This window comes from Mucilaginibacter sp. P4_C11, from assembly GCF_056402115.1.
Window position 1 is genome coordinate 1 of the sequence record NZ_JBFUIA010000016.1, and the last position, 57,671, is coordinate 57,671.

The 57,671-nt window shown below is 43.8% G+C and carries 41 protein-coding genes (1 of these 41 running past the window's edge); 19 read left to right on the forward strand and 22 right to left on the reverse strand.

Annotated elements, in window-relative coordinates; all coding sequences use genetic code 11:
- Together AC1DU2_RS15820 and AC1DU2_RS15825 are read left to right on the forward strand one after the other, a co-directional pair.
- Positions 1-618 (forward strand): RHS repeat-associated core domain-containing protein (locus tag AC1DU2_RS15820; RefSeq protein WP_477385259.1); only part of this gene is annotated, 618 nt, incomplete at its 5' end.
- A 6-nt stretch (positions 619-624) separates the two neighbouring features.
- Positions 625-1,332: a DUF4262 domain-containing protein gene (locus tag AC1DU2_RS15825; protein WP_477367700.1), complete on the forward strand. Its 708-nt coding sequence runs from the start codon at positions 625-627 to the stop codon at positions 1,330-1,332.
- 148 nt (positions 1,333-1,480) lie between these two features.
- Here the strand turns inward: AC1DU2_RS15825 and AC1DU2_RS15830 are convergent, their stop codons facing one another.
- From AC1DU2_RS15830 to AC1DU2_RS15860, 7 genes are all read right to left on the reverse strand, one after another.
- Positions 1,481-1,675: a hypothetical protein gene (locus tag AC1DU2_RS15830; RefSeq protein ID WP_477385260.1), complete on the reverse strand. Its 195-nt coding sequence runs from the start codon at positions 1,673-1,675 to the stop codon at positions 1,481-1,483.
- A 193-nt stretch (positions 1,676-1,868) separates the two neighbouring features.
- A complete protein-coding gene (locus AC1DU2_RS15835; protein WP_477385261.1) occupies positions 1,869-1,994 on the reverse strand; it encodes a hypothetical protein in 126 nt (41 codons plus the stop codon).
- A gap of 27 nt (positions 1,995-2,021) precedes the next feature.
- Positions 2,022-3,065, reverse strand: coding sequence for an alpha/beta fold hydrolase (locus tag AC1DU2_RS15840; RefSeq protein ID WP_477385262.1), 1,044 nt, complete (start codon positions 3,063-3,065; stop codon positions 2,022-2,024).
- 69 nt (positions 3,066-3,134) lie between these two features.
- Positions 3,135-3,593, reverse strand: a complete 459-nt coding sequence (locus AC1DU2_RS15845) for an organic hydroperoxide resistance protein (RefSeq protein ID WP_477367713.1) — start codon at positions 3,591-3,593, stop codon at positions 3,135-3,137.
- A 128-nt stretch (positions 3,594-3,721) separates the two neighbouring features.
- Positions 3,722-4,132, reverse strand: a complete 411-nt coding sequence (locus AC1DU2_RS15850) for a DoxX family protein (protein ID WP_477385263.1) — start codon at positions 4,130-4,132, stop codon at positions 3,722-3,724.
- 58 nt (positions 4,133-4,190) lie between these two features.
- Positions 4,191-4,361: a hypothetical protein gene (locus AC1DU2_RS15855; RefSeq protein WP_477367720.1), complete on the reverse strand. Its 171-nt coding sequence runs from the start codon at positions 4,359-4,361 to the stop codon at positions 4,191-4,193.
- 5 nt (positions 4,362-4,366) lie between these two features.
- A complete protein-coding gene (locus AC1DU2_RS15860; RefSeq protein ID WP_477385264.1) occupies positions 4,367-5,149 on the reverse strand; it encodes a DUF1223 domain-containing protein in 783 nt (260 codons plus the stop codon).
- Positions 5,150-5,269: 120 nt separating this feature from the next.
- On the opposite strand from AC1DU2_RS15860, the gene AC1DU2_RS15865 reads away from it, so the two are divergent.
- The 3 genes from AC1DU2_RS15865 (at position 5,270) to AC1DU2_RS15875 (ending at position 7,318) form a co-directional block, all read left to right on the forward strand.
- Positions 5,270-5,467, forward strand: a complete 198-nt coding sequence (locus tag AC1DU2_RS15865) for a hypothetical protein (protein ID WP_477385265.1) — start codon at positions 5,270-5,272, stop codon at positions 5,465-5,467.
- A gap of 88 nt (positions 5,468-5,555) precedes the next feature.
- Positions 5,556-6,560, forward strand: a complete 1,005-nt coding sequence (locus AC1DU2_RS15870; RefSeq protein WP_477385266.1) for a sensor histidine kinase — start codon at positions 5,556-5,558, stop codon at positions 6,558-6,560.
- Positions 6,557-7,318 carry a LytR/AlgR family response regulator transcription factor gene (locus AC1DU2_RS15875; RefSeq protein ID WP_477385267.1) on the forward strand — a complete coding sequence of 254 codons (762 nt, stop codon included), beginning with the start codon at positions 6,557-6,559 and terminating at the stop codon, positions 7,316-7,318. Before AC1DU2_RS15870 ends, AC1DU2_RS15875 begins: the two co-directional genes overlap by 4 nt.
- Positions 7,319-7,637: 319 nt before the next feature.
- Here AC1DU2_RS15875 and AC1DU2_RS15880 read toward each other — a convergent pair whose 3' ends face one another.
- On the reverse strand, positions 7,638-8,804 hold the full coding sequence (locus tag AC1DU2_RS15880) for an alpha/beta hydrolase-fold protein (RefSeq protein WP_477367734.1): 1,167 nt from the start codon (positions 8,802-8,804) through the stop codon (positions 7,638-7,640).
- Positions 8,805-8,929: 125 nt separating this feature from the next.
- Positions 8,930-11,125 carry a glycoside hydrolase family 43 protein gene (locus AC1DU2_RS15885; protein ID WP_477367737.1) on the reverse strand — a complete coding sequence of 732 codons (2,196 nt, stop codon included), beginning with the start codon at positions 11,123-11,125 and terminating at the stop codon, positions 8,930-8,932.
- Between the two features lie 595 nt (positions 11,126-11,720).
- Between AC1DU2_RS15885 and AC1DU2_RS15890 the strand changes: the two genes are divergently transcribed.
- From AC1DU2_RS15890 to AC1DU2_RS15900, 3 genes are all read left to right on the forward strand, one after another.
- Positions 11,721-12,281: a helix-turn-helix domain-containing protein gene (locus AC1DU2_RS15890; protein ID WP_477367740.1), complete on the forward strand. Its 561-nt coding sequence runs from the start codon at positions 11,721-11,723 to the stop codon at positions 12,279-12,281.
- A 126-nt stretch (positions 12,282-12,407) separates the two neighbouring features.
- Positions 12,408-14,291, forward strand: a complete 1,884-nt coding sequence (locus AC1DU2_RS15895) for an ice-binding family protein (RefSeq protein ID WP_477367743.1) — start codon at positions 12,408-12,410, stop codon at positions 14,289-14,291.
- An 82-nt stretch (positions 14,292-14,373) separates the two neighbouring features.
- Positions 14,374-16,311 (forward strand): OmpA family protein, encoded by a 1,938-nt coding sequence (locus AC1DU2_RS15900; RefSeq protein ID WP_477385268.1) that lies wholly within the window; start codon positions 14,374-14,376, stop codon positions 16,309-16,311.
- 70 nt (positions 16,312-16,381) lie between these two features.
- Here AC1DU2_RS15900 and AC1DU2_RS15905 read toward each other — a convergent pair whose 3' ends face one another.
- The 5 genes from AC1DU2_RS15905 to AC1DU2_RS15925 all read right to left on the reverse strand — a co-directional run bounded on the left by AC1DU2_RS15905 (position 16,382) and on the right by AC1DU2_RS15925 (position 22,901).
- A complete protein-coding gene (locus AC1DU2_RS15905) occupies positions 16,382-18,859 on the reverse strand; it encodes an alpha-L-rhamnosidase-related protein (protein WP_477385269.1) in 2,478 nt (825 codons plus the stop codon).
- 313 nt (positions 18,860-19,172) lie between these two features.
- On the reverse strand, positions 19,173-19,670 hold the full coding sequence (locus AC1DU2_RS15910; protein ID WP_477385270.1) for an HNH endonuclease: 498 nt from the start codon (positions 19,668-19,670) through the stop codon (positions 19,173-19,175).
- Positions 19,671-20,067: 397 nt separating this feature from the next.
- A complete protein-coding gene (gene ahcY / locus AC1DU2_RS15915) occupies positions 20,068-21,384 on the reverse strand; it encodes an adenosylhomocysteinase (RefSeq protein WP_477385271.1) in 1,317 nt (438 codons plus the stop codon).
- A 183-nt stretch (positions 21,385-21,567) separates the two neighbouring features.
- The gene (locus AC1DU2_RS15920; protein WP_477358838.1) at positions 21,568-21,930 is read right to left on the reverse strand and encodes a bactofilin family protein; all 363 of its coding nucleotides are present in this window, start codon (positions 21,928-21,930) and stop codon (positions 21,568-21,570) included.
- A 98-nt stretch (positions 21,931-22,028) separates the two neighbouring features.
- The gene (locus AC1DU2_RS15925) at positions 22,029-22,901 is read right to left on the reverse strand and encodes a M23 family metallopeptidase (protein WP_477385272.1); all 873 of its coding nucleotides are present in this window, start codon (positions 22,899-22,901) and stop codon (positions 22,029-22,031) included.
- 199 nt (positions 22,902-23,100) lie between these two features.
- On the opposite strand from AC1DU2_RS15925, the gene AC1DU2_RS15930 reads away from it, so the two are divergent.
- On the forward strand, positions 23,101-23,511 hold the full coding sequence (locus AC1DU2_RS15930; RefSeq protein WP_477358832.1) for a BrxA/BrxB family bacilliredoxin: 411 nt from the start codon (positions 23,101-23,103) through the stop codon (positions 23,509-23,511).
- Positions 23,512-24,036: 525 nt separating this feature from the next.
- On the opposite strand, the gene AC1DU2_RS15935 is transcribed toward AC1DU2_RS15930, so the two are convergent.
- A complete protein-coding gene (locus AC1DU2_RS15935) occupies positions 24,037-26,535 on the reverse strand; it encodes a M1 family metallopeptidase (protein ID WP_477385273.1) in 2,499 nt (832 codons plus the stop codon).
- A gap of 137 nt (positions 26,536-26,672) precedes the next feature.
- A complete protein-coding gene (locus AC1DU2_RS15940) occupies positions 26,673-27,953 on the reverse strand; it encodes a metal-dependent hydrolase family protein (RefSeq protein ID WP_477385274.1) in 1,281 nt (426 codons plus the stop codon).
- 250 nt (positions 27,954-28,203) lie between these two features.
- Between AC1DU2_RS15940 and AC1DU2_RS15945 the strand changes: the two genes are divergently transcribed.
- The 7 genes from AC1DU2_RS15945 to AC1DU2_RS15975 all read left to right on the forward strand — a co-directional run bounded on the left by AC1DU2_RS15945 (position 28,204) and on the right by AC1DU2_RS15975 (position 46,060).
- The gene (locus AC1DU2_RS15945) at positions 28,204-30,966 is read left to right on the forward strand and encodes an ABC transporter permease (protein ID WP_477385275.1); all 2,763 of its coding nucleotides are present in this window, start codon (positions 28,204-28,206) and stop codon (positions 30,964-30,966) included.
- Positions 30,967-31,136: 170 nt separating this feature from the next.
- Complete coding sequence (locus tag AC1DU2_RS15950; protein WP_477385276.1) at positions 31,137-33,566, forward strand: ABC transporter permease; 2,430 nt, start codon at positions 31,137-31,139, stop codon at positions 33,564-33,566.
- A 144-nt stretch (positions 33,567-33,710) separates the two neighbouring features.
- On the forward strand, positions 33,711-36,098 hold the full coding sequence (locus tag AC1DU2_RS15955; protein WP_477385277.1) for an ABC transporter permease: 2,388 nt from the start codon (positions 33,711-33,713) through the stop codon (positions 36,096-36,098).
- Positions 36,099-36,240: 142 nt separating this feature from the next.
- Positions 36,241-38,613 carry an ABC transporter permease gene (locus AC1DU2_RS15960; protein WP_477385278.1) on the forward strand — a complete coding sequence of 791 codons (2,373 nt, stop codon included), beginning with the start codon at positions 36,241-36,243 and terminating at the stop codon, positions 38,611-38,613.
- Between the two features lie 110 nt (positions 38,614-38,723).
- Positions 38,724-41,084 carry an ABC transporter permease gene (locus AC1DU2_RS15965; protein ID WP_477385279.1) on the forward strand — a complete coding sequence of 787 codons (2,361 nt, stop codon included), beginning with the start codon at positions 38,724-38,726 and terminating at the stop codon, positions 41,082-41,084.
- 100 nt (positions 41,085-41,184) lie between these two features.
- Positions 41,185-43,578, forward strand: coding sequence for an ABC transporter permease (locus AC1DU2_RS15970; RefSeq protein WP_477385280.1), 2,394 nt, complete (start codon positions 41,185-41,187; stop codon positions 43,576-43,578).
- 94 nt (positions 43,579-43,672) lie between these two features.
- Positions 43,673-46,060 carry an ABC transporter permease gene (locus tag AC1DU2_RS15975; RefSeq protein WP_477385281.1) on the forward strand — a complete coding sequence of 796 codons (2,388 nt, stop codon included), beginning with the start codon at positions 43,673-43,675 and terminating at the stop codon, positions 46,058-46,060.
- Positions 46,061-46,203: 143 nt separating this feature from the next.
- On the opposite strand, the gene AC1DU2_RS15980 is transcribed toward AC1DU2_RS15975, so the two are convergent.
- From AC1DU2_RS15980 to AC1DU2_RS15995, 4 genes are all read right to left on the reverse strand, one after another.
- Entirely contained in the window at positions 46,204-46,842 is a 639-nt protein-coding gene (locus AC1DU2_RS15980) for a gluconate 2-dehydrogenase subunit 3 family protein (RefSeq protein ID WP_147055444.1), read from the reverse strand.
- A 22-nt stretch (positions 46,843-46,864) separates the two neighbouring features.
- The gene (locus AC1DU2_RS15985) at positions 46,865-48,601 is read right to left on the reverse strand and encodes a GMC oxidoreductase (RefSeq protein ID WP_477385282.1); all 1,737 of its coding nucleotides are present in this window, start codon (positions 48,599-48,601) and stop codon (positions 46,865-46,867) included.
- Positions 48,602-48,726: 125 nt separating this feature from the next.
- Entirely contained in the window at positions 48,727-49,389 is a 663-nt protein-coding gene (locus AC1DU2_RS15990) for a 3-keto-disaccharide hydrolase (protein WP_477385283.1), read from the reverse strand.
- 282 nt (positions 49,390-49,671) lie between these two features.
- Positions 49,672-50,724 carry a hypothetical protein gene (locus tag AC1DU2_RS15995; protein ID WP_477385284.1) on the reverse strand — a complete coding sequence of 351 codons (1,053 nt, stop codon included), beginning with the start codon at positions 50,722-50,724 and terminating at the stop codon, positions 49,672-49,674.
- 481 nt (positions 50,725-51,205) lie between these two features.
- Between AC1DU2_RS15995 and AC1DU2_RS16000 the strand changes: the two genes are divergently transcribed.
- Complete coding sequence (locus AC1DU2_RS16000) at positions 51,206-51,634, forward strand: CBS domain-containing protein (RefSeq protein ID WP_090640676.1); 429 nt, start codon at positions 51,206-51,208, stop codon at positions 51,632-51,634.
- A gap of 84 nt (positions 51,635-51,718) precedes the next feature.
- Here the strand turns inward: AC1DU2_RS16000 and AC1DU2_RS16005 are convergent, their stop codons facing one another.
- The gene (locus tag AC1DU2_RS16005; protein ID WP_477385285.1) at positions 51,719-52,786 is read right to left on the reverse strand and encodes a glycoside hydrolase family 130 protein; all 1,068 of its coding nucleotides are present in this window, start codon (positions 52,784-52,786) and stop codon (positions 51,719-51,721) included.
- A gap of 142 nt (positions 52,787-52,928) precedes the next feature.
- Here AC1DU2_RS16005 and AC1DU2_RS16010 point away from each other — a divergent pair, with 142 nt between their 5' ends.
- Complete coding sequence (locus AC1DU2_RS16010) at positions 52,929-55,139, forward strand: hypothetical protein (protein WP_477385286.1); 2,211 nt, start codon at positions 52,929-52,931, stop codon at positions 55,137-55,139.
- Between the two features lie 116 nt (positions 55,140-55,255).
- Positions 55,256-56,488 (forward strand): DEAD/DEAH box helicase, encoded by a 1,233-nt coding sequence (locus tag AC1DU2_RS16015; RefSeq protein ID WP_477358784.1) that lies wholly within the window; start codon positions 55,256-55,258, stop codon positions 56,486-56,488.
- Positions 56,489-56,558: 70 nt separating this feature from the next.
- On the opposite strand, the gene AC1DU2_RS16020 is transcribed toward AC1DU2_RS16015, so the two are convergent.
- Positions 56,559-57,671 carry the 3' portion of a YdcF family protein gene (locus tag AC1DU2_RS16020; RefSeq protein ID WP_477385287.1) on the reverse strand. Its footprint extends 129 nt past the window's final position, so only the last 1,113 of its 1,242 coding nucleotides appear in the window; the start codon falls outside the window, past its right edge; its stop codon occupies positions 56,559-56,561.

The following is a 57,671-nucleotide window of genomic DNA, read 5'->3' on the forward strand; positions in this document are numbered from 1 at the left end:
GCAAGGTTCTATGATCCGGTGATTGGGAGGTGGACGAGTGTGGATCCGTTGGCGGATCATCCCGATCAAATTAATAAGTCGCCTTTTGCCTATGCTTGGAATAATCCAATTAACGCGACTGATCCTGATGGGAAGTTTGTATTTTTGATACCGCTTGCTATATGGGCTGTAGAATCGGGCGTGGTTTATTTTGCTGCCGCTGCCGTGGTAACGACAGTTGTTGTTCATCATGCAACTTCAGCAAGATATTCTTCGCAGAGCGCCAGTAGCGAGCCATCTACTTCCTCGACTCCTAATAGCAGCCCAAAAACTGATTCTAATAAGTCTAAAACTAACCCAGAATCTAATACAACAGAAAGAGGTACAGCAGGAAAACTTGAAAAATCTCCAACTGGCAAAGGAACAGTCCCTCCTTCACAAAGAGCGAAACAAAGAGTTCCTTCAGGCAAAGAAAAAGCAAAAGAAAGAGAAGATAATGACAATAAGTGCGCTAATTGTGGTAATGAAACAAAAGCAGAAGATACAAGGTCACATCATTATCCAGATAGACATGCAGATGGCGGCACCAAAACAGTTCCTGTTTGCATAGGTTGTCATACATATTTACACAGTAATTAACGAATAATGACAAATACGGAATTTTTAGACCTCATAAGAAAAAATATTGAAAAAAATGGCTATCATGTTACGTTAGTCAATGGTGGGCAAAATCCAAATTTTTCTTATTCAATAGGATTATCCGAAAGGTTCGGTTTTGAATTGATTATTGCAGGAGGATTTAAATCTATAAAGGAGAATGAATTTATATTTGAACATATATATCAAAAACTACAATCTGGATCTACAGTTAATTCTCAGTTTTCATTATCTGACAACGACGTTTCTTATTTAGCTACTGTAGATTCATCTTGGTGTAAAAAATTGATGTTAGGGGTTTATGATTATTATAGTGTAGATGAAATTGTGGCTTATCAAATTATTCCTATAGAAAGAACATTGGACACACCACTAATGTCAGATGTATTGATTACAAATGACCCTGTTTGGAAATGGCTATATATGGATTGGAATATTGATGCGCCTAAAAATTCTTATGTAATAACTGATCTTAATGCTTTAAAAGGCAAAACAATAACCGAAGTGGCTAAATGGGAAGACCATGTATGGGAAATGTTTTCAGGGCCGGGGCCAGATGTAGAAAAAGAGGATATAAGGATAGTACCATTAGGAACAATCTTAGGAATTGACGGTACGTTAAAGCCAATTTTAAATTTGATAGTCGGTCAAGGTCTGTGGCGAGATAATAAAGATTCAAGCTGGCAAGATTGGTAATCCAGATTATCCTCTCAGTTGTCCGTAGTCTACCGCTGTTCGAATGTCTCTGACTTCGAACGGCTATGCTTGTAGTTTGTAACTACAGTTGGATTAGAAAAAGTAATGTTGTAAAATAAACAGAGCCTGGCCGTGATGCCGGGCTTTGTTATTTATAAGCCAATCTTGTTTTGGCATGTTGAATAAGGCCGTCAATAGAATACATGATGTGGCTTTTATCCTCATCAGGGAGTTTTTGGATAGAAACGACTTTGTCCAGGATGGATTGATCAAGTTCTACATCCGTTTTGCCTACCAGGTAATCAAGCGAAACACCTAAAACGTCAGCAATCTTTGCAGCCATTTCCCCCCAAGCTGGCGCACGCGTGTCGCGTGTGCCTCGCTGATAGGTATACGCTATGCAAAGCCAATTTCAAATCGCAAGCTGGCCTCCAGCTACCGCAAGCGTGGTTGCTGCCGCAAGGTCCAGACTTGTGGCTCGCTGATAGGTAAACGCCATGCAAAGTAATGCATGTGCAACACCCGGATGTTTAATTTCATCCGGTTTTTTTGCATACCCGCAGCTCGCGTAAAGGATAGAAACGGATACCGGCCTCGCGCCTAATGCCTGTGTAGTATGAACGGATAGCCTGGCGCCCCCATTTTATCGGGGCGTACGCCATGATATTAAGTTAAAAGTCAAGTCAGCCTCAATAACCATCAACCTCAACAATGGCATCTGCAAAAGCCTGCGGGGCCTCCTGGGGCAGATTATGGCCCGCGCCTTTGATAATGCGATGCGTATGTTTCCCCGAGAATTTTTTGGCATATGAGGCACCATCAGTGGCGGGGGCAACACCGTCAGAGTCGCCATCCAATGTAATGACGGGTACGGTAATAACCGGGCTTTGGGCAAGCAGCTTTTCAATATCATTATATCGCGCCTCGCCATCGGCAAGGCTTAAACGCCAGCGGTAGTTATGTATTACAATGTTCACATAGTCGGGGTTGCTGAAAGATACGGCTGTGCGCTCAAAAGTGGCATCATCAAAGTCCCACTTAGGCGAAACGTTTTTCCAGATGAGTTTGTTAAAATCGTGCCTGTTGGCCTGATAACCGGCGTGGCCGCGTTCGGTAGCAAAATAATACTGATACCACCATCCCCATTCGGCTTTTGGCGGCAATGGCAACTTGTTACGTTCAAGGTTATTAATGAGGTACCCATTTACCGAGACAATGTCCTTGCAGCGGTTGGGCCAAAGGGCAGCAATGATGCCTGCAGTGCGTGCTCCCCAATCGTACCCGCCAAATATCGCCTTACTAATATGCAGTGCATCCATTAAAGCAATAATATCCAAAGCCACGGCCGCCTGTTGCCCGTTACGGAATGTTGTAGCCAACAGGAAGCGCGTTGTACCATGGCCGCGCAGGTGCGGTACAATAACCCGGTAACCTTTTGCTGCCAGCAGCGGGGCAACATCTGCAAAACTATGGATATCATAAGGCCAGCCATGCAGCAAAATCACCACAGGGCCATTGGCCGGGCCAGCTTCGGCATATCCAACGTTTAATAGTCCTGCGTCAATTTGTTTTATTGTGCCAAATGAGGCACCGGCCTGTTTAGCTTTATTGGTCGCATGCGCAGGGCTGGCTTTTGCATTTGCAGAACCAAGCATAGCAAGCGGGCCGGCAGCAAGCGAAATAGCGGCAGCGCTTAAAAAGCGGCGGCGATCAAATTTGAGATTTTGCGACATATTGTTATTGTTATCCTTTCGCTGCCCGGGCCCGCGTTTAACGGCGACCCAGGCAGCGAAACGGTGTTATTAGATTAAGTTAATTTGCACGTTGATATTGCCCCTGGTAAGTTTAGAGTACGGGCATGTTTGGTGTGCGGCATCTACCAGTGCCCGGGCAACTTCTGTTGATAAACCTGGCAGGCTTACGTTAAGGCGGGCCTGTAAAAAGTACGCGCCATCGGTGTTACATAAGTCAACTTCGGCATCAACAGCTACATCGGCGGGGATTCTGACTTTCATTTGGCCGGCAGCAATTTTCATGGCGCCGATAAAACAAGCCGACCAGCCTGCAGCAAACAACTGCTCAGGATTGGTACCAATTGCTTCGCTGCCCGGGATAGACAGTTTAATATTGAGATTACCATCGGCGCTCCTTGACGAGCCTCCATCGCGGCCACCTGTGGTATGGGTTTTACCGGTGTATAATACGTTTTGAGATACTGCTGCGGTGGTTGTTGCTGAACCGCTTGCTTGATTATTTTCCATTGCTTTATTTTTAAAATTGTTTTTTTTGTTGAGTCAAAAGTACCCCCACTTTGATTTTTTAACGACCATTAAACAGGGAGCTGGACAGATTTGGCTTTGAGTTAGTCATTTTAAAAGCCGGGATGGTCTCAGTTTCCGGCTACGATTAGCTGCGTTTTATGTGAATTAAGCTTGCGGAACTGTATGTAAGTAATAATGATAACCACAAAGGCTGTCGCTGATTTAATGAGGTCGGCGTTGTTGCTGATAGCGTACCCCGATGCAAACGCAAAGATGACATCGAAAACAAGGCCTGCGAAAACCCAGTCTTTAAGCCACCGTAACTTATGGGGTACAAGGAGCACGGTTATGCCAAGAATTTTCGAGATCCCTAACAGGGTAATAAAATATGGGGGATAACCCATTTTTAATGTTTTGGTATAAGTGAGCGGATTTTTGGTAATCTCGAAATAGCCGCTTGCTAAAAAAAGCAGTGACAACAGTACAACCCCTACCCAATAAATAATTTTTGATGTTTTTGATGTGCTTAAATTGTTCATGATATTGTTGTTTGATTTGATGAAATTGTTCGCTTATGAATTTATGGCCTGATGCCCTTTAAGCCGGCTGCGGCTGGCTGGTATCCTTTTTCTTTTTTATAGTGATGCTCACCATTTGACAATCCTGCGGATTCCGTTCAAAAGGAGCACCTGCCAATAATGATAAAGACAGCAGCGACACCAGCCCCGCAATCAGCCTGTTTTGTTTGTATTTGCCCGGTTTGTTCATGATGCTTATTTGAGGCCGGCTTTTGAGGCCGCTAAAATTTCGCCACTGTTTTGATTTTGCACCAGGCATAGCACTTCCCAGCTTTGCGCGCTAAAATTTTCAGGCAAGTCAATAGTGGTGCTGCCTGCGCCGTTGTTGCTTAGCTGCTCTGTTTGTATTTTGCGTACTATTTGAATGTGCGATAGTACGCGGCCTGCATTTTCGCCACGTTCTACCTTATTTTGGGCGTTCTTTTGTACAAGGGCAACCAATATATTGCTGCCATCAGGCGCCCCTGTAGTTTGGTATTGCAGTTTCAGTTTACTGCCGTCCTGTTGCGCCCGGAGTATAACTGTGGCCGCCGGGTTGGTTGCCAGTCCATCGGCAATGGCACTATTAAGTGCAGCCTCATCCGACCCTACATGTTCGGCTTTGCCGTTTACGATAACCTGTGGCGTATAAATTTGTGTACCGCCAAGCCATTGCCCATATTGCCGTTGCCTGGCCGAAAAACCAGCGTTGCTGAAAATATCTTTCCAGCCCAACCCGTTCCAGTAATCAACGTGATAAGCCAGCAGATAAACCGCTTTACCCTGTGTTTCCTGTTGTATTTTCACCAGTAACTCATCGGCCGGCGGGCAGCTTGAGCAACCTTCGGAGGTAAACAACTCCAATACAACAAAACCTTTTCCGCCTGCTTTTGCTATATCTTTTTTTGCGGGTGTTTTGTCCCCGCCCATCAGGGCGTAAACCGACAGGGCACTGATGATAAAGCCCATAATCAGTGCTAAAATTTTTAATGATTTCATGATACTTGTTATTTTTTATGCAAACCTATTAGCAAACCCGGCGGCCCTTTAGTTAAAACCAGCCGGATTAGGCATAATTTGGGGCGAGTTGGTTAAATAGAACGCCGAACCAGCCAGCCGATGGATTTACGGGCCAAGCCATCAAAACCTTTGTTAGCAGCAAGGCTTTACAAAGCGCTGAAAAGGACGACAGCAGGTGCAATAAAGGCATTGCTTTTGCATGCCTGCGCGGGGTGGCAAAATGCCTATGCCGCGTACAATATTGGCTATTTGGGCTATTTTGCATGCGGCATCAATGTGCATTATATTTTACCTTAGCGGGATGATGCGCTTGCTTACAGGGAGTATAGCATATCGCTTCATAAAAGAGCTGTATATGTTAAAGTGCTACATTTAGTTTGCCAACATGAATAAAACAACATTTAAAATATCCAACAAAATAATCTGGTTAAGTTCGTTTTTCCTGGGCGTGCTTACTTCGGTTCCTAAAATTGCCGAGCATCATTTTAATCCGTACGAAGCACTTGTAGACTCAACAGTAACTTTCCTGTTCGCAGTTTTTATATGGTATTATAATATTATTACGTTACCTGCTTATACCTCGCGCGATGTTACCAACGGATTTTCGGTAATACGTTTGGTCAAAGGCTTGTTTTTCGGGATAGCGGTAATGTTTATTTTAGCTTGTATACAACAGTTTTTACTCTCGCGACTCAATTTTGGCCCGGTAATGCTCATGTTCGAGGTAAGGGGTATCCTGGTAAACATTATGTTTTATATGTTTTTAAACATGGCCTACCAAAGCTATCAAAACCAGCAGGTGGGTATCGAACTGGAGCGTACCAAATCAGACAACCTGGGTGCACAATATGAATTACTTAAGCAGCAGGTAAACCCTCACTTTTTATTTAATAGTTTGAATACGTTAAAATATATGGTGGAGAGCAACGATGAGCATTCGGTAGATTTTATTTTAAAGCTTTCGAATTTTTACCGCTTTACCCTCGAAAGCCGCAAGCTCGACCTGATAAAACTTGCAGATGAACTGGAGATACTTGATGCTTATGTATTTTTATTAAAAGCGCGGTTTGAAGAAGGCATCCATCTTTCGGTTAATATCAATCCCGATTACTATCAATCACTTATCCCTCCTTTTACCTTGCAGCTCCTGGTAGAAAACTGTATAAAGCACAATGTAGTATCGGTAACACGCCCCCTGCAAATCCGCCTGTATTCGGCCGATGGCTATATTGCTGTTGAAAACGAGGTTCAGCTTAAAAGAACACCCGAAGCCTCGACGGGCATGGGGCTCGAAAACATCAACCAGCGTTATATTCACCTGCTTAATAAAACCATTAGTATTGAAGCCAGCGAAACTTTATTCACTATCAAACTTCCGGTCATCTCATGAATATTATCATCATTGAAGACGAGCTTAAAGCGGCAAAATCACTTGCCGATCTTATTTTAAAACTAAGGCCTGCGGCCAATATCGTGGCAAAATTGCAAAGTATTGAAAGCGCAATAGATTATCTTACCCAAACAGCACAGCCCGATCTTATCTTTATGGATATCCAATTATCTGATGGCCTGTGCTTTGAGATATTTAAATCGGTTAAAATAAACTGCCCTGTTGTTTTTTGCACCGCCTACGGCGAATATGCCATGGATGCCATAAAGGCAAATGGTATTGATTATTTATTAAAACCCTTTTCAAAAGACGAACTGCAGGAAGCGTTTGAAAAGGTTGATAATTTAAAAAACTTTTTTCAGCAGCATGCCCAGCCCAACCTGGATATACTATTAAAAAGGATTGGTATTGATGAGGGGAAAAAGAGTTTCCTGGTTTTTAAAAACAATAAATACAGCACCATACAAACCGAACAGATAGCCTTTATTTATATCCGTAATGATACGCCAACCATCATGACGTTTCAGCAGCAGGAGTACGCCATCACCCAATCGTTAGACCAGGTGCAGGAGTTACTTTCGGCAAAACAATTTTTCAGGCTCAACAGACAATACCTCATCAACTTTAGCGCAGTTAAAGAGGTAGAGCACTATTTTTCGAGGAAACTTTTTGTGAAACTTGTGATACCCAGCCCGGATAAGCTGCTGATAGGTAAAGAAAAAACAAGCGGCTTTTTAAGCTGGCTTGAAAACAGGTAGCCGCCAGATTTGAGGCAATAAGCTTTGTAGCAAAAGGTTCCGCTTATGATTGGCCACTAATTATGGGAAGGCGTAGATGACTCAAACCTTCCCACTTCTAATTAATCTTACGTAGCTAAATATGCTGAAATTTAGCTACGTAAAATTAATATTCCATTTGCTGGTTGTACCAAAAGCGCGCAATACTGTGTAAAATACATGTGCATGCATAAGAGATAACTACACATGTGGAATTGCCCTTAAAGCACAGCGTACACCCATAACTCGGGCCAGAATGCCCCCTATATTCAAATGGTTTAAAAGCGGCGTTATAGTTCCGCTACAGGCTTTTCAGTTTGTCTTCGATATTCGTAGCGGCTGGGTTTAGCTCAATTGCTTTTTTATAACAGGCAGTCGCTTTTTGTTTCTGTCCTTTTTTTGCATAAGCATCTCCCAGACTGCCAAATGCCTTATAGGAAGAAGGAAAATTGACGGTGTTCATTTCAAACAGGCTTATAGCGTTATCTAATGTTTCGCCATTCTTCATTAAATAAGAGGCCCAATCATTAATATTTACCTCATTTGGTAAAATAGTGTAGCCATATCGTAATGACAGCTCATGGTAATGTTTCATAATGACGGCGGAATTAACCATTTTAGGATCAAGCGGGGGCAGATTCCATTCCAGGTATATAAAACGCAACGCATCATAATAAGCCTTTACTGGTTCTGTCATATGTATATCGTCTGGATAATAGACATATTTATGGCTTAAACCTTTAATTTGATTTCTTACGATAAGCGAATCAAATTTTAGCAGGTTGATATGAAATGTGCTTTTATCCGCAACACCCTCACTGGCATCACTGTAAAAAAGAATTTTATTATAAGTTGATCCCTTTTTCAGCTTTTCATCTGCCAGTTTTAATAAATACTCCCGGTCCCACCAAAAAGAAGGGCTTACAGCAACAAAGGCATTAAACATATCCGGCTTGTTCAGTAAACAATTGATAGCCGCGATTCCTCCAAAGGAGTGCCCCGCCAATATTTTAAAAGGCTGGGTTTTGTAATGTAAATCGACATAAGGCATCAATTCATCCCCGATAAATTGCAGAAACTTGTTGTTACCTCCGCTTGGTTTCAGCCACGATGTAAAACTGGTATCAGGTTTTCCATAATAATCGATAATACTATGTGTTGGTGTAAGGTCCCTTGTTCGGTTGGTATTGGGTATGCCCACAACAATCATTTCGGGAATCACATTTACGTCCCAGCGGCTAAGGTACCTGCAAAGTTCGGCTATCATACTAAAATGGCTCTCGCCATCCATTAAATACAATACCGGGTAACGTTTTGCAGGATTTGTAGAATCCGCAGGCGGAACATAGATATAAACCTTACGATCTTCGTTAAGAATTTTAGAAGTGATTTTTACATTATCAGCAGTTAAAGGTTTAATATCACCATTGTTTTGAGCGTGCAGAAACAATGGTGATATTAAAAACAATAGTGTAATGGTTTCCGCTCGGAATCGATGCTTTAAAGCCTTGTAAATCATAATTAAATGTATTTATTTCTGCCCAGGAAAAAAAGTCACAGATCTGCAATAACCTCACACCAACAGAAGCGCATCTACTTGTCCATTACAACAGGCTTTATACCTTTATGAGTAGGGATTACCTCCTTTATACTGCCATCATTATTGAACTCCAGCTTGTCTATACAAACTTCGCGGTTGTAACCGGCGGCATCGCCCATGGTAATACCTTTGGGATAATTAAAACGGTGGTATACAATATACCATTCATCGCGGCCGGGGATCTGTATAACCGAATTATGCCCGGTTCCGTAAATGCCTTCTTTAGCATTTTTGGCAATTACCACATTGTTTGCCGGCACCGTTATTGGCCCAAGGGGCGAATTGGATGTTCCATAATGCACGGTGTAATCGGGGCTACGCGTATCATTTTGCGACCACATAAAATAATAGATGCCTTTCCGGTAAGCTACATAAGTACCTTCGTTATAATGCTTGTCGGGTGTTAATATTTTTGTGGTACCGGTTTTTAATGAGATCATATCGTCATTCAACTCGGCGCAGGCCATGTAACCGTTGCCCCAGTACAAATAACTTTTGCCTGTTTGCGGGTCGGTAAAAACATCGGCATCTATTTGCTGGCCGCCTTTTACACCTGCGGGCAAACTATCAAGGAGTGGTTTACCCGAATCAACAAACGGACCAGCCGGGTCATTTGCCACAGCTACGCCAATTTTTTGCGCGGCAGCAAAATAGTAGAAATATTTATAGCCGCCGTTTATCTTTTTTTCGATAATGCAGGGCGCCCAGGCATTCCGTTTTGCCCAGCTTACATCTTTGGGTAAATCAAGTATCACACCCTCATCTTTCCAGTTAACCAGGTTAGCCGATGAAAAGGCTTTAAAATAGTTGCCGCTCCAGCCGTCAAAACCATCGCTGGTTGGGTACAAATAAAACTTGCCCGTTTTTTCGGCATACAATATCTCCGGGTCGGCATAGTAACCTTCAATTACGGGGTTGTGGTTTTCCTGTACTTGTACGCTATACGTTTCAGGTTTTTTTCCATTGATGGTCACTCTATATTTTACCGGGCCTTTGGTAAAGTTTTGCGCCGCAGTGGGTATTACTGCAATGCCGGGCAATGCGTTGAACGCCGGATTAAATGCCTTTAAACCGGTGCCGGGCAATACCGGCAGCGTAAGGGTGTGAGTGGCAGAATCTAGCACAATGTTAATCTTTTTCACCTGGCCCGAACGGGGCGACAGCATCACATCATCTGTGCTTGCCCATTTGGCGGTTAAGCGGGCAGCTTCCCGCGCTGTTATGGGCATAACCGTACCGTGTCGTGGGTGAAAATTCATGGTTACCTCGTTATCAATAGCAGTAAAATGTTCCAGGTCGGTAGTGCGGGTAAACTGGTATTTACCTTCGGTATACCTGTCATACATCAGTATATAGGTATTGCTATTATTCAGCTTAAAAGTACCGGCGCCTTCTACCGGCGATTTGGTTTGCTGTATATATTTATCTATCAACACATAACCTTCGGTCAGTTTATCCGATACGGCAATTTTAATTCCTGCCCCCGAACCTTCTGTTTTAAAAAACAGGTGATATTTACCGTCTTTATAAACAATATCCCCATCGATACAGGCTCCGTTGTCGGGTTTGAAAAATAGTTGTTTGGGCAAGGTTTCCAATCCCGAAAAATCTTTGTTGGCATAGGCGTAATAAATTTTGTCGGGCCCGTTGCCAAAGCGCATCGACCAATATATCATGTACTTGTTCAGCTTAGGGTCGTAAATAGTTTGGGGGGCCCACACCCGGTTCACACCTTCAAACTCCTTAAATACCTGCGGCACAACAACCGTGTGCGATGTCCAGTTAATTAAATCGGTCGATTGCATCAGTACCATAGCCGTATCCGGGCCCCATCCGTACTGTTCGGTATTCATATCCGTAGCCACCATATAAAATGTTTTCCCGTCGGCCCCTCTCAGGATATGCGGATCGCGCACTCCCCCGGTTGTACTTATTACCGCCGAACTTAAAACAGGCAGGTTGTTGTTAAGGGCCCGGTAATGATAACCATCGGTACTTAAGGCAAAGCGGATAGCTTCGCCTTTTTTGCCGCCCGTAAAGTAGGTAAACAAATACGCCGAATACGCATCGGCTTTAGCGGCCTTTTTAGCCGGCTGGTTGCCGGCTGACTGAGCAACAACACCCGACACATGTCCAAGTATTGTTAAAAATACAATTAAAAAAAGCCGCGTGCATTTCAGGGTGTTCATACGTAATAAGTCTTTTCTTTAAAAATATACAGGTTATAATGGTGTTTGGTATCAGACAGGGACAATTTGCACGCCCTGTGAATCCGATGTCAATATTAATTTAAAAGTGTCAAAAACACAATTATTTTGTTGATTTTATTTTCGGGAGCGCCACGATTATTTGACGGTAATCAATCTGTAATTCAAACTGCCATGTGGCAAACCAATACCCCAGTAAAATTGCCGTTATAAACATTTAAAGATATCGCGATGAGTTTTGATTAAAACCTGATGCCGATTGATACTATATGGTTTTAGTGGACGTACAAATACAGTTTTTCTGTGCACCACCTGCAAGTGTAAAAAAGCCCAATTTTTCGTTAAACAACTAAAAAAATCCTGTATTGTACTCATTATTGCCATAAAATTACAACCTCCGGTTTTACCAATCGCGCCCACTATCAAATTTAATCACCATTGTTCGACGCTGGTATTAGTGCCTTTTTCGTATCCGGCGGGCACTATCTATTTAAAATATTTAGCGATGGTTTTATTAAAACAGCGTTTAAACGGTAAAAAACTTATGGGGGCACTTGTTTTGTAATACAGAGGCACAATGAATCTCTTTATAAAAAACATGGTGAGCAGCCGCTGCAAAATTATCGTCGAATTCGAATTGCGAAGGGCAGGGCTAAAATGTACTTCTGTTGACCAGGGACGAGTAATTGTTACAGGGGATGTGGTAACGGCTCAAATTCAACAAGCGGGCATCGCTTTATTAAAATACGGCCTGGTATTAATGGATAACAAAAAAAACATCCTGGTTGAAAAAATAAAGCAGGTAGTTACCGATTTGATTTTTCATTCAGAAATTCCGTTAAAAACCAATTTCTCCGATTACCTGAGTACCAAGCTTAACCGTGATTACACTTACCTGGCCAATACATTCTCGGAAGTACAGGGCATCACTATCGAACAGTTTATCATCATGAATAAAATTCAACTGGTAAAACAGTTGATATGGCAGGACGAGTTAAGCCTTACCGAAATTTCGTGGAAACTCCATTATAGCAGTGTAGCGCACCTATCTGCCCAGTTTAAAAAAGTTACCGGCCTAACGCCATCGCAGTTTAAACATTTTGATTTTCAAAACCAAAGCAGCTTTGCTAATGTGTGAATTATATAACTTATTCAAAAAGTTATATAACATGCCTGCTGCAAAGTTGCCATAAGTTTGTACCATCCTGCAATCTGACCCAATAGGACCCCGGGACTTTACAATTTATCTTTCAATAATATATTCATGAAAAAACTATTTACTATGCCAGTGGAAGTCATCTGCATGCCTCAGCGCAGCGGTTATTCCAAAACTTTCGGCGCAATCTTGTCGCTGCTTTTACTCCTTACTATTTTAACCCCAGGGTGTAAAAAAGATAATTATAAGGGCGAAATCAAGGGCGACTGCCCGGTTGTGGTTTCAACCGACCCAACTGATAAAGCTGTTGACATTGTTTTAAGCAAAGCAATATCGGTAACTTTTAACACCAGCATGGCACCCTCAACAATTACCAACAAAACATTTATAATACAACAGGGCGCTACTGTTATTGCAGGTACTATAACAAACGCCACCAATGGCACCGTATTTACTTTTACGCCAACCCAGCCCCTGCTGCCTTTTGCTATTTATACGGGCACTATAAAGGCAGCAGTAACCGACACTTTGCGTACCGCAATGGTGAGCGATTACACCTGGACGTTTACCACCATTCCGCAGGTTACGCTAACAGCAACCCCTACCCTTGGCGGTGTTACCGATGGTGAAGGCACCTTTGCACAGGCATCTGCCGTAACCGTTAGTGCAACACCCAATACAGGTTACATATTTACCAACTGGACGGATAATGGTGTTATTGTTTCAACCAGTTCCAGCTACCAGTTTACCATGGCGGGGAACAAGGCTTTGGTGGCCAACTTTAAATTGATACCGGCATCGCAATTTGCGGTAGTGCTTACCTCTAGCCCGGCTATTGGCGGTACAACCAGCGGATCTGGTGCATACAACGCCGGCACCACGGTAACCGTAACTGCCGATCCTAATAACGGCTTTACCTTTGTAAACTGGACTGATAATGGCAACGTAGCCTCTACAAGTTCAAGTTACCAGTTTGTGCTTGCAGCCAACCGGAAATTAGTAGCCAACTTTAAAGCCATACCTGCATCGCAATTTGCACTGGTATTGACATCAAGCCCGGCAGCAGGCGGCTCAACAACCGGGTCAGGCGCATACACAGCAGGTTCATCTGCAAATGCAACGGCAACGGCAAACCCCGGCTATACCTTTACCTCGTGGAGCGGCGATGCAACAGGCACCAATAACCCGCTAACCGTTGTTATGAGTGCTAACAAACACGTAACGGCCAACTTTACGCTCAACGTAATCATTATACCTCCACTTTTGGGCGACGCTGCAAAATTTGGCGCTTTCGGCGGCAATGCAGGCGTAACCAACCAGGGCTTAAACACGGTAATCAATAACGGAGCCATAGGCACAACCGCCGCATCAACCCTGGTTACCGGTTTCCATGATGGCCTGACAGCCGATATTTATACCGAAACACCGTTAAATAAGGGTAACGTAAAAGGCGGCATATTTACAGCGCCACCAGCACCAGGAACAGCCACATCATTTGCAGTTGCCACACAGGGATTGCTTGACGCCACCATTGCCTACAATAGTATATCCCCGGCCTCGAAACCAGGTGGTATAGACCCCGGCGCAGGCGAATTAGGTGGTTTAACTTTAGCGCCCGGCGTATATAAAGCCGCAAGCGGTACCTTCAAAGTAACCAATGGCGACCTAACACTGGATGCCAAAGGCGATCCGAACGCAGTATGGATATTCCAGACAGCTGCGGGCCTTACCGTAGGTACAGCAGGTCCGGCTGGTGCCAGGAGTGTTATCATGAAAAATGGCGGCCTCGCTAAAAACGTTTACTGGTATGTAGGCAGCTCGGCTGTAATTAACGGCGCGGGTGGCGGTATCATGACGGGTACTATCATATCCAGTGCAGGCATCACCTTCTCAACAGCCGGCAACGCGGTACAAACGGTATTAAATGGCAGGGCTATATCCCTGGTAGCTTCGGTTACTATGGTAAATACCACTGTTAACGTACCACAATAAGCTAACATCAGTATCAACAGTATTCAATCCCTTTTTAGGGATTGAATACTATCTATCAACAAAATATTTAAAGAAACATCTCATGTTACCAATCAATAAAACAATTAAAACAACCATCATCTGCTGTTTGGTTGTTATGGCCGGCATAACGGTTAAAGCACAAACCACTACTGTACCAACCTGGTGGTTTGGTGTATCCGGCGCTGCCAATTTTAACTTTTACGATGGCACCACCCAGCGGCTAAACAATTCATTAATAGCGCCTACTGCTTTTCATAAGGGCCATGATGTACGCCCTTATGGGTCTATTTTGATGGAATACCGCCCGGCAAGTGTGTTGGGTGTTATGCTTAACGTAGCTTATGATGGCCGCGGCGGTAAATTTAAAGATGTAGTGGCCCCCTGTAATTGCCCGGCTACTTTAGAAACCAACACCAGCTATATTGCTGTTGAACCAAGCCTGCGTTTAACGGTGCCTTCAACCGGCTTGTACTTTTTTGCCGGCCCAAGGGTTGCCTTTAATATCAGTAAAGATTTTGAGTATACCCAGCTTAGGCAACCTAATACAAATGGCCAGTTAAGCGCAATGCACAAAACCCTCATCTCGGGCCAGGTTGGTGCCGGTTACGATATTATGGTTTCGCCCGCAAGCAGCACTACCAAGGTAAGCATCTCGCCATTCGTTTCTTTTCATCCTTATTTTGGGCAGGAGCCGCGCAGTATCGAAAGCTGGTCGGTTACCACGTTACGCGCCGGTATAGCGCTTAAATTTGGTAAAGCTTCAAAAATTGCCCCTAAAGCAACAACAAGCGTACCCGCACCTATGCATGAATTTGTTTTTACAGTAACTGCACCAACAGCAGTACCTTTAAAACGCCAGGTGAGCGAAACACTGCCTTTGCGTAATTCGGTATTTTTTGATGAAGGATCAGCCCAGATACCGGCCAGGTATATTACACTTTCAACAGACCAGGCAATTACTTTCAAGGAACAGCAACTGCAAAACGAGCAGGCCGATAACATGGCCGGCCGATCGGCAAGGCAGCTGAATGTTTACCACAACATCCTGAATATTTTGGGCGATCGACTAAGATCAAACCCAGGCGCTGTAATTGTGCTAACCGGTGCATCGGCCCAAGGCCCTGCAGATGGTAAAGAACTGGCTCAAGCTGTTAAACAATACCTGGTTACCCAATATGCTGTTGATGCATCAAGAATAACCATTGCCGGCCGTAACAGGCCGCTTATTCCGTCAGAACAACCAGGCGGCACTAAAGAATTGGTATTGCTGCGTGCAGGCGATCGCCGGGTAGATATAACCAGCACTTCGCCCGAATTATTGACCGAGGTAGGCGGCGATATGATGAAGCCTGTTCAGATAAACGCCACACAAGCCAACCCGCTTGATAGCCAGGTAATTTTAAATATCGATAGTGCCAAACAGTTGCTTAAATCATGGTCGGTAGATGTTACTGATGATAAAGGTACCATTCAGCACTTCGGACCATTTATTGATGACCAGGCCAGCATTCCGGGTACAACTATATTAGGCAGCAACCCTTCAGGCGATTACAAAATTGTAATGACAGGCGAAACCCGCGCCGGTATGCCTGTAAGGAAAGAAAGCACTGTGCATTTGATACGCCAGGACGAAACACCAACCAAAGGCTTACGCTATAGCATCCTGTATGATTTTGACAGATCGAACGCTATTGTATCATATGATAAGTTTTTAACCGATGTTGTATCGGCTTCAATTGCTGATGGATCAACAGTTATTATCCATGGCCATACCGATAACATAGGCGAAGAAGACCATAACATGAAATTATCCAAAGCCCGCGCACTGGATGTGCAACACACATTGGAGCAGGCCTTAACTAAAGCCGGCAAAACCAATGTAAAATTCGAAACCATAGGATTTGGCGAAGATGCGGGCAACGCACCTTTTGAAAATAATTTAGTTGAAGAGCGGTTTTACAACCGAACCGTTATTATAGATATTATCCCTGTTAAATAACAATAAGCGATATAAATGAAAAAAGCAGCGGGGGGAATTCCGCTGCTTTTTTTGCGTTAAAGATGTCTTATTAATTCACCTTACTAAGCATCATATCTTCATTAGCCGCGGCGGATTTATAGGCTATCTTTAATTCACCGTTTACATCACTTTTTAAAACTTCGGCCTGTTTCCCGTTAACTTCAAGTTTATAACCGGTATTCGGGTTTAATTGATGTAAAACATAGGTAACTGGTTTAGCTGCCTGCTGATGCCATTCCATTTTACCGCCATCCCAGTTTTTTATATCGATGCTTAAATTACCTGCCGAAGCGGCATTCAAAGCAACAGCCGGGCTGGCGCCATTAAAGTACGACAACTGACCCTTGGTACTATTAAAACCGAAGCTTCGCCTGGCGGTTACCTTAAATTTCCCGTCGGCAACGGCATAGTTATCATTGTCGAGGTTAATGATTAGCTTTTTATCCCTGAACTTGTAATTCAAAATGGTGCCCGCAAGTTCGGGGGTTATATGCGGGTTGAGGTAAAAACGATTATACAAAGGATTGATACCATAAATGGCCTGGTACAAGCCTACTATGGCCAGGCTGTTGCCCGATAGGATATCGTCGCCAAGGCCATCTTGCTTTATCCTGCCATAACGCTGAAAAGCCAAACCATCTTTACCATATTGCTCCAGCACGTTGCGCACATATTTAAGGGCAAGGGCTGGTTTATATTCGGCATAAGCTTTTACCGCTATGGATCCCCATGATAAAAACAGGTCGCCATTTTCATAACTTGGGAAAGGATACTGTGAATCCTTGGCCTCGCCCGGCAGGTATGTTGTCATACATAACGGCCAAAAGAAAAGCTTTTCCTGCTGCATTTGTGTTTCAATATTATCCAGGATGGTTTGCTTGCGGGCATCGTTATCGCAAATATCATAAGCAATGGCCATAAAATTTACCGGTGTTACCATGTTGCGGCCATGCACACTTTTATCCTTATCAATCCAATAAGCGTAACAGCCTTTTTCCTGGTCCCAAAAACCACCTTCGGTAGTAGGCTTATTAAAGCTTTCTTTTAGTTTAGCTGCAAAGTTTTTATAGTAAGTTGCTTTGGCTTGGTTATGTAGTTGTTGCTCAATATCGGCCCATTTTACCAGCGCGTGGTAAAGCTTGGCGTTTACAAAAGCGTTTTCGTACGATGCCCAAACAATATCAATCCAATCGCTGCTACGTTTTTGAGCACGGTTGTCGTTCATCATTTCAACCAGCCCGTTGTTGTTATCGTCGCGTTTCAGTATCCAGTCTAAAACCTTTTCGCAGGATAGCTGGTGCCCCTTAACCCAGGTTTTATCGCCCGTCATATCATACAGCTCGGCAATGTTGGTCACCAGGTCCGGGTTCGAGTCCATGAGGGTGCCCCATTGGGCCTCGTAAAAGCCGTCGCTGTTAAACTGGTTGGGGCCGGCATCCTCATTGGTATAAGCCCAGCGCGAAAACACCCTGCCATCGGGTTTTATGGCATGATCTCGGTAATAGTCAAGGCAGGTTTCATCGCCCTTTAAATACTTCTCATCGCTTATAGCCAGGCCAAGCTGCGCTATATATTGCTCGTGCAGGCAAATGGGGCCATACGGCGTAGCCCAGCTGTTGCCGCCAAAATGCAGCGAATCAATTACCCCTATGCGGGCAATGGTATTCAGTACCGCCCCAACTTTGGCGCCATCAACACCATTAAATTTACCCCGGCCATACTTTTCATCAAAATTAAAATAGCTAAGGGTAATGCTTTGGCTGCTTGCCCCAGCGGCAAGGCTAAATGGCGCCCAAACATCGGTGCGCCCTCTTAAAAACCTGCGCCTTTGAGTATCGCTATCCTGCTTAAGCTCCATTTGCTTATTGCTTACACTTATGGTGTAAGCCAGTTTATCATCGGCAGTACGGCTATATTTCATGGCCACGTTTTTGCCCGGAGCAGCCACGGTAATATTTAAACCGTTGCCGGTTTTACTGTTCCAAAAATCAGATGAACGGGTGTGTACGCCGTAGGTACACAGTTTTTCGTTAAAAAGGTAAAACCAGGCCAGCCCGCCGTAGCCCTGGTAGGCGCCTTCCCATATATTTATATTATCAAAATTAAATACAGGCGCGGCAGATTCATTTACCTGCAATGGTTTGTTTGAACTTCGTTCAATTGTCCACCTGATGGCTTTATCGTTAATGGTAAAAGTCCAGTTTTCGGTTATGGTAAAGCTTTTATCGCCATAACTGATGTTGGTCAGCTTGTAAACATTGCCGGTTTTTACCAATACCGGCGTTTTTTTTAAATGCAGGGATGAATACGTTATGCCATTTATATTCACCGATGTAAATACACCATCGGCACTGCTTATTACTTTTTGCCCATTAACCACCAGCGAGGTGATACTTGCCTTGCCGCTATAATTGAGCACCATGGTCATTTTGGCATTGCCGATTTTTATTTCGGTTGCTAATGCGGCCGTTGACCAAAAAGCAACGGCGAGAAAAATTAAATTGATTTGGATTTTTTTGAATTGCATGATATCAGATGATGAGTGTTGGCGTTATGTCATCAAAATTAGCATATAAGTTTTAGGATGGAAATTTAATATACAGGTGGCGTGACGAAGGCAAAATAAGATCGTCAGCGGATGCCGCGCTCAAACAAAAAAGGCACAGTCCTAAAACCATGCCTTTTATATCAATGCAAACATCTTACGCCTTTAAATTTAAAATCGAGGCCCTTTTTTTATGTACATTTTACTTTAAACTTAAATCGGCAAGAAATTAAACATATGATGCTTCAGCCGTTACGTATTCTAAGCCATCGACAGGAAAGTAACCATTGACTTTCTACTTCTTGCTCGATTGCAATGATTGTTTTAACTCCTCTAGCGTATAGGGGGGATTTACCTTATGTAACATAGCGTGGCAATTGGGGCAAACCGGGCGTAAGTCCTTAATTGGATCTATTATACTTTCCTTAACAATAGACAACTGTTTCAAATGGTGTACATGGATATATCCTTCGCCAATTTCGCCATATATATCTTTGAAATTAAATCCACAAATGACACAGGAGTATCCATAGTAGTTTAAACATACTTTTCTCGCATAGGAACTTCTTTCATAAAAGGTTTGAGTAATTTGATATGCAGCCCCCTCAATGAATGTTTGTTTATCGTTAATGAAAGAAAACAAATTATTATTATTTAAGAAGTTATACCACTCCTTTTCCAACTTATCATTTTCCTTTATTAGAATGCCAGACCTGCGAGGTGTCCACTGTTGATCTTTTGATAGATATCTAAGATCTTTAATATCTAATATTTTTACTTTTTCAGAATTCAATAATACATCAAATTCAATAGTTACGCCAGGAACTTGTTTTCGCTTGCTCCAATGTAATATAGGGTGAGTATTGGAAACAATCTTACCCGAAGCAAAAATCCCTTTTACTTTTCCGCCACCAAGTTTAACGATAAACGCTCTGTCTCCAATATTCGTTTTAGAACTTTGGACACTCCATTCTATAGTTGCTCTTCCGGTAAACCTTAATTCATTAATCTTTGGAAGGAGTTCATCATTAAATGAAAAATTTTTAGGATTCTAACCAAATAAGAAAGCATTATTTTCAGTCATACAATAGGGTAACTACTTTCCTAAACTAATTAAACATAAAACAAAAAAGGCATAGTCCTAAAACCATGCCTTTTTCAATTTTGACTTTTTAATTTTTAATTTTGACTTAGTAACGGTAGTATTCCGGTTTAAACGGACCATCAACTGTTACGCCAATGTAATCGGCCTGGTCCTGGTCTAAAACTTCCAGCTCAACACCAATTTTGGCAAGGTGTAAGCGGGCAACTTTTTCGTCAAGGTGTTTGGGTAAAGTGTAAACTTCGTTTTTGTAAGCAGCACCGTTGGTCCAAAGCTCTAATTGAGCCAAAGTTTGGTTGGTGAACGAGTTACTCATTACAAAGCTTGGGTGGCCTGTTGCGCAACCTAAGTTTACCAAACGACCTTCTGCTAAAACGATAACATCGCTGCCATCAATGGTATATTTATCAACCTGTGGTTTAATCTCGATTTTGGTGTTGCCATAAGCGCCGTTTAACCAGGCCATGTCAATCTCGTTATCAAAGTGACCAATGTTACAAACAATAGCTTTATCTTTCAACGCGCGGAAGTGCTCTTCGCGAACGATGTTTTTGTTACCTGTGGCGGTAACAACAATATCAGCCTCTTTAATAGCAGTACCCAATTTTTTAACCTCAAAACCTTCCATGGCTGCCTGTAATGCGCAGATAGGGTCAATTTCGGTAACAATAACACGTACACCCGAGTTACGCAATGAATCTGCCGAACCTTTACCTACGTCGCCATAACCGCAAACAACAGCTACTTTACCGGCCATCATTACATCAGTTGCACGGCGGATGGCATCAACTAATGATTCGCGGCAGCCATATTTGTTATCAAATTTCGATTTGGTAACCGAGTCATTAACGTTAATTGCAGGCATTGGTAATGTACCGGCTTTCATACGCTCGTATAAACGGTGAACACCTGTAGTGGTTTCTTCAGATAAACCTTTGATATCAGCAATCAGTTCAGGGAAACGATCTAAAACCATGTTTGTTAAATCGCCGCCATCGTCCAATATCATGTTTAATGGTTTGCGGTCTTCGCCAAACCACAGGGTTTGCTCAATACACCAGTCAAACTCTTCGGCGTTCATACCTTTCCAGGCGTAAACAGAAGTACCAGCAGCAGCAATAGCAGCGGCGGCATGATCCTGGGTTGAAAATATATTACATGACGACCAGGTAACTTCGGCGCCAAGCTCAATTAAAGTTTCAATTAAAACGGCGGTTTGGATGGTCATGTGCAGGCAGCCGGCAATACGGGCACCTTTTAAAGGCTGGCTGGGGCCATACTCCTGGCGCAAAGCCATCAGGCCCGGCATTTCGGCCTCGGCCAGTTCAATCTCCTTGCGGCCCCATTCGGCCAGTGAAAGGTCTTTTACCTTGTATTTAACAAAAGCAGTTTCTACTGATGACATATCGTTTTCAATTTTGTGCAGCAAATTTAAATCATATCCCCGTTAAAATGAAATAGGCAGCAACGTAAGGGGTTATTTGTTGCCATAGGGCAAGTTGGCAGTGAGGGAACTGGCTCTAAAATTTAGCCGATTGATCCCCCTCAGGCTTATTTTGTCTTGATTCCTGATTCTTAACTCTTGATTCTATTTTACCACCCCCATGCTCAGCAATCCATTATAAACGCCGCCGGTTTCAACCAACAGGGTTTGGGTGGTTATGGTGCCGGTGATTTTGCCGGTGGCCCGTATTTCAAGGGATGAGGTTTGGATATCACCAGTTACTGTACCGTAAACTACAATCTCTTTGGTAATAATATTACCGGTGATAACGCCTTTTTCGCCAAGGATAAGGCCTTCATCAACTGTAACATCACCGGTTACCTGTCCGTCAATGCGGGCAAATGCCGGGGCCTTAAAATTGCCGCCAATTTCGCAGCCTTCACTTATCAGGGTTGATATGGATTGCAAATCGAGCGATACTTTATCTTTTTTACCGAAAATAGCCATAGTTACGTTATAGGTTGTACGTGATAAGTTTTACGTTTTGCATAAACAGGAAGCAAAAAAATATTGGAACGTATTACGTAAAACGTCCAACGTAAAACTTACTTGTTCAGTGTTAAAAAATTAACCGGGTTTACGGCTTTGCCGTGCCTGCGTACTTCGTAGTGCAGGTGCGCGCCGGTTGAGTGGCCGGTTGAACCAACAAGGCCAATCTCATCGCCAAGGTTTACTTCCTGCCCTACTTTTACTTTTATTTTAGATAGGTGCCCATAAACAGTCTGGATATCGTTAATATGCTGAATGCGGATGCAGTTGCCATAACCACCGGCCCAGCCTGCAAAAACAACCTTACCGCTTGCGGTACATTTCACCTCGTCGCCACGTTTGCCTTTAAAATCAATACCGGGATGAAATTCTGCGCTTGCACTGTCGAAAGGGTCGCTGCGGTACCCAAAAAACGAGGTAAATGAACTGATGCGGGGGTAGCCCATGGGGGTAAATGCAATGGTACCCATCAGGTGGTTAAGGTAATCGTTATACAGCGAGTATACTTCGCCATCATTTAACTTTTTACCTTCGGTGTTGTTATCGCCGCCAATTCCTTTGGTACTAAAGCCTTTTAAGCCCCTGCGGCGCAGGTAATCATTAATTGTTTTCAGTTTAACTTCAATCGATTGGATGTAACTTTGCGCGCTGCCTTGTTTAGCCTCGGCCGGCGCTGTCACCTGAGCAGGTACTGTGCCTTTTAATTTTACTATCTGGGCCATCAGCGCCTGTTTTTCAACTTCCTGCTGCTGGTTTTGCCATCTTAAATAAATAATGCCTCCTACCAAAACCAGTACAACCGACAGGATGCCAAGCGCGTAATGTTTAAGATTGTTAAGGTGTTTTGTTTTAATTTGTAAAGACCGTGTAGGCTGCTGGTTTTTATTAATAACAACAACGGTACTGATATCAGATGTCTTTTGTTTCATCAAAATCATAAATTAGGGTTGGCAATATAACGATAACATTGAATAAATCAATAGCCATTATAAACAAACGCCTTACGGACTGATGGTTATAATAAAGCTACATCGTCAGCATATTGTTATTATTGCGTTTTTTAAACGTATAGTGTTAATCATTTCTTATTTTTGCGGTTGATAAAAATTCAAAAAAAATAAACATACCATGTATCCAGAATATTTAGTTGCCCCCATGCGGGAAGATTTAACCAGGGTTGGTTTTGAGGAGTTGAAAGATGCCGAGGCAGTAAAAAACGCTATTGAAAGCGAAGGTACTGTATTTGTTATGGTAAATTCAGTATGTGGTTGCGCTGCCGCAAATGCACGCCCTGCCGCCAGGATTGCCGCCGCAAATGGAAAACATCCCGATAAATTAGTTACCGTTTTTGCAGGTATGGAAAAAGACGCCGTAGATGCTGCACGTAACTATATGTTGCCTTATCCTCCATCGTCACCGGCTATGGCTTTGTTTAAAGATGGCAAACTGGTACACATTATTGAGCGCTACCAAATTGAAGGCCGCCCTGCCCAAATGATTGCCGATAACCTGATTGGCGCTTTTGAGCAATACTGCTAATTTTAGGTGAAAGCCGAAAGGTTAAAGGCGAAAGGTAAAAGCTGAAAGGTTAAGGATGGTAAAGTCCACAATATTTTAAGCCTGCAAATAAAACGTTAAATAAAAGGCCCGGGAGATTTCAAATCCTCCGGGCTTTTTATTTTAATTATCTGCACATCTGTAATTTGAAATCTGCCCATTTTAAATCTGTCTTTTTTCATTCTCAAATCTTCAAATTACCAAATTTTCAAATTCCTTTCATCTGCACATTTGAAATCTGTAATCTGCACATTTAAAATCTGTCCTTTTTCATTTTCAAATTTTCAAATTACCAAATTTTCAAATTCCTTTCATCTGCACATTTGAAATCTGAAATCTGCATATCTGAAATCTGTCTTTTTTCATTTTCAAATCTTCAAATTACCAAATTTTCAAATTCCTTTCATCTGCACATCTAAAATCTGTCCTTTTTCATTTTCAAATCTTCAAATTACCAAATTTTCAAATTCCTTTCATCTGCACATTTGAAATCTGAAATCTGCACATCTATTTGGCATCGTTGATCTGTTTAATTGCATCTTCCGCCACTTTCACTGTTGCATCGTCATGCAGCTGCGCACGCTTTTCTTTAATGCTGGTTATAAATTTAATCGCGGGATCGCCAATACCCTGTGGTTTATATTTTATGCCAAAATCTTTAATCTGGCTGATGCCTTGCTGGGCGTACTCTGGTTTTTGAACACGACCTGCCATAGCGCTAAATTTATCGAGGGCGTTATATTTAGCTTGTGGCGCGGCTTCGTCAAATTGCTTGTACACAAATGCCCATTGGGCATCAGTTCCGCTGGTGGCGTAAACATCCATCATGGCTACAGTAAGGCCGCCTTTGTTATCAGCTTCATAATTTTTTGCCAGGTTCATGGCCAATGCCGGGTCGAGCAAATTAATGGCATTTAACGCAGCACCCTGTACAGCATATGACTGGCTGCTTAGTGCCTGTTTAAACAAATTCATATTACCTGATGCTTTAAGGCTACCCAACGCAGCGATAGCCTGGGCCTGCACCAATGTATTATCATCTGTTTGCGCCAGCTTGGCCAAAATAGGCTGCGCCGCGTTACGGATGGCATCATTATCCAGCTTAATTGTACGGATGGCTTTATCGCGCAAACCGTAATACTTATCATTCAAAGCCGCAATCAGAACTTTTTGCGCGTCTTTTTCGCCTTGCTTATCGGCAACTGCATTAATGGCTTCCAACCTATCCAGGTAAAGCGGCGCATTAAAATACTGGAAAGCAAATTCCTGCAAGGTTTTATGGTCAGTCTTTTTAACCAGCAGTATTTTATCACCATCAACATTCACCAGGTCGGGCTTTGATGCCAGTTTGAAGGTAAGCGTATCATTTTGATTGTTCATCCAAACTTTATGACGTATTTTTTTGCCACTTGCGTAAATATCAATAGCCATTGGCAGTTTAAATATCTGCCCGTCCTGGCTCTGCTGCAGGTAAACGGTTTGGGTTTTGGTAGCATCGTCCCATTTATAGCTAATGTCCAGTATCGGATGGCCGGCACCATAATACCATTGATTAAAGAACCAATTCAAATCCAGCCCGCTGGCTTGTTCAAGGGCTAAGCGCAATTGCTGAGCTTCGCCATTTTTAAAGGCATTGGTGGTCAGGTAAATATTCAGGCCTTTATAAAAAGCCTCGTTGCCTAAATAGTTGCGCAGCATATTTAATATGCGACCGCCTTTTTGATAGGTAACCACATCAAAAACATCCTCCTTATCGGCGTAATGAAAGCGCACCAGGTTTTTGGTACGTGCATCTGGCGAGCGCAGGTAGTTTTGCATATCAATATAGTTATGCTCGTCGGCTACATCGTGGCCATATTTATGCTCGGCCCAAAGTGTTTCGCTAAAATTGGCAAATGATTCGTTTACTGTTAGGTTGCTCCAGCTTTCGGCGGTTACATAATCGCCAAACCATTGATGAAAAAGTTCATGCACAATTGTGCTGCGGCCATCGTCATAGTAGGCATCTAACAGTTCGCGGTGGGTACCTTGCACATAAACGCCATGCAGGGTAGCAGATGTATTTTCCATTGCTCCGCTCACATAATCGCGAACCACAATTTGCGAGTATTTATACCAGGGATAATCAACCCCTAGTGTTTTGGAGTAAAACTCGATAGCCTCGGGTGTCATCCCAAAAATTTCTTTGGCGTACGGTGCATACTTAGGCTCCAGGTAATAGGTTACCTCTTTGTTGCGCCATTTATCTTTATAGATCTTAAAATCGCCAACGGCCATCATAAACAGGTACGGTGAGTGTGGCAAATCCTGTTTCCAGGTATCAGTTCGGGTACCATCGGCATTGTTTTTTTGCGATACCAGTTTGCCGTTTGATAGGGTTACGTATTTTGATAGCACCGTCATGCTAATCTCTTCGGTAGTTTTTTGGCTTGGCTTATCAATAGTAGGAAACCATGCCGATGAGCTTTCGGTTTCGCCCTGCGTCCATATCTGGGTTGGCTTATCCTTTTCTGTACCATCCGGGTTAATAAAATATAAACCTTTGGCATCGTTAATAGCTGCGCTGCCTTTTACTTTAAGCTCATTCGGTTTGGCCGTGTAATCAATGTAAATGGTGTAGCTTTCGTTATTACGGTAAACTTTATCCAGTTTAATAGCCACGCTCAAACTATCCTGATAAGTAAACTTTAGCGGTACGTTTTTACCGTTTTTTACAACAGCAATGGTTTTTAAGTCCATGCCTTTGGCATCTAAACGGAGTGTATCGGTAGGATAAAAATGTGGTTTTAACGTAACCCATTCCTTGCCGTACATATAACGTTTTTTGTAATCGAACCGAACATCCAATTTGGTGTGCACCAAATCGTTAACCTTACGGGGTGTTTCGCGGTAAATTTTAAGTGCGGGGTCTTCGGGCTGGGGCGTTTGCTGGGCCTGTGATGATGTAAACGTGGCAGACAAAGCCGCGGAAAGCAGTAGTGTAGATAATAGTTTCAAATCAGTCATATATGGTAAATAGTAAACAAACAGCAGCGAATGTATTATAAACTAATACACCCGCCGGGGGCAAAAGGTTTTGACCCTTAACGCACGTAAGACGCCCGGTACATATTAATGTTACCGTTACAAGAATTTATTTACCGTTATAAGCTGTATATTTTTCCCTCTTTCATGATAAAACTTACGTTTTTCATCGCTTTTATATCAAGTAAGGGGTCGCCGTCAACCGCAACAATATCGGCCGATTTCCCGTTGGCTATACTGCCAATTTTTGAGCTCATGCCCAGCAGATCTGCGGCGCTGCTTGTTGCCGATTTTATAGCTTCCATCGGCGTCATGCCACCTTCAACCATGTACTGAAATTCAATGTAGTTTTTACCGTGTGCGTATACTCCCGCATCGGTACCAAAGGCAATTTTTACCCCGGCTTTATACGCTTTGGTAAATGTTTGTTGTATCTGGGGGCCTATTTCAAGGGCTTTACGGGCAATTACCGGCGGAAAGAAACCAGGGATGCGGGCAGAATCGGCAACCGATTTTCCGGCGATGATGGTGGGTACATACCAGGTGCCGTATTGTTTGGCCAATTTAATATCTTCATCATCCATAAAGGTGCCGTGTTCTATCGAAGTTACGCCACCCAGTATGGCCCTTCGTATGCCTTCGGCGCCGTGGGCATGGCAGGCCACTTTAAGTCCATAATCTTTGGCTGTTTCCACAACTGCCTTTATTTCGTCAATGCTGAATTGCGCACCGGATCCATCCTCGCTTAAATCCAATACCCCGCCTGTAGATGCTATTTTGATTACGTCAGATCCGCGTTTAAATTGAAGCCTTACAGCTTTTATCAATTCGTCCCTACCATCGGCTACACCTTCATCTGGCCCTGGGCGGTGGTTAAAAGCATCGTCCCTGAACCCATCCGACGGATCCATATGGCCGCCACTGGCTGATATTGCCCTGCCGGCAGTTATTACCCTGGGTCCGTCAACCAAACCCTGCCTTATTGCCTTGCGCAGGCTTATGTTTACCCCTGAGCCACCAAGGTCGCGTACCGTAGTAAAGCCCGCCATGAGTGTGCGTTTGGCAAATACCGATGCCTGGTAAGCAATATCGGCATCGGTTAATGTAAAACCCTGGATAGCCGAATTTTTATTAAACTGAGATTCCAAATGTACATGGCAATCAATTAGCCCCGGCATTACCGTTTTATTTTGCAGGTTAACAATCTTGTCTGTTCCGGTTCCTGATATATACCCTTTTTGAATATCGACAATGGTTTTGCCTTCAACAACTATGGTTATTTGTGTTTGTGCGGCCGGCGAGGTTCCGTCGATCAATTTTCCGCATTGAATGTAAGTTTTCTGGGCCGATGCGGTTTCTGCAACAAAAAGAAGAAAAACGAAGAGGATGATTTTTTGCATATAAAGATGGGTTACCGTTACTTAAGCTAAAATATGATTATTTTTCACAAATCTGTATAGCTATTTCCCGACGGGTCAATCTGTACGCCTTCCGCATAAAACCGAACACCAGATGTACGTATTCGAACACCCGGCGCACCTCCACCAACGTAAATAATTGATTTACTGACATTTAAATAAATGGCACATATTTTATTCTATGTAATTAGTAGGGTATGCCCTGGTATCATAATTTATCTACCTGTAAGCTATGGATATAGAGGAACACGTTTGGCAACTGGCGACAAAAAAACTGGCTAACGAGGCATCGGCAGATGAACTGCTGGAGTTGGATAAGCTGTTAATGAAAAACCCCGAACTGAAAACCTCATTGATGTTAATTTTTGACTGGTGGCAGGATGAAAAAGAGGATACAAAAACCAACAGCTCCTTGTTATTTGAAAGGATACTGCAAAATATAAAGCCTGCAGATACGATGGCCAAAGATAATACAAGGGTTGTGCCGCCTTATTTGCCTGCCTATAAAGAACACTATAAATCGGATAAAAGAAGTTCAATTTTAATTAACACCGGTATGATTAAAAATTATTTAAAAGTTGCTTTAAGGCAATTGCAAAAACAAAAAATGTACGCCGCCATAAAAATTGGCGGCTTCGCGTTTAGTATCGCCGCTTGTTTATTAATCGCGTTGTATATCCGCGACGAAGTTAGTTTTGATAAAAACTACCCTGATGCCGATAGGATTTACCGGGTTGTGGGTGCCTATAATATAGATGCCATACACGAAAAAGGTACTTCCTGGCCTGCAGTTATGGCCAAAACATTAAAAAACGACTATCCGGAGGTGGAAAAATCGGGCCGATTGATGCCAAACTCTCTTTTTTGGGGTGCCGGCAGCAACGAGCTGAAACGTGCTGATGGCGTGGAAAATACCCACGAGGATGGTTTTGCTTACGCCGATCAGTCGTTATTGGAGATGTTAAAAGTGTCCATGGTGTATGGCGATCTGGCGCACGCGCTTACCGAGCCGCAAACCATGGTGATATCAAAAAGCAAAGCCGATAAATATTTTCCTGGCCAAAACCCGGTTGGCAAGGTAATGTTCCTTAATAACAACAAAAGCAGGCCTTATAAAATTGGTGCGGTAATGCAGGATTTCCCTCCAACAACACACCTGCATTATAATTTTTTGCTTACCCTTACCGGCATTAAGTTTTGGGATGGCGAGCAGGAAACCTGGGGAGCCAGCAATTACGATGTTTACGTGCTACTTAAGCCGGGCGCAGATATTAAAGCCTTAAATAAAAAGATAACCGATGGGATAATAAAAGGCTATTACATACCCGATATGAGAAGGGGCGGCGATAAAAACGCCGATAGGATTGCCGCCGCTTTAACCATGTTTTTGCAAAACATTAAAGATATCAACCTATACTCTTATGATATCCGCGACGGCCTTTCGCACGGCGATATCCGTTTTGTGTGGCTGTTTGGCGCGGTGGCAGGCTTTATATTGGTGATAGCCTGTATTAATTTTATTAACCTGGCCACAGCAAAATCTGCCAACAGGGCAAAGGAGGTGGGCTTGCGCAAAGTGGTTGGTTCGCAACGCAGCGGGCTGATCAGCCAGTTTTTAACCGAATCATTAATTTATAGCTTCATCTCCTTTATTATAGCCATTATTTTGGCGGCGTTATTAATGCCTTATTTTAATACGCTTGCAGCAAAAACACTAACCATACCATGGCAGCATTGGTGGTTTATGCCCACCATATTGGCTGCCGCAGTAGTAGTTGGCATACTGGCCGGTGTTTACCCCGCATTCTACCTCTCTGGCTTTAAACCTGTTGAAGTGCTGAAGGGCAAGCTGGCTACGGGCAGCAAAAGCTCATTTTTACGCAACGGGCTGGTGGTTTTTCAGTTTAYAACATCCATTATATTAATTATCAGCACGGTGGTTATTTATAACCAGATGCATTATATACTGAATAAAAAGGTAGGTTTTGAAAAAGACCAGGTGCTGATGATACAGGGCACACACACGTTGGAAGGCGAAGTGCAAAACTTCAAAAACGAGCTACTGAAACTATCGGCAGTAAAAAGCGCCACCGTGAGCGATTTTTTACCGGTATCGGGTACCAAGCGTAACGGCAATGAGTTTCATAACGAGGGTAAACAGAAATTGGAAGCCGGTACCGGTGGCCAGTTTTGGGATGTTGATGCCGATTATATAAAAACCCTGGGCATGACTATAGTAGCCGGCCGGGATTTTAACCCTAAACTAAAAACCGATTCGCAGGCCGTGATCATTAACCAAACCATGGCCCAAAAATTAGGCCTTAAAAACCCCATCGGTAAAAGAATAAGCAATTATGGTGCGCCTGTGCCCATTATTGGCGTGGTAAAGGATTTTAATTTTGAAACGCTAAAGGGTAGCCTCGAACCGTTGGTAATGCACCTGGGCAATAGTCCTACAATTGTATCGGTAAAAATAAAATCTACCGATATAAAGGCCACCCTGGCGCAGATCACCACCGTTTGGAAAAACTTTTCGCCAAACCAACCCATCCGCTATACTTTTATGGACGAGCAATTTGCCAACATGTATGCCGATGTTCAGCGCATGGGCAGCATATTTACCAGTTTTGCTGTACTGGCTATTATTATAGCCTGCCTTGGCCTGTTTGCCCTGGCCGCCTTTATGGCCGAGCAACGCAGCCGCGAAATAGGCATCCGCAAGGTACTCGGCGCAAGCATCGCCAACATTACCCGGCTACTCTCGCTGGATTTTGTTAAGCTGGTATTTATAGCCATACTAATAGCGTCCCCCATATCCTGGTGGGCTATGAATAAATGGCTGCAGGATTTTAACCCCAGCAACCGCATCAGCATCAGCTGGTGGATGTTTGCCCTGGCGGGGATAATGGCCATTGTAATTGCCATTTGTACCGTGAGTTACCAAAGCATCAAAGCCGCGTTAATGAACCCGGTGAAGAGTTTGAAAGCAGAATAGTATCAAGTAGTAAGTATCAAGTATCAAGACAGAAAATAAAAGAGAGTTAAGAGTCAAGAATAAAGAGAGGGAAAAGTCATTAGGTCATTATGCTTCACGTCATTGAGTCATTGCAAACTTTTCAATGACTTAATAACCCAATGACTTAATGACAATAATACCAATGAACAATGATTAAGAGTTATTTAAAAACAGCGTGGAGGTTTTTGTTAAAAAACAAAACCTTTAGTTTCATCAACATTATAGGCCTGGCTACGGGTACTTTGTGTTGCCTGTATATTTTATTGTATGTGCAGGACCAGTATAGTTACGACAAACAGCATAACGGTGTCGAAAATATTTACCGGGTAACTACCGACCTGGAGCTGACCGGCGATAAGCACCATAGCGGGGCAAGTTCGCCGCCGATAACCCCGGCTATGCGGAATGATTTTGCCGAGGTAAAGCAATTTACTCGCGTGGTAACTACCGAAAAGTTTGGCGCCAAACAACACCTGCTGCGCTACAAAGAAAAGTCGTTTTATGAGAAGGACGCGCTGTTTGTGGATTCTACATTTTTCGACGTATTCAGCTACCATTTTGTGAGTGGCAGCGCTAACAGCGCTTTAGCAGAGCCATATTCTATAGTGCTGTTTAAGCCCGTGGCCGATAAACTTTTTGGTAGCGAGAATGCCGTTGGCAAAATGATATCTATTGATAACTCCTTCGGCAAACACGATTATAAGGTTATGGGCGTGATTGACGAAAGCCTGGGCAAATCGCACATTCATGGCAATATGTACATAGCGATGAACAGCGGTGGATTTGGCGAATCGGTACGGAGGAATGATGCCTGGGCCGGCAATAACTTCCTGTATGCCTACATCAAATTAAGGCCCGATGCCAGTGCTGCAGCACTGGAAAAAAAGCTGCCTGATTTTTTGAATAAATATGCGGCCCAACAACTAAAAGCTATCGGCATGAAAAAGGTATTACACCTGCAGCCGGTAAATAGCATTCACACCACCCCAGGTTTTGAAAACGAACTGAGTAAATCCCTCGACCCTTCGTTTTTATTCCTGCTGATATTAATTGCCGTGATGATCCAGGTAATTGCCTGTATCAACTTTATGAACCTATCCACCGCCCGCGCCTCAAAACGCGCCAAGGAAGTTGGTGTACGCAAAGTAATAGGCGCAGGAAAAGGCGATTTAATCAAACAGTTTTTAGGCGAATCGTTCCTGCTGGCATTTATTGGTGTTGCCATTGCATTGCCACTGCTAATCTTACTGATGCCTTATCTTAACCAGGTTACCAGGGCAGACATCCAATTAGATTTTTTCAGCAATTACAAAATCTGGTTGATGCTGTTGAGCCTTGTAGCTGTTACCGGCCTGGTTGCGGGTAGCTATCCGGCATTTTACCTGTCGGCTTTTGAAGCAATTAAGGTGATCAAGGGGAATTTTACCAACCAGGTTTCGGCAACCGGCATTCGTAAATCACTGGTTGTTTTTCAATTTGTTTTATCTATAGTTTTGGTTACAGGTATCATTGTTATCTATAGCCAGCTAAACTACATCAAGAATAAGGACCTTGGTTTTGATAAAAACCAAAAGCTCATCTTCAATTTTTACACCGAAGCGTCGCAGAAAAAGATGGCTGCTTTTACCAATGATCTGAAAGAACTCTCAGAAGTAAAAGCAGTAAATAATGCGGATAACTATTTAGGGCAATTTGTGCCGCACGATCATGGCGTTTTCCTGGCAGGTGGCAACATGGCCGCCGCGGTTGATGCCCAAAACATTAATACCGACGAACATTTTGTAAAAGCCAACGGCGTAAATTTAATAAGCGGCCGCGATTTCAGGCTGAATGACACCAACCGGGTATTAATCAATGAAACTTTGGCCAAACGCCTTGGCCTGGATGTGCAAAAAGCACCTGGCACCAGGCTATATTCCCAATACGATGGCAAACCAGCCACCTTTGTTGAAATAGCCGGCGTAATGAAAAACTTTAATTACAATTCCCTGCACAGCGAAGTGCGGCCCTTTATGATGGTATACCAAAACGATCCCGGCTATTTTAATTGTATGCTGGTATCTGTAGGCAGCAGTAATTATAAGGCCCTGCTTGATAAAATTTCGGCAGTTTGGCGTAAAGAATTCCCCGAGGTGCCATTTGAATATACTTTCCTGGATACCGAGGTTCAAAAACAATACGAAACCGAGATAATGCTATCGCAAATCATCAATTCATTTACGATGGTGGCCATTGTGATATCATGCCTTGGCCTGTTTGGCCTGGCTGCCTTTAGTGCCGAACAGCGCAGCAAAGAGATAGGCATCCGTAAAGTATTAGGCGCAAGCGTAACCGGCATAATACAATTGCTATCAACAGATTTTTTAAAGCTGGTGATCATCGCCTTTGTAATAGCCACGCCTTTGGCCTGGTGGGGCATGAGCAAATGGCTGCAGGATTTTGAATACCGCGTAACCATTAGCTGGTGGATGTTTGCCCTGGCGGGTATGTTAGCTGTTGTAGTAGCCCTGTTTACGGTAAGTTTCCAGGCCATAAAAGCAGCATTAATGAACCCGGTGAAAAGCCTAAAAGCAGAATAGTATCAAGTAGTAAGTATCAAGACCGTTGCAGGCGAGTTAGGGTCAAGAATCAAGACAGCTGTAATGAAGTTAATCCGAAAATCAAAAATCTTGCTACTTGATACTTACTACTTGATACTCCAAATGAACCAATGAACTAAAAAGATGAACCAACATTATTTTAAAACAGCATGGCGTAACCTTATTAAAAATAAGGCCAACTCCTTTATTAATATAGCCGGGCTTTCGGTGGGTATGGCGGTGGCTATGCTAATAGGCCTTTGGATATGGGACGAGCTTTCTTTTGATCAGTACCATGACAACTATAACCGTATAGCGCAGGTTGAGCAGCATTTGAAAAACAATGGCGAGATCAACACCTGGTCGGCTACGCCTTATCCGCTGGCTAATGAGTTGCGTAAAAATTATGGCAGCAATTTTAAATCGGTAGCTATGGCAACCGGCTGGGGAAACCACCTGTTAAGCCTTGGCGATAAAAAACTGAACAAGATGGGTATCTATTTTGAGCCACAGGCACCGGAAATGCTGACACTTAAAATGCTTAAGGGTACCCGCGATGGCTTGAAAGACCCCTACTCGGTATTAATATCGGCATCAAATGCCAAAGCCTATTTTGGCGATGCCGATCCGATGAACAAGGTTTTGAAAATTGACAACAAGCTTGATGTTAAAGTTACCGGCGTTTATGAGGATCTGCCCCGCAATACTACTTTTGGCGAGATAACTTTCATTGCACCATGGCAATTATACTTTAACAATACAGAGTGGGTACGCACAGCGGCCGATCCGTGGAGGCCAAACTTTGTTCAGATATTTGTTCAGCTTGCCGATAACACCGATTTCGCCCACGTATCCGCCAATATAAAAGATGCTAAACTGCGTAACATAAACCCCGAGCTGGCTAAAAAGAAACCGCAGTTGTTTTTACACCCCATGAGCAAATGGCACTTATACAGCGATTTTAAAAACGGTGTAAATATTGGCGGCCGCATTAAATACGTTTGGTTGTTTGGCATCATAGGCGTATTTGTATTATTACTGGCCTGCATCAACTTCATGAACCTGAGTACAGCACGAAGCGAAAAACGCGCTAAAGAAGTAGGTATCCGCAAAGCAATAGGCTCGTTACGCAGCCAGCTTATTTACCAATTTTTTAGCGAATCGTTGTTGTTTGTGGTATTGGCACTGGCTTTATCGGTTTTATTGGTGCAGCTAAGCCTGCCTTTCTTTAATTCGGTATCTGATAAAAGCATGTCGATACTATGGGCCAGCCCGCTATTTTGGCTGATGGTTGTTGGCTTCAGTTTATTTACCGGGTTAATAGCCGGCAGCTACCCTGCTTTGTACCTGTCGTCATTTGAGCCCATTAAAGTTTTAAAGGGTTCGTTTAAAGTAGGCAGGTTTGCTGCTGTGCCGCGCAAAGTATTAGTGGTTATACAATTTACAGTATCCATTACCCTTATCATCGGGACTATAGTTGTGTTTAAACAGATCCAATTTGCTAAAGACAGACCCATCGGCTACAGCCGGGACGGATTAGTTTCTGTTCCTGTAATCAACGACGATGTTCATAAACACCTTGATGTAGTAACAACCGAACTATTAAAAAGTGAAGCGGTAATATCCGTAGCCGAAGCGGGCGCTGCTCCTACAAATTATGGTTCAAGCAGCAGCGGTTTTGATTGGAAAGGAAAAGACCCAAATATGAGTGCTGATTTTTTAACAGAAGGAATCTCTTACAATTACGCCAAAACCATTGGCTGGCAATTTAAACAGGGCCGTGGTTTTTCCCGCTCATTCCTTACCGATTCATCGGCCGTAGTAATTAATGAAACTGCCGCTCATTTTATGGGCTATAATGACAAGGCCGTTGGCGAAACTATTAAATGGGATGGCGCAACGTTGAACGTTGTAGGGGTGATCAAAGACATGATCATCAGCTCACCTTATGAAGAGATCCGCCCGTTCATTTATTACCTGTCCAAAGACTCCGAATCAACCATCCTGCTTAAAATCAACCCAAAAATGAGCGCCGCATCTGCGCTTGCCAAAATAGAAAGTATTTTTAAAGTTTATAATCCATCACAACCATTTGAGTACCAGTTTGTAGACGATGAGTACGCCAAAAAATTCGGCAACGAGCAGCGCATAGGCAAACTGGCCGCCTGCTTTGCGGGCCTGGCTATATTTATCAGTTGCCTGGGCCTGTTTGGCATGGCATCGTTCCTGGCCGAGCAGCGCATTAAAGAGATTGGTGTACGTAAAGTGCTTGGCGCCTCAGTATTTAGCCTGTGGCGTTTAATGTCGGTTGATTTTGTGGTGCTGGTGTTTATATCCATACTGGTTGCCACCCCTGTATCCTATTACTTTATGCATAACTGGCTGCAAGGCTACCAGTATCACGCCGGCATAACCTGGTGGATATTTGCCGCCGCCGCCACAGGGGCTATGATAATAACGTTGCTAACCGTAAGTTACCAAAGCATCAGGGCTGCATTATTAAACCCGGTGAAGAGTTTAAAGACAGAATAGTATCAAGTAGTAAGTATCAAGACCGCTGCGGGCGAGTTAGAGTCAAGAATCAGGCAACTGCAATGAACTTAATCCTAAAATCAAAAATCTTACTACTTGATACTCCAAATGAACCAGTGAACTAATAAACCAATGAACTAATATGTTAAGGAATTATCTAAAAATCGCCTGGCGAAACCTTATCAGGAATAAGGCACATACGTTTATAAATATTGCGGGCCTTTCTGTAGGGCTGGCTTGTAGTTTGCTGATCCTGCTATGGGTTCAAAACGAGCTGGAGATGGATGCTTATCACAAAAACAGCCGCCGTTTATATTCTGTTTATGAACGCCAGTATTATGATAATAAAGTTGTTGGTCAATACAACACCCCTGGCTTATTGCCCGATGAGCTTAAAAAGCAAATTCCCGAAATTGAGGCATCAACAGGTATTTCATACGGTGGCGAAAGCACGTTCCGTGTTGGCGATAAAATTCTGAAAATGGGCGGGGTAAACGGTGGCGCCGATGTTTTTAAAATGTTTACTATTCCTTTGCTGGAAGGCAACGCACAAACGGCTTTAAATACGCCGGTAAGCATGGCTATTTCTAATAAAATGGCAAAAGCCTTTTTTGGTAGTGCGCAGGCCGCTATCGGCAAAACCATCCGTTATGAAAACCGGAAGGATTTTAAAGTAACCGGCGTTTACCRGGACCTGCCCAAAACATCATCGCAGCAGTACGATTTTATTATGAACTGGGATGCATTTTTAGCCGATAACGACTGGGCAAAAATATGGGGCAACAACGGCCCCTCAACCGTTATTATGTTGCGCCCCGATGCCAACCCGGCTGTAGTCGAAAAAAAACTAACCCACTTTTTAGACAACCTGAATAAAAACCAAAAGAAAGGCACATTTACCGAGGAGTTAGGCGTACAGCTGTTTAAAGATGGATACCTGCACAACAATTTCGAAAACGGCGAATTTAAAGGAGGCCGTATTGAGTACGTGCGCCTGTTTACCCTTGTGGCTATTTTTATTTTGCTGATAGCCTGCATCAACTTCATGAACCTCACAACAGCCCGCTCGGTTAAGCGTGCCCGCGAAATTGGAGTGCGCAAAGTTGTTGGCGCGGTGCGTTCGGTGCTAATCAAACAATTTATAGGCGAATCGATGCTGGTAACTACGCTGGCCGTAGTGGTTTCATTATTATTATTGGTATTACTGTTGCCTGTGTTTAACAACATTACCCAAAAAGAGATAGCGCTGCCATTTCATCAGCCCGATTTCTGGTTAAAATTAGCAGCCATCACTTTAATTACCGGCTTTATATCAGGCAGCTACCCGGCTTTGTTTTTATCATCCTTTAACCCGGTAAATGTTTTAAAAGGAACATTGAAGTTAGATACCGGTACAACTATGTTCCGTAAAGGGCTGGTGGTATTCCAGTTTTTCCTGTCGGTGGTCATGATTACCGCTACTATTGTAATATCCAAGCAAATGGATTACGTGCAATCAAAAAACCTGGGCTATGATCGTGAAAATCTTATTTACATCCCGATGAATGGCGAGCTGATCCACAAATACCAGGCCTTTAAAGATGAGGCTTTGCAAATGCCAGGCATCAAGTCGATAAGCCGGATCACTGCTACGCCAACAGGCCTTGATAATGGCACCAGCGATGTTGATTGGGTAGGTAAAGATCATAACGTACAAATTCAGTTTACACAGGTATCTGTAGGGTATGATTTTGTTAAAACCATGAAACTTAAAATGGCTGCCGGCCGCGATTTCTCGAAGGCTTACGGTACCGATTCAGTAGGATACCTCATCAATGAAACAACGCTAAAAAGATTAAAATATGCCGACCCAATAGGTAAGCCTTTAACCTTTTGGGGCAAAAAGGGGCAGATCATCGGCGTATTAAAAGATTTCCATTTTGCATCACTGCATGAGCAAATCCAGCCGCTGATCATCAGGTATGGCGAACAGGAGGGTTATGGTAATATCCTGGTGAAAACCCAGCCCGGCAAAACCCGCGATGCATTGGCCAGTTTGGCAACCCTGGCTAAGCAAATTAATCCCGCATTCCCGTTCAGCTACACCTTCAGCGACGACGAATACCAAAAGCTTTACCAAAACGAACAGATAGTAACCAAACTTTCAAACGCGTTTGCATTTCTGGCCATATTTATATCGTGCCTTGGCCTGTTGGGCTTAGCCATGTTTACTGCCGAGCAACGCATCAAAGAGATAGGCATCCGCAAGGTATTGGGGGCCAGCGCAGCTTCGTTATTTACCCTGCTATCGTCAGAGTTTTTGCTGCTGGTTATCATTTCACTGTTTATCGCCCTGCCGGTATCCTGGTATGCCATGAGCGCCTGGCTGCGTGATTTTGCTTACCGAACGCCCATGCACTGGTGGATATTTGCCATGGCTGGCGGTATTATCATTGTAATAGCCATGGTAACAGTAAGTTTCCAGGCCATAAAAGCGGCGCTGATTAATCCGATAAAAAGCTTGAGATCGGAATAGAATCAAGAATTAAGAGCCAAGAATCAAGACAGAATTAGTCATTTCGCTGCCCTGTCATTGGTCATTGGTTGAGTTAAAAAACGTATCACGTACAACTTAAAACGTACAACATGTTCAGGAATTACCTCAAAATCGCATGGCGAAACATCTCCAAAAACAAGGTGCATACATTTATTAATGTAGCCGGGTTATCAGTTGGCATGGCGGTAGCTATGCTGATAGGCCTTTGGATATGGGATGAGTTATCGTTTGATAAGTATCATCAAAACTATAACCACATAGCCCAACTGATGACCACCCAAACGGCCAACGGCGAGACAGTCACATTCGGATCGACCGTGGTGCCCCTTAGCGCCGAACTGCGTACCAAATACGCGGGTGATTTTAAGCTAACCGCGCTTACCTGGGAGGGCACACATATATTAGCCGTTGGCGATAAAAAAATATCGCAAAACGGCATGTGGGCCGAGCCCGATTTGCCCGCTATACTTTCATTAAAAATGATAAAAGGAAGCTATGCCAGCTTTAAAGATCCTTCATCTTTTGTATTATCACAATCTGTAGCAATAGCCTTGTTTGGCAGCGCCGACCCTATAAATAAGGTTGTACGCATTGATAACAAAACCGATATGAAGGTAGCTGGCGTTTACCAGGATTTGCCGTATAACACCACCTTTTATCCAACTAAATTTATGTTACCCTGGAGCAGCCCCGCAAACTGGTGGAATACGCAAAGTTCTGCATGGGATAACCATGGCTGCCACCTATTTGCTTTGATGAATGAGCATACCGATTTTGCCAAAGTATCGGCAAAGATCAGGAACATTACCAAGCCTCATTTTAAAATGAACGACGAGGTAATGCAAATACATCCCATGGCCAAATGGCACCTGTACAGCGATTTTAAAAACGGCAAAGCAGTTGGCGGCCGCATTGAGTTGGTGTGGCTGTTTGGCATCATTGGTACGTTTGTATTGCTGTTGGCCTGTATCAATTTCATGAACCTGAGCACCGCCCGCAGCGAAAAACGCGCGAAAGAAGTTGGCATCCGCAAAGCGATAGGCTCTGTCCGCTCGCAACTGGTTAAGCAGTTTTTGAGCGAATCGCTGATGTTTGCATTTTTGGCTTTGGTGGTTACGCTTGTTTTGGTTTTAGTTGCTTTGCCCTATTTTAATAACATTGCCGATAAGCAAATTGCCATGCCTTTTATTAATCCCTGGTTTTGGGCAGCCGCTTTGAGCTTTACTTTTTTTACCGGAATTATAGCAGGAAGCTATCCGGCATTTTACCTTTCGGCCTTTGAACCAATTAAGGTATTAAAAGGGACTTTTCGTGTAGGGCGTTTTGCTTCGCTGCCGCGTAAGGTTTTAGTGATTGTACAGTTTACGGTATCTATTGTGCTCATTATCGGCACCATTATCGTTTTCAGGCAAATTCTGTTTGCGCGCAACAGGCCTGTTGGCTATACCCGCGAGGGCTTAATTACGGTTGATATGAACACGCCCGAAATTTATGGCCATTATGAAGCCATGCGGAACGACCTGATCCAAACCGGCGCAGTGGCCGACATGGCAGAATCAAACAGTTCAACAACCCAGGTATGGTCAAACAACGGTGGTTTTGAATGGGCTGGTAAAGCCCCCGGCTTCGATCCAACATTTGGTACAATAGCCGTAACTTATGATTACGGTAAAACCGTTGGATGGAAGATAATTGAAGGCCGCGATTTTTCAAGAAGTTTTCCTACAGATACCGGGGCGTTTATATTAAATGAATCGGCAGTAAAACTAAGCGGACTTAAAAACCCTATTGGTAAAACCATGCATTGGGCAGGTAAAAATCATATTGTAACCGGTGTGGTGAAGGATATGGTGATGGAATCGCCGTACAAACCTACCGTCGCTACCGTTTTTCATATGAACCCGACTTGGGTTAACGTCATCACCTTGCGCGTAAACCCTAAAGTGCCTATGCGCGAAGCCCTGGGCAAAATTGAACCTGTGTTTAAAAAATACAATCCCGGCAGCCCATTTCAGTTTAAGTTTAATGATGATGAATACGCCCGCAAATTTAGCGACGAACAACGCATAGGCAACCTGGCTACCGTGTTTGCTGTGCTGGCTATCTTTATCAGCTGCCTTGGCTTGTTTGGCCTTGCATCATTTGTTGCCGAACAACGCGTAAAGGAGATAGGGGTACGTAAAGTGCTTGGTGCATCGGTGGCAAACCTGTGGCGTTTATTATCAACCGAGTTTGTGGTGCTGGTAGCTATATCATTACTTATTGCAATCCCTGTGGCTTATTATTTTATGAACGGCTGGCTTCATCAATACCAGTACCGGTCGCCAATAACCTGGTGGATATTTGCATTATCGGGCACGGGGGCTATTGCCATTACACTAATTACAGTAAGTTTCCAGGCCATAAAAGCGGCACTGATGAACCCGGTAAAAAGCCTGCGCTCAGAATAGAACCAAGAATTAAGAGTCAAGAATCAAGACAGAGTTAGTCATTGGTCACTAGTATAGTCAAAAATTAAAAACGTATCACGTACAACTTAAAACGTACCACATGTTAAAGAACTATATCAAAATCGCGTGGCGAAACCTTATTAAAAATAAGGCGCACACTTTTATCAACGTTACCGGCTTATCGGTTGGCATGGCTGTGGCTGTGCTGATAGGTCTTTGGATCTGGAACGAGTTATCATACGATAAGTATCATGATAACTACAACCGAATTGTGCGGGTAATGCAGCACCAAACCTTTAACGGCGAGGTAGGCACACAAAACTCAATCCCCCTGCCATTAGGCTACAAACTGGGCGAAGAGTATAAAAGCGATTTTAAATATGTGGTGTTATCTACCTGGAACTTTAACCATATCATAGCCTCGGGTGATAAAAAACTATCCTACGCCGGCTCATACATGCAAGCCGATGCGCCTAACCTGCTTACCCTCAAAATGCTCAAGGGCACGCGGTCGGCATTAAAAGATCAATCGTCTATCATCCTTTCGGCATCATTGGCCAAAGCCATTTTTGGCAATGCCGACCCCATGTTTAAGGCTATAAAAATAGATAACCAATGGAACCTGAAGGTAACTGGGGTATACGAGGATTTACCTCACAATACCAGCTTTAAAGAACTGGGGTTTATTGCGCCCTGGGATCAGTTTATGACCCATCAGCCTTACCTTAAACAGGCCCGTGTAACCTGGGGCAACAACTCCTGGCAATTGTTTGCGCAGCTACAACCTAATGCCAATTTGGACCGGGTATCTGCCAGGATAAAAAACCTGAAAATGGAAGGATTGAAGCTTAATAACGACAAAATTGGTTTAACCTTCAAGGCGTCTATCTTTTTACATCCCATGAGTAAATGGCACCTGTACTCGGAGTTCAAAAATGGCATCAATACCGGTGGCGATATTAAGTTTGTTTGGATGTTTGGCCTTATCGGCGTGTTTGTATTGCTGCTGGCTTGTATCAATTTCATGAACCTGAGCACCGCCCGTAGCGAGAAACGGGCCAAAGAAGTAGGCATTCGCAAAACAGTTGGTTCGCTGCGTAGCCAACTCATAGGGCAGTTTTTTATGGAATCGATGTTGATAACCGTTTTCGCGTTCTTCCTGTCGTTGGTTTTGGTGCAGCTGATATTGCCCTGGTTTAACCAGGTTGCCGATAAAACCGTTACTATACTATGGTTTAATCCTTTGTTCTGGATCATGGGCATTGGCTTTAGCATTTTTACGGGTATTATAGCGGGTAGCTATCCGGCTTTTTACCTATCATCATTCCAGCCGGTAAAAGTATTAAAGGGCACTTTCAAGGCAGGCCGTTTTGCTGCCCTGCCGCGTAAAATATTGGTGGTGCTACAGTTCACGGTTTCAGTTACCCTTATTATTGGTACCGTTATTGTTTTCAGGCAGGTGCAGTATACCAAGAACCGTCCGGTAGGATATGACCGTACCGGGCTTATCCAGGTTGATATGCGTACCGACGAGATCCATAATCATTTCGATGCCGTACGGAACGACCTGATCCAATCGGGCGCTATTGTTGATATGTCTGAATCGGATAGTCCGCTAACGGATATATACTCTGATAACAGCGGCTTTAAATGGCGCGATAAAGACCCCGCTCTTCAGGATGATTTTGGTACGATAGCCGTAAGCGCAGAATTTGGTAAAACCGCGCAATGGAAAGTAGTGGATGGCCGCGACTTTGCCAAAAACAACTTAGCCGATTCATCGGCCATGGTGGTAAACGAGGCAGCGGTTAAATTTATGCATTTGAAAAACCCGGTAGGCGAAACACTGGAATGGTATAAAAAATTCCAGATCATCGGTGTGGTAAAGGATATGGTGATGTCATCGCCTTACGAGCCAATACAGCCTACTGTTTTCTATCTTACAAAAAACAGCGGCGGGATGATTAACATCCGCATTAACCCTAAAGTAAGCCCGCATGAAACACTGGGTAAAATAGAAACTGCCTGGAAACGATATGCTCCCGGCAGCCCCTTTGAATATAAATTTACCGACGAACAGTACGCCCAAAAATTTGCCAACGAAGAGCGCGTAGGTAAACTGGCTGGTTTCTTTACCCTTTTGGCCATCTTTATCAGCTGTATGGGCTTATTTGGTATGGCATCCTTTATGGCCGAGCAGCGCACTAAAGAAATTGGCGTTCGCAAGGTATTGGGGGCATCGGTGTTTGGCCTGTGGCGCTTAATGTCGGTAGATTTTGTGGTATTGGTTTCAATATCCCTGCTGATATCTATCCCTACGGCATACTACTTTATGCACGGCTGGCTACAGGATTATAAATACCGCGCCGAGCTTTCCTGGTGGATCTTTGGCGTAACAGCATTAGGATCAATCATGATTACCCTGCTTACTGTAAGCTATCAAAGTATTAAGGCCGCGCTGATGAACCCGGTGAAAAGCCTTCGGTCGGAATAGAGGCAAGACGGAATTAGTCATTGGTCATTTCGCTGCGCCGTCATTGGTCATTAGTAAAATAAAAACGTATCACGTACAACTTAAAACGTACAACATGTTCAAGAATTATATCAAGATCGCCTGGCGAAACCTTACGCGTAACAGGGCGCATACTTTTATTAATATAACCGGCCTATCGGTGGGTATGGCTGTGGCCATGCTTATTGGTTTGTGGATTTGGGACGAGCTGTCATACGACAAGTATTTTAAAAACTACGACCGGCTGGTACAGGTTATGCAGCATCAAACCTTTAATGGTAATGTAGGTACACAATCTGATATACCTATGCCGTTGGGTTACAAACTGCGGGATGACTATCAGAATGATTTTAAGTATGTGGTACTATCAACCTGGACATACGCACACATCGTCGCATTCGGTGATAAAAAATTAACCCAGCAGGGAAACTATATGCAGGCCGAAGCACCAGATCTGTTCAGCTTAAAAATGATCAAAGGCACACGATCGGGGCTAAAAGATCCATCGTCTATCATTCTGTCTGCATCGCTGGCTAAGGCCCTTTTTGGCGACACTGATCCCATGTTTAAAGTTTTAAAGATTGACAATAAATGGAACGTTAAGGTTACCGGCGTTTACGAAGATCTGCCGCATAACAACAGCTTAGCCGAAGTGGCATTTATTGCACCCTGGGATTTGTACATGACTACTCATGTAAAAACAAACATTACAAAATGGGGCAATAATTCATGGCAGCTATTTGCACAGCTAAGCCCCAATGCAGATATAAACAATGTATCGGCCAGGATAAAAGATTTGAAACTGAATGCTTTTACCGCCGAGGGCAATAAGCTGGGTTTATCTTTTAAGCCAACTGTGTTTTTGCACCCGATAAGCAAATGGCATTTATATTCGGAGTTTAAAAATGGTATTAATACCGGCGGGGCTATACAATTTGTATGGATGTTTGGTATTATTGGCGTATTTGTATTGCTGCTGGCTTGTATCAATTTCATGAACCTAAGCACGGCCCGGTCAGAAAAAAGGGCCAAAGAAGTAGGTATACGCAAAACGGTAGGATCGCTGCGAGGCCAGCTTATTGGCCAGTTTTTGGTAGAGTCGGTACTGATCTCGGCATTTGCCTTCCTGTTTTCCATAGTTCTTGTACAACTCATTTTGCCCTGGTTTACCCAGGTAGCCAATAAAACTATGCAGGTATTATGGGCCAACCCGATGTTTTGGGTACTTGGGATTGGTTTTAGCCTCATAACCGGGCTCATAGCGGGTAGTTACCCTGCCTTTTACCTGTCATCATTTAAGCCGGTGAAAGTTTTAAAAGGAACATTTAAAGCCGGACGAATGGCTGCATTACCCCGTAAAGTACTGGTGGTTTTACAGTTTACGGTTTCCGTTACTTTAATCATAGGTACTGTTATTGTTTTCAGACAGGTGCAATTCACCAAGAACAGACCAATAGGTTATGATCGCACCGGCCTTATTCAGATAGAAATGAAAACAGATGCTATTCATCAGCACTTTGCAGCAGTAAGGAATGACCTGCTGCAATCGGGAGCAATAGTTGAAATGGCCGAGTCTGATAGCCCGTTAACCGGGGTATATTCTAACAATAGTGGCCTTACCTGGCGAGATAAGGATCCCGGTCTGCAGGACGATTTTGGCACTATTGCAGTGAGCCCCGAATTTGGAAAAACGGCCGGCTGGAAACTTACCGACGGACGCGATTTTTCAAGGGATATTTTAACAGATTCATCGGGGATAGTATTGAACGAAGCGGCTGTAAAGTTCATGAACTTTAAACACCCGGTTGGCGAAGCCATTAAATGGTACAAGGATTTTAAAGTTATAGGCGTAGTGAAGGATATGGTTATGTCATCACCCTATGAGCCTGTAAAACCAACTATATTTTATATGGTTTCGTATGCTCCCGGGATAGTTGATATCAGGCTGAACACCGGCAAAAGCGCCAGCGAAGCATTACGTAAAATTGAAGCTGTATTTAAACAGTATGACCCGGCCAGCCCTTTTGATTATAAATTTACAGATGATCAATATGCTCAAAAGTTTGCCAACGAAGAGCGGATAGGTAAACTGGCAGGTTTCTTTACTATGTTGGCCATCTTCATTAGTTGTATGGGCCTGTTTGGCATGGCATCATTTATGGCCGAGCAACGCACCAAGGAAATTGGCGTACGCAAAGTATTGGGAGCCTCAGTATTTGGCCTGTGGCGCTTAATGTCGATCGATTTTGTGGTGCTGGTTTCCATATCATTACTCATAGCTATACCAACCGCTTATTACTTTATGCAAGGCTGGATAAAGGATTACAAGTACCACGCCGAACTTTCCTGGTGGATTTTTGGCGCAACGGCATTAGGGTCTATCATGATAACGGTGCTCACAGTAAGCTATCAAAGTATTAAAGCCGCGTTGATGAACCCGGTGAAAAGTTTAAGGAGCGAATAGAATTGTTCATTGGTTCATTGGTCAGGGTGGAGAGCTTATGGGATTGTTCATTGGTTCATTGGTCAGGGCGGAAAACTTAAAGTGTTGGCTACTAATATTTAAATAAAACAAAAAAGGAGCTTTGCAGCTCCTTTTTTGTTTTATTATACACCGGCTTTTACATCCTGCATATTGTAGTGCTTTAGTACATCATCGGGTACACCAGTCCATTTGTTGGGGTTGTTGCCGGCAAAGCCAATATCATCAATACCCATTTTGGTAGTGTAAAAACCCGATGCGGTTAAATCGCGCATGCGGTTAAAGAAAGCTACGCCCTGGGCCATTTCTGGTTTGGCTTTGGCGGGGTAGGCTATCATATCTACCAACTCTATCTGCTGCGCATGGCTGCAGTCGGTAAATACTTTACCAAAACGATTAAGGCATTGCAAATCTAACCAGCGCAAACCGCCACGCATCGGGGTTTGATGATCGGGTATATCCTTCACAATAAACTCGATAAAATCAGGCACCTTGGCATCAGATGCGCTGCCCGATTTTTCGTCTTTAGGGATAATGATATCTCCCAAAACAGTAATGGTAGCCATTTCTGCCGCTGTAAAAAATTTATCGCCATTCAGCTTTTTATCGCGCTCAACCTCAAAAGGCTGGCGGCCGGCCTCGGCTCCAGTGGCTGCGGGGGCTGTTTCTTCTGTTTTTGGGGCACCGGGTTTACAAGCTTCCAGTATTAATCCTGCCGAAAGTGTGGTAAAGCCTAATGCTTTAAGGGAATCACGTCTGTTCATAATATTTTATTGGATTAACTTGTTAAACGTTTAGTGCTTTTCGTTGCTGTAATATGTATTCTGCAGTACGCATACTCATGGCCAATATTGTCCATGTAGCGTTTTTATCGCCCTGCTGAACAAACGGTGCGGCATCAACCACAAACAGGTTTTTGCAATCATGCGCCTGGCACCATTTATTTAGGGCCGACTTTTTAGGATCGTTACCCATGCGGATGGTTCCAACTTCGTGAATAATTTTGCCCGGCGCCTCTAAGCCGTAGTTGGTTTCGGGGCCTTGCGGGCCGCCGTAAATAGCGCCGCCCATGTTGTGCATAATTTCCTGGAAAGTTTCCTGCATGTGCTTGGCCTGCTTAATCTCGTCGTCAGCCCATTTGTAATGGAAACGCAATACCGGGATACCATATTTATCAACCACGTTAGGGTCAATCTCGCAATAGTTATCGTAACGGGCAATAGCAGTACCGCGGCCGGCCATACCAAACTGGGTGCCATAAAAACGGCGGTAATCGTCTTTTAATGATGCACCGTAGCCACCAGCATCTTTCATTTTACCATCACGGCCGGGTACGGCGCCGTTCATATTATGAATACCGCCGCCAAAACCGTATGATGGCATGTGCATACCGCCACCATATTCAATGTGATAACCGCGTGGAAAATCAAGTTTCTTATTATCAAGCCACCACGGCGAGTAGATGTGTACGCTACCCACACCATCTTCATTGTAGCGTTTACGGTCCATCAATTCGGGCAGGAAACCGCCGGCACTTGAGCCGGTTGAATCATGCAGGTAATGGCCAACAACACCACTGCTGTTTGCCAAACCACCCGGATGCTGGGCCGATTTGGAATTGAGCAGGATACGGGCCGATTCGCCTGCGCTGGCTCCAAGGATAACCGTTTTGGCGTTTACCTGGTACTCCTGCAAATCTTCGCGGTTTACGTATGATACGCCTGTGGCCAATCCTTCGCTATTGGTTATCACTTCGCGCACCATGGCGTTGGTAATTACTTTTAAGTTGCCGGTTTTAACAGCCGGGATAACCAGGCATGATGATGCCGAGAAATCGCCATAAACTTTACAGCTCCGGCCACACTGACCGCAGAAGAAACAAGCGCCACGATCTTTATTACCCGGCAAAGCTTCGGTTAACACCGAACCACGGCCAGGGATAATGGTGACGCCGGCTTTTTTAGCGCCTTTTACAATGTACAGTTCGTTAAGCCTTGGCTTTGGCGGGGGCAGGTAAATACCATCGGGTTCGTTTTCCAGCCCTTCTTTGGTACCGTAGATGCCTATCATGCGGTCAACCTTATCATAGTAAGGTTTTACATCATCGTAAGTTATTGGCCAGTCATCCGTAAGGCCATCTTTAGCCTGGAAATCCTTTGGCCCCATACGTAACGAGATACGGCCCCAGTGATTGGTACGGCCGCCCAGCATGCGCGAGCGGAACCAGAAAAATTCAGTTTTGTCTTTAGTTGTGTAAGGTTCGCCATCAATTTCCCAGCCACCATAGGCGGCATCAAAATCGCCAAAAGGGCGTGTTGTACCTGCACCACGGCGCGGCGACTCCCACGGCCATTTTAACTGGGCCGAGTCTTTTTGCGGATCGAAGTAAGCACCGGCTTCCAGCATCAGTACTTTAATGCCGGCATTGGCCAATACGTAACCGGCCATACCGCCGCCTGCACCCGAACCAACAATTACTACATCATAAGTTTCAGATGATTTTTTAATTTGTAGATCGCTCATATTATCTCAAAAATATCCTTTGTTTTAAAACAGGAAAAATGCACGCTTCAGGCATGCATTAGTTTAAATTGGATTATCGGTATAAATATATTGAACGCCGTGCGTAAAATATACTTTGTAAATAATTATAGTTGCTTAATTGATATTTTACGAAAAGATACCACGTGCCCATGATCCTGCAACGCGATGTGGCCTTTGGGATATGCGGCAAAATCGGCCCAGGTTTTAAATTTGCTGTTGGCAAGTAATGTTTTCCATTCCTCGCTGCCCATTTGCACATCAACTATTTTAGTACCGTTAAGCGAAAAGGTAATGTGCCCGTCTTTTTTACGCAATTTTACCTTGTTCCATTCGCCGGCAGGTTTTGCAACATCAGCTGATGGTGCTTTCATATCATATAATGATCCTGCAAGGTGGTTGGCTTTTTTATTGTCTTCGGCATCTTTATTATCTAAAACCTGCATTTCGATACCCGTTTGGTAGGTAGCGCCAAATTTAGGGTCTTCATGTACACCAAAAATAATTCCGCTGTTGCCGCCTTTTTCAATATTCCACTCCAGTGTTAACTCGTAATTTTCGTACTCGTCGTTGGTAACCAGGTCGCCCTGATCTTCGGCTTTGGGGTCCAGTTGTAAGGCGCCATCAACAACTTTCCACGCTTTGGTGTCGGTTTTTAAGTAGGTGTGCCAGCCGGCTGTTGTTTTACCGTCAAATAACGATTTAGTTTGGGCCGATGCGGCAAAATGCATGGCAGATACAGCCATTAGGCTCAATAGGATCTTTTTCATCGATAGTGTTTTATAATTTAACTGGAGATATAGTACCGTTTGGATGGCTAAATATATCTGCTTTTTGTTAATGCTAAAACGATTATCGGAAAAATAAATTACAAACAGCTGTAAACAGGTGTGTAAAAATGTGGATAGATAAAGCGAAAGGCTTAAAGCATAAAGCCAAAAGCTGGAAAGGCTATCGGCTTATGCTCAAAACTTTTTTAAGATGTTATTTAAAGCGGAAGGGCTTAAGCAAAAAACCTTATGCTTTCGGCCTTAAGCTTTTTGCTTTCAGCCTTACTCAGCGTGTTTGTGAAAGCCGAATGATAAGTTGGCGGCAATGCCTATCATACCGTAGCCATAGCTATCCTGGAAACTTTGGTTATAATCATCCTGGCCCCGGTAGCCGGCGCCAACCATAAAGGCTGTTCCCTGCATAAACGGAAACGAGTAGTAGTATTTAAGGCTCACGTTCAGGCGTTTTTTTACATCAAAAGTCGAGTAGTTATCATACTTATCGGCTATGTAGGTAAAATCAAACTGAATGCGCTGCCAGTTTTCGTAGGTTTTACGCCCTTGCTCCAACGGATCATCATAAGCCTTTACAAAGTTGTACATGCGGCTGCCGTTAATACGAATAAAGCCATAATGATCTTTCAAGCCCTGTGAAAGGCCCAGGTTGAACAAGCCGGCGTGTACCTCTAACGCTACGTTATCGTAACGGTTAATAGTGAGCCCTGGCTTATCAACCCGCTTACCTGTATAATAGGTAAGGGTGTAAAAGTTGGTCGTAAATTTACCGCTATCAACATTAAAGGTACCATCCTTATTTAGCGATGGCCCCCTGACGCCGTTGGAATGGTGTGAGTAACCTAACGATAAAAATTTTGGCCTGTAAGTATCTTCATTTAGCCTGTAAAACACGTTGGCGTTTGGCATATAGCTGGGTGATTTCACAGGTGCATCGCGGGTATTCAGCAATCGGATTTTAACCCTGGAGGTAAACTCAAAAAAGAAACGCGACTTGGGTGTACTAAACAGGATAAAATTTGGCGAAAGATCGGCAACCAGCTGGGTTTTATCCGGCTGAAAATACTCATTACCTGCCAGCGAAAGCCTCATGTTTTCTTCAAAAATATTATCAAACGCGTGGTTAATAATATGGTGCGATAAACGCGCCGAATCCGCCCGGCTGGTGTCACTGCTTAATGTAGCGGCCCTGACTGTTATGCTTTGAAAAAGCACGAATACAAGGCCGAAAATTATTTTTGAAGAAGCCCGTTTTAATTTATGATTAAAGGCTGTAGCAGCTTTGCTGCCTGATGCCTTAATAAGTGTAAAATTGTTCAATGGAGTAGTACTTTGTGTAGATCGATATAAAAAACAACTTAAATGACGCTTAACTAACGTGATGCATCCAATAGTTAAATACCATGCCGCAATATTAATTATTAATCATTTTTGAGTAAACGGGCCTGTGTCAGGACAGGGTAAAGCTTGGCCAAAATGCCCTTTTGAGCTTAAATACGGCACATTACTGTTTCCGGTTTTTACAGTAGTATTACAGTTGAGGGGTGCTTCTGGATGATGACATCGGCAAAAAAGTCGTTTAGACATCTAATTTTCGTTGAAAGAGCTTACGATATTTCGTCAATTGAGTATATCTCATCGTAAAATCAGTATCGCATTAACCCAGGGCTACCTTTTGAACAGCTGCTCGACTGCACTAATCCGCTAAATTGTTGATAGATATAATTTAAAATCCATTTGCTTTTAATCGGGAATTGTTATATTTGGTTATAAGCCAATCCCTAATTTTAACCTGAGTATCATGATAAAAGTTTCTAACATACTGGCCCGTAAGGGTGGCGGTGCTATCAGCATTGATGCAGGTACATCTGTTTTGGAAGCATTGGAACTGATGGCCGCCAAAAACATCGGCTCGGTAGTGATAACCGAAGACGGCGAATATCTTGGCCTGCTCACCGAGCGTGATTACGCCCGCAAAGTGATCCTGAAAGGCAAATCATCCCACGAAACCCTGGTTCGCGAAATCATGAGCACCGGCCTGCCCCGTATTGTACCCGAAAACTCCATAGAAACCTGCATGCATATTATGAGCGAAAGCAATATCCGCTACCTGCCCGTTTTTATGGCCGATAAACTTTGCGGCATCATTTCTATTAACGATTTGGTAAAGGAAACTATCTTAAGTCAACAAGAGACTATTGAGCAGTTGAGGGGGTATATACATTCCTGATTTGGGAATTGAGATTTTCGATTTCGGATTTTAAGAAGGATTAATTTGGAGTGGGAGGGGGTAATGCATTTAGCAGATAAGTACTTAATTGAGTGCCGCCAGAATTTCCCGGATCGAAAAATGAGCACCGCATACAAACTCATCTGCTGCGCCGTAATATATGGTTAGCTTATCGCCGTTAACAACATGCCCGTTGGTAAACACCACAAATCCAAAAAAGCCGCTTAGTTCGTAAGCTTCGGTTGGGACCATAATGGGTTCTGTTGTGCGGGCAATCACTTTCCAGGGTTCATTGATATCCATAAGGAATGCGCCTAAGCAATATTGATGCTGCTCATTAGCACCATGGTAAATTTCAAGCCAGCCTTGTTCTGTTTTTATGGGCGACGCGCCGGCGCCAACGCGCGTGTTATCCCACAGACCGGCCCTTGTTTTGATAATACACTGATGATTTCCCCAATGTAAGCCATCCGGCGATTCGGCCAGCCAGATGTAATTGCCGCCCATCTCTTTACTGCTGGGGCGATGCAGGGCATAGTATTTTCCGCTGATTTTTTCCTCAAATAACGCACAGTCTTTATTGTGCGGTGCCAATATCATGCCTTTGTGCTCAAAAGTAAGCCAATCTTCAGTGGTACGTAAACCAACGCCAACGCCGCTGTCGGACACGGCTGTGTAGGTAAGGTAATAAGTATCCTCAATCTGGGTAACCCGGCAGTCCTCTATCCCGAAGCGCTCCAGGTAACCGCTGCCAAACAGCGACGCGCTCTGTCCATCTTCTTTAAAATGTATACCGTCGTCGCTCGATAACAAACGCAGGTGTGATAGCGTAGTGAGATAATCCAACCCTTTATAGTTTATCACCCGGGCATCGGCAGCTACCAGGTCGGGGTCGTTAAGCGGTACTTCTATGATCTCGGTATTCCCGGTAGCATTTATCATAGGAAAAAATATAACCCCTTCTTTTTGGGCTATACTTTCCGCCACTCTTACCAGTAACCATGTTTTATTTTGATAGGTAAACACACCGGGGTTAAGCAGGCTGATAACTTGTAGTTGCTGCCGGCTGGGCGTTACATCTTTTGGCAGCAATATGGGATTTTCGGGGAAACGTCTTGCCAGATCTTTCATCTGCAATAAACCATTCGCCATTAATTTAAGTTTTCGTTATAAATAATTTATTTAATTACAAACAAAGCCTAATCTATTATAGTTATGGTACTTACATTTCAAGCCGCTGTTTATAGCGTTCAGCGGGTAATTAAAAAATTGTTTAACCGATTGATTTTTACAAATGAATGTAGTATCACCATGGGCGGCAGCGGTAAATGAAATTTTTAACGACCAGGACCTGCCATCACTTTACGAACGCGCAAGCGGGGCCTACAAGGTAAACATCCATCACATTAACAACGCGTTATGGATAACGGTTACCTGCCCCAAAGGTTGCAGGGTTGTCATCCGGGCCGCTTACGCACCTACGGATCATTTAAAGGCAACCAGGTTTGACGTTAACGACGGCGGCGCTACTGTAAAGTTAAAAACCAGCATCGGCCTTTACGAGGTAAACCTACATTTCCCGGAACCGGATAAACCATTAATCAGGTACACCACAACGCTTACCCCTGCCGATCCCTTGGTTATTCCTTTTTGGCCAAGGGACATGGTGATTACCGGTAAAGACGGCTATACAGAAGGCAGGGTGCATATCACCCAGGAGGGCACCCGTACAGGCCTGCAGTTTATCAGCCTGGATAAGCCAAAATCGGGCACCTTATTGTACCTCCAAACCCTTACCGCGCTTAACGATTATTGCCAGGCGACAGAAACTTCGTTATCAGGTGTAGTAGGCGGTCAGTGGCCCGAACTTGGATTTGCCTTGCCGCTTACCAAAGATAAACCATTGCCGGCCGGTAAGGCATTTATTATAGCCGATGCTTTTTTGGCGTTCAGCTCCGAAAATATTAAGGACGAAATGCAATCGGCCCGTCTGTTTATGGACATGCTGGCTTCAGTTTACCTGCACTTGCCCAAACCAGAAACCCAATACCACGACTGGCCGCAGATACTGGACAAGGGATTGAACGATCTGCAAACCAGCCATGCCTGCTGGTCGCACGCCAACGGGCACGATTACCTAAATGCCTACGTATCTGACTATGCCACCCCGCCCGAGTTAATGGTACAGCTTGCTGTATTATTGCCATTGCAGGATTACGAGTATTGGAGTAAGAAAGAGATGCCCGCAGTTAAAATGATTAAGGACGGCATCGGGGCCTTTTACGACGAAAAGTTGGGTACCATGGTAAGATGGCTGCCCGCCCTGGCCGATGACCTCGATGGATCGGAAGAACAGCTGAAACCTAATGTGATGGACTCCTGGTACCTGCACCATCCTTTATTGAATTTGGGCAGGATGGCCCTGCGCGGAGATAAAAAATCAGAAAAGCTATTTTTGAGTTCATTGGGTTTTACCATAAAAGTAGCCCGGCACTTTAAATACAACTGGCCCGTGTTTTACAACATGGAAACGCTGGAGGTTGTAAAAGCCGAAACCGCCCCCGGCAAGGGAGGCGAAAAAGATGTGGCAGGTTTATATGCCCACGTAATGCTGCACGCCTGGGAACTTACCAAAGATGATAAGTATTTATCAGAAGCAAAAAAGGCAGCCAAAACATTACAGGGCAAAGGTTTTGAGCTTTTTTACCAGGCCAATAATACCGCGTTCTCGGCCAATGCCATGTTATGGTTGCACAAAATCACCAACGAACAGGTTTATTTGAATTTAAGTTACTTATGCCTGGCCAACGTGATGCGCAATTTCCAATTATGGGAGTGCAATTATGGATATGCCCAACACTTCACCACATTTTTCGGCATCTTCCCGCTTAACGATGCGCCTTACACAGCAGCTTACGAGGAGCAGGAAGTATTTTCGGCCATGCACAACTACCTTATTTACGCCGAAGGTATGGACGTGCTGCCATCGGTATCGTTGTTATTGGCCGAATTTATCCGCTATATAGTTCAACGCGCGGTGTATTACTATCCGCCCAATTTGCCTAAAGACGTACTATCCGACGAGGTAAAAATGGGAGAAGTAGACCCCAACCTTTGGATAGCCATTGAGGATATTCATGACGGCTGGGAACAATCGGGCACTGTTGGCCAGGAAGTGTACGGCGCAGGAGTAGCCTTCGGTATTGTGCCAAGGCATTACCGCGCACTGCCCAACGAATCTTTCATGATCTATGTAGATTACCCAACTTCCGACTTTAAATACCGCAAAGGTAGCCCACTCAGCTTTTGGGTACGAGGCGACGAAAAACTAACCTGTCGTATGATGCTATTGAGCAAGGATGGTAAAAGCCTGCCTAAATTTAAAGTGGTTATGCAGCAAAAAGAGCACGAGGAGGTTATAAAGGGTGAACAGACTAAGGAGGGGAATTTGGAATATGTGGTTAGGGGAAATTGTTATGTGACCATTAGGTGTGAAAGCAAATAGCGATAGTCCTGGTTATTATGCAAGGCGCTGATTTGGTGTATATGGCTTTCAACTTATAATGAAGCCCTATATCCAATTAAATTTTCATACCTTGCATAATTTACTTATAAGATATAGTGACTTTTCAGGATTTTAATTTCAACGAGCAATTATTTGAAGGCATAGAGAGTATGGGTTTTACCACCCCTACCCCCATACAGGAAATGGCCATCCCGGCAATTATGCAGGGAAAAGACCTTATTGCCTGCGCCCAAACTGGTACCGGTAAAACCGGCGCCTACTTATTGCCAACCCTCAATCATATTACCGGTACGGCCAAACACCAAACCAGCGTGCTTATTTTGGCACCAACCCGCGAGCTTGCCCAACAGATAGACCAACAGGTAGAAGGCCTGGCCTATTTTACCGGCGTTAGCTCCATAGCTATATTTGGCGGTGGCGATGGTATGGCTTATGAGCAACAGCGCCGCGGCATCCAGAATAATGTAAATATTATTATTGCAACGCCTGGCCGTCTTATTGCACACCTTACATCGGGCGTATTAAAGCTTAACCACTTAACCCACCTGATACTGGATGAGGCCGACCGCATGTTGGACATGGGCTTCAGCGACGATATCATGAAAATCATTAGCTACCTGCCTAAAGAAAGGCAAACGCTGCTGTTTTCGGCCACCATGCCAGGGCGCATCCGTTCATTGGCCAAGGCTATTTTGAAAGATCCCGAGCAAATTAATATTGCTATATCGCAGCCTGCCGTAGGTATCGATCAGCAGATCTACCGTATGCACGATCAGCAAAAAACGCCTTTACTGCAACTGATCCTGCGCGATGCCGCTTATACAAGCACTATCATCTTTGCATCCCGTAAGGAAATCGTAAAATCGCTATACAAAGAATTAAAAGCAGCCAAAATCAACGCCATGGCCTTCCACTCCGATCTTGAACAGAAAGAGCGTGAAGAAATCCTGTTAAAATTTAAAAACAGGCAATTACCGGTTATTATTGGCACCGACGCCCTTTCGCGCGGTATTGATGTTGAGGGTATCGACCTGGTGGTTAACTACGATGTTCCGGGCGATCCTGAAGACTATATCCACCGCATAGGCCGTACCGCACGCGCCGCTACAACCGGTACCGCCATCACTTTTGTAAACCACCGCGACGAGCGTAAGCTTAAAAACATTGAACAACTGATGGACCGCGCTATCCGCGTAGTTGGCTTGCCCGATGAATTAGCTTCTATACAACCTGCGCCACAATCAGCCCAGTCTGACGATAAACGAAACCCAAAAAGGCCAAACAGGCGTTTTAACAAAAACAAACCAAAGCCTAAGAATAACGGTTAAGTCGAAAGTCTGAAGTCCAAAGTTCGAAGTCTTAACTTTCGACTTCGGACTTCAGACTTAGAACTTAAACCTATGGATCCAGCGGCTCAAGCGGGTTTATTTGTAGCGATGCGATATTGGGGTAAAACTCCTGCTCGGTATTTGATAATCGCCGGCCAAGGGAATAGGGTATATAGCCAAGGTCGGCCATGCAGCGCTTATCCATATACGAAATATAATAGCTCTGTATTTTATTGGTAGATGTGATAAAAGGCTTGTTAAAAGGCATCCCATACCTGAATATCAGGCGTGCGCAATTGCGCAGATTGGTGGTAGTATGGCGCGCCTGGGGCTCAATAAAAATGCCGTTTTCGGGAATTTTTAATTGATTAACCAGGAACTTTTTCATTTCCTCTGCCTCGGCAAACCTGGTTTTAAAAGGGTGTACCCTACCACCCGAAACCATGATGAACGGTGTTAAGCCCTGTGCAAATTTTAATGCGGCAATTTTACAGCGCTCTATGCTCCCCTTACTTATGGATACCCCCGGCTTATCGGGTCCCTCGCCGGGCACCAGTATCAAAGTATATTGATATTTTTTCCAGTTGATGGTTTTTAGCCGTTTGTAAGCTGCTTTGTTGGCCTTTTGTTCCAGGGGTTCGTCGTTGGCGGCATCGTTGCGCCCGTTTATATCCAAACTATGCAGGGCATAATTTAATGATGGTAAGTAAAACAGCTTTGTTCCGCCACATTTCTTTATAATAGCTGTGGCCCCATCGGCAATTAACCTGGGGTAAGTATTGCGGTATACATTAAAGTTGATGGAATCCACATCCGGAAAGTTGGGTTTTTTACCTTCGGCATACACCTCGATGGTGTGGTTTATGGCCAGGGCATCCTGTTCCCAGGCCTTTACCAGCATTGCGGCCGGCGCCAGCGAATCGTATTTAATATAACAGCCCGAAGGGATTAAATGATCTTTAGCCAGCAGGCCCAACGCATTATTTGGTTTGTATAGAGCAGAAAACCTGTCGCCGACTGTTTTTATTTCCTGTTCCGAAAATTTCAATGGTTGTATAATGCTGCGAAAACCTCTGTTGTCCTTTAATGAATCCTGTATATTTTTAAGTTTAGCCTGTACCATGCGTACCAAAGCAGCATCGCTGCCAATAAGCTTAGTGGCAGGTGCGTAGTTTTGGAGCAA

Excerpts from the sequence above, each read along its gene's own strand:
- AC1DU2_RS15825 (WP_477367700.1), top strand. The coding sequence starts at position 625 with ATGACAAATACGGAATTTTTAGACCTCATAAGAAAAAATATTGAAAAA.
- AC1DU2_RS15830 (WP_477385260.1), bottom strand. The coding sequence starts at position 1,675 with ATGGCTGCAAAGATTGCTGACGTTTTAGGTGTTTCGCTTGATTACCTG.
- AC1DU2_RS15835 (WP_477385261.1), bottom strand. The coding sequence starts at position 1,994 with ATGGCGTACGCCCCGATAAAATGGGGGCGCCAGGCTATCCGTTCATAC.
- AC1DU2_RS15840 (WP_477385262.1), bottom strand. The coding sequence starts at position 3,065 with ATGTCGCAAAATCTCAAATTTGATCGCCGCCGCTTTTTAAGCGCTGCC.
- AC1DU2_RS15845 (WP_477367713.1), bottom strand. The coding sequence starts at position 3,593 with ATGGAAAATAATCAAGCAAGCGGTTCAGCAACAACCACCGCAGCAGTA.
- AC1DU2_RS15850 (WP_477385263.1), bottom strand. The coding sequence starts at position 4,132 with ATGAACAATTTAAGCACATCAAAAACATCAAAAATTATTTATTGGGTA.
- AC1DU2_RS15855 (WP_477367720.1), bottom strand. The coding sequence starts at position 4,361 with ATGAACAAACCGGGCAAATACAAACAAAACAGGCTGATTGCGGGGCTG.
- AC1DU2_RS15860 (WP_477385264.1), bottom strand. The coding sequence starts at position 5,149 with ATGAAATCATTAAAAATTTTAGCACTGATTATGGGCTTTATCATCAGT.
- AC1DU2_RS15865 (WP_477385265.1), top strand. The coding sequence starts at position 5,270 with ATGGATTTACGGGCCAAGCCATCAAAACCTTTGTTAGCAGCAAGGCTT.
- AC1DU2_RS15870 (WP_477385266.1), top strand. The coding sequence starts at position 5,556 with ATGAATAAAACAACATTTAAAATATCCAACAAAATAATCTGGTTAAGT.
- AC1DU2_RS15875 (WP_477385267.1), top strand. The coding sequence starts at position 6,557 with ATGAATATTATCATCATTGAAGACGAGCTTAAAGCGGCAAAATCACTT.
- AC1DU2_RS15885 (WP_477367737.1), bottom strand. The coding sequence starts at position 11,125 with ATGAACACCCTGAAATGCACGCGGCTTTTTTTAATTGTATTTTTAACA.
- AC1DU2_RS15890 (WP_477367740.1), top strand. The coding sequence starts at position 11,721 with ATGAATCTCTTTATAAAAAACATGGTGAGCAGCCGCTGCAAAATTATC.
- AC1DU2_RS15895 (WP_477367743.1), top strand. The coding sequence starts at position 12,408 with ATGAAAAAACTATTTACTATGCCAGTGGAAGTCATCTGCATGCCTCAG.
- AC1DU2_RS15900 (WP_477385268.1), top strand. The coding sequence starts at position 14,374 with ATGTTACCAATCAATAAAACAATTAAAACAACCATCATCTGCTGTTTG.
- AC1DU2_RS15905 (WP_477385269.1), bottom strand. The coding sequence starts at position 18,859 with ATGCAATTCAAAAAAATCCAAATCAATTTAATTTTTCTCGCCGTTGCT.
- ahcY (WP_477385271.1), bottom strand. The coding sequence starts at position 21,384 with ATGTCATCAGTAGAAACTGCTTTTGTTAAATACAAGGTAAAAGACCTT.
- AC1DU2_RS15920 (WP_477358838.1), bottom strand. The coding sequence starts at position 21,930 with ATGGCTATTTTCGGTAAAAAAGATAAAGTATCGCTCGATTTGCAATCC.
- AC1DU2_RS15925 (WP_477385272.1), bottom strand. The coding sequence starts at position 22,901 with ATGAAACAAAAGACATCTGATATCAGTACCGTTGTTGTTATTAATAAA.
- AC1DU2_RS15930 (WP_477358832.1), top strand. The coding sequence starts at position 23,101 with ATGTATCCAGAATATTTAGTTGCCCCCATGCGGGAAGATTTAACCAGG.
- AC1DU2_RS15935 (WP_477385273.1), bottom strand. The coding sequence starts at position 26,535 with ATGACTGATTTGAAACTATTATCTACACTACTGCTTTCCGCGGCTTTG.
- AC1DU2_RS15940 (WP_477385274.1), bottom strand. The coding sequence starts at position 27,953 with ATGCAAAAAATCATCCTCTTCGTTTTTCTTCTTTTTGTTGCAGAAACC.
- AC1DU2_RS15950 (WP_477385276.1), top strand. The coding sequence starts at position 31,137 with ATGATTAAGAGTTATTTAAAAACAGCGTGGAGGTTTTTGTTAAAAAAC.
- AC1DU2_RS15955 (WP_477385277.1), top strand. The coding sequence starts at position 33,711 with ATGAACCAACATTATTTTAAAACAGCATGGCGTAACCTTATTAAAAAT.
- AC1DU2_RS15965 (WP_477385279.1), top strand. The coding sequence starts at position 38,724 with ATGTTCAGGAATTACCTCAAAATCGCATGGCGAAACATCTCCAAAAAC.
- AC1DU2_RS15970 (WP_477385280.1), top strand. The coding sequence starts at position 41,185 with ATGTTAAAGAACTATATCAAAATCGCGTGGCGAAACCTTATTAAAAAT.
- AC1DU2_RS15975 (WP_477385281.1), top strand. The coding sequence starts at position 43,673 with ATGTTCAAGAATTATATCAAGATCGCCTGGCGAAACCTTACGCGTAAC.
- AC1DU2_RS15980 (WP_147055444.1), bottom strand. The coding sequence starts at position 46,842 with ATGAACAGACGTGATTCCCTTAAAGCATTAGGCTTTACCACACTTTCG.
- AC1DU2_RS15985 (WP_477385282.1), bottom strand. The coding sequence starts at position 48,601 with ATGAGCGATCTACAAATTAAAAAATCATCTGAAACTTATGATGTAGTA.
- AC1DU2_RS15990 (WP_477385283.1), bottom strand. The coding sequence starts at position 49,389 with ATGAAAAAGATCCTATTGAGCCTAATGGCTGTATCTGCCATGCATTTT.
- AC1DU2_RS16000 (WP_090640676.1), top strand. The coding sequence starts at position 51,206 with ATGATAAAAGTTTCTAACATACTGGCCCGTAAGGGTGGCGGTGCTATC.
- AC1DU2_RS16005 (WP_477385285.1), bottom strand. The coding sequence starts at position 52,786 with ATGGCGAATGGTTTATTGCAGATGAAAGATCTGGCAAGACGTTTCCCC.
- AC1DU2_RS16010 (WP_477385286.1), top strand. The coding sequence starts at position 52,929 with ATGAATGTAGTATCACCATGGGCGGCAGCGGTAAATGAAATTTTTAAC.